At 39.9% G+C, this 57,671-nt stretch carries 53 protein-coding genes, 5 pseudogenes and 2 other annotated features (2 of these 60 only partly in view); of the genes and pseudogenes, 4 read left to right on the top strand and 54 right to left on the bottom strand.

Going from position 1 to position 57,671, the window contains the following annotated elements; genetic code table 11:
* The 7 genes and pseudogenes from trpX to D7D53_RS03395 all read right to left on the bottom strand — a co-directional run.
* Positions 1-959: the 5' portion of a tryptophan ABC transporter substrate-binding protein gene (gene trpX, locus D7D53_RS03425; RefSeq protein WP_120770132.1), read on the bottom strand. 37 nt of this gene lie to the left of the window's left edge; 959 of the gene's 996 nt are visible here — the first part of the coding sequence; its start codon is at positions 957-959; its stop codon lies beyond the left edge, outside the window.
* A gap of 111 nt (positions 960-1,070) precedes the next feature.
* Positions 1,071-1,288, bottom strand: a binding site (T-box leader).
* A 96-nt stretch (positions 1,289-1,384) separates the two neighbouring features.
* The gene (gene ppc / locus D7D53_RS03420; protein ID WP_120770131.1) at positions 1,385-4,081 is read right to left on the bottom strand and encodes a phosphoenolpyruvate carboxylase; all 2,697 of its coding nucleotides are present in this window, start codon (positions 4,079-4,081) and stop codon (positions 1,385-1,387) included.
* A gap of 24 nt (positions 4,082-4,105) precedes the next feature.
* A complete protein-coding gene (ftsW, locus tag D7D53_RS03415) occupies positions 4,106-5,329 on the bottom strand; it encodes a cell division peptidoglycan polymerase FtsW (RefSeq protein ID WP_120770130.1) in 1,224 nt (407 codons plus the stop codon).
* A 224-nt stretch (positions 5,330-5,553) separates the two neighbouring features.
* Positions 5,554-9,675 carry an LPXTG cell wall anchor domain-containing protein gene (locus tag D7D53_RS03410; RefSeq protein WP_120770129.1) on the bottom strand — a complete coding sequence of 1,374 codons (4,122 nt, stop codon included), beginning with the start codon at positions 9,673-9,675 and terminating at the stop codon, positions 5,554-5,556.
* Positions 9,676-9,773: 98 nt separating this feature from the next.
* Entirely contained in the window at positions 9,774-11,018 is a 1,245-nt protein-coding gene (locus D7D53_RS03405; protein ID WP_120770128.1) for a glycosyltransferase family 4 protein, read from the bottom strand.
* A 3-nt stretch (positions 11,019-11,021) separates the two neighbouring features.
* Positions 11,022-12,608 (bottom strand): glycosyltransferase family 52, encoded by a 1,587-nt coding sequence (locus D7D53_RS03400; RefSeq protein ID WP_120770127.1) that lies wholly within the window; start codon positions 12,606-12,608, stop codon positions 11,022-11,024.
* Positions 12,609-12,629: 21 nt separating this feature from the next.
* A pseudogene (locus D7D53_RS03395) lies at positions 12,630-13,445 on the bottom strand (dTDP-glucose 4,6-dehydratase).
* On the opposite strand from D7D53_RS03395, the pseudogene D7D53_RS09990 reads away from it, so the two are divergent.
* Positions 13,411-13,563, top strand: a pseudogene (locus tag D7D53_RS09990) (transposase); the annotation flags it as partial. The pseudogenes D7D53_RS03395 and D7D53_RS09990 sit on opposite strands and share 35 nt — an antisense overlap.
* A 42-nt stretch (positions 13,564-13,605) precedes the next feature.
* On the opposite strand, the gene prsA reads toward D7D53_RS09990, so the two are convergent.
* From prsA to ybeY, 17 genes are all read right to left on the bottom strand, one after another.
* Complete coding sequence (gene prsA / locus D7D53_RS03390; protein WP_120770126.1) at positions 13,606-14,544, bottom strand: peptidylprolyl isomerase PrsA; 939 nt, start codon at positions 14,542-14,544, stop codon at positions 13,606-13,608.
* 66 nt (positions 14,545-14,610) lie between these two features.
* On the bottom strand, positions 14,611-15,324 hold the full coding sequence (locus D7D53_RS03385; RefSeq protein WP_120770851.1) for an O-methyltransferase: 714 nt from the start codon (positions 15,322-15,324) through the stop codon (positions 14,611-14,613).
* A 1-nt stretch (position 15,325) separates the two neighbouring features.
* A complete protein-coding gene (pepF, locus tag D7D53_RS03380) occupies positions 15,326-17,128 on the bottom strand; it encodes an oligoendopeptidase F (protein ID WP_120770125.1) in 1,803 nt (600 codons plus the stop codon).
* Positions 17,129-17,146: 18 nt separating this feature from the next.
* Complete coding sequence (locus D7D53_RS03375) at positions 17,147-18,100, bottom strand: competence protein CoiA (protein ID WP_120770124.1); 954 nt, start codon at positions 18,098-18,100, stop codon at positions 17,147-17,149.
* A gap of 78 nt (positions 18,101-18,178) precedes the next feature.
* Complete coding sequence (locus D7D53_RS03370; RefSeq protein WP_120770123.1) at positions 18,179-18,556, bottom strand: type II toxin-antitoxin system HicB family antitoxin; 378 nt, start codon at positions 18,554-18,556, stop codon at positions 18,179-18,181.
* A gap of 27 nt (positions 18,557-18,583) precedes the next feature.
* Positions 18,584-18,772, bottom strand: coding sequence for a type II toxin-antitoxin system HicA family toxin (locus D7D53_RS03365; protein ID WP_120770122.1), 189 nt, complete (start codon positions 18,770-18,772; stop codon positions 18,584-18,586).
* 118 nt (positions 18,773-18,890) lie between these two features.
* Positions 18,891-19,751 carry an SAM-dependent methyltransferase TehB gene (gene tehB / locus D7D53_RS03360; protein ID WP_120770121.1) on the bottom strand — a complete coding sequence of 287 codons (861 nt, stop codon included), beginning with the start codon at positions 19,749-19,751 and terminating at the stop codon, positions 18,891-18,893.
* A 14-nt stretch (positions 19,752-19,765) separates the two neighbouring features.
* On the bottom strand, positions 19,766-20,233 hold the full coding sequence (smpB, locus tag D7D53_RS03355; protein ID WP_001051750.1) for an SsrA-binding protein SmpB: 468 nt from the start codon (positions 20,231-20,233) through the stop codon (positions 19,766-19,768).
* Positions 20,196-22,550, bottom strand: coding sequence for a ribonuclease R (gene rnr, locus D7D53_RS03350; RefSeq protein ID WP_120770120.1), 2,355 nt, complete (start codon positions 22,548-22,550; stop codon positions 20,196-20,198). The genes smpB and rnr overlap by 38 nt, the downstream gene beginning before the upstream one ends.
* Positions 22,551-22,650: 100 nt before the next feature.
* Positions 22,651-22,884, bottom strand: a complete 234-nt coding sequence (gene secG / locus D7D53_RS03345) for a preprotein translocase subunit SecG (protein ID WP_000282517.1) — start codon at positions 22,882-22,884, stop codon at positions 22,651-22,653.
* A 39-nt stretch (positions 22,885-22,923) separates the two neighbouring features.
* Complete coding sequence (gene rpmG / locus D7D53_RS03340; RefSeq protein WP_001809104.1) at positions 22,924-23,073, bottom strand: 50S ribosomal protein L33; 150 nt, start codon at positions 23,071-23,073, stop codon at positions 22,924-22,926.
* Positions 23,073-24,272, bottom strand: coding sequence for a multidrug efflux MFS transporter PmrA (locus D7D53_RS03335; protein WP_120770119.1), 1,200 nt, complete (start codon positions 24,270-24,272; stop codon positions 23,073-23,075). The genes rpmG and D7D53_RS03335 overlap by 1 nt, the downstream gene beginning before the upstream one ends.
* The gene (gene coaE / locus D7D53_RS03330) at positions 24,259-24,864 is read right to left on the bottom strand and encodes a dephospho-CoA kinase (protein WP_120770118.1); all 606 of its coding nucleotides are present in this window, start codon (positions 24,862-24,864) and stop codon (positions 24,259-24,261) included. The genes D7D53_RS03335 and coaE overlap by 14 nt, the downstream gene beginning before the upstream one ends.
* A complete protein-coding gene (mutM, locus tag D7D53_RS03325; RefSeq protein WP_120770117.1) occupies positions 24,864-25,688 on the bottom strand; it encodes a DNA-formamidopyrimidine glycosylase in 825 nt (274 codons plus the stop codon). The genes coaE and mutM overlap by 1 nt, the downstream gene beginning before the upstream one ends.
* A gap of 48 nt (positions 25,689-25,736) precedes the next feature.
* Positions 25,737-26,636, bottom strand: a complete 900-nt coding sequence (gene era, locus D7D53_RS03320) for a GTPase Era (protein WP_120770116.1) — start codon at positions 26,634-26,636, stop codon at positions 25,737-25,739.
* Positions 26,637-26,652: 16 nt separating this feature from the next.
* Positions 26,653-27,048, bottom strand: a complete 396-nt coding sequence (locus tag D7D53_RS03315) for a diacylglycerol kinase family protein (RefSeq protein WP_120770115.1) — start codon at positions 27,046-27,048, stop codon at positions 26,653-26,655.
* Positions 27,029-27,526, bottom strand: a complete 498-nt coding sequence (gene ybeY, locus D7D53_RS03310; protein WP_000275156.1) for an rRNA maturation RNase YbeY — start codon at positions 27,524-27,526, stop codon at positions 27,029-27,031. The genes D7D53_RS03315 and ybeY overlap by 20 nt, the downstream gene beginning before the upstream one ends.
* A gap of 104 nt (positions 27,527-27,630) precedes the next feature.
* On the opposite strand from ybeY, the gene pavA reads away from it, so the two are divergent.
* Positions 27,631-29,286: an Rqc2 family fibronectin-binding protein PavA gene (gene pavA, locus D7D53_RS03305; RefSeq protein ID WP_120770114.1), complete on the top strand. Its 1,656-nt coding sequence runs from the start codon at positions 27,631-27,633 to the stop codon at positions 29,284-29,286.
* Between the two features lie 32 nt (positions 29,287-29,318).
* Here pavA and deoD read toward each other — a convergent pair whose 3' ends face one another.
* The 7 genes from deoD to D7D53_RS03270 form a co-directional block, all read right to left on the bottom strand.
* Positions 29,319-30,029 (bottom strand): purine-nucleoside phosphorylase, encoded by a 711-nt coding sequence (gene deoD, locus D7D53_RS03300; protein ID WP_000022091.1) that lies wholly within the window; start codon positions 30,027-30,029, stop codon positions 29,319-29,321.
* 557 nt (positions 30,030-30,586) lie between these two features.
* Positions 30,587-31,870, bottom strand: a complete 1,284-nt coding sequence (locus D7D53_RS03295) for a chloride channel protein (protein ID WP_120770113.1) — start codon at positions 31,868-31,870, stop codon at positions 30,587-30,589.
* Positions 31,871-31,872: 2 nt separating this feature from the next.
* On the bottom strand, positions 31,873-32,682 hold the full coding sequence (locus D7D53_RS03290) for a purine-nucleoside phosphorylase (RefSeq protein WP_120770112.1): 810 nt from the start codon (positions 32,680-32,682) through the stop codon (positions 31,873-31,875).
* Positions 32,679-33,239 carry a DUF1697 domain-containing protein gene (locus tag D7D53_RS03285; RefSeq protein ID WP_120770111.1) on the bottom strand — a complete coding sequence of 187 codons (561 nt, stop codon included), beginning with the start codon at positions 33,237-33,239 and terminating at the stop codon, positions 32,679-32,681. The genes D7D53_RS03290 and D7D53_RS03285 overlap by 4 nt, the downstream gene beginning before the upstream one ends.
* Position 33,240: 1 nt before the next feature.
* A complete protein-coding gene (locus D7D53_RS03280) occupies positions 33,241-34,452 on the bottom strand; it encodes a phosphopentomutase (protein WP_120770110.1) in 1,212 nt (403 codons plus the stop codon).
* Positions 34,453-34,475: 23 nt separating this feature from the next.
* Complete coding sequence (gene rpiA / locus D7D53_RS03275; RefSeq protein WP_120770109.1) at positions 34,476-35,159, bottom strand: ribose-5-phosphate isomerase RpiA; 684 nt, start codon at positions 35,157-35,159, stop codon at positions 34,476-34,478.
* Between the two features lie 105 nt (positions 35,160-35,264).
* A complete protein-coding gene (locus tag D7D53_RS03270) occupies positions 35,265-36,194 on the bottom strand; it encodes a peptidase U32 family protein (protein WP_004259456.1) in 930 nt (309 codons plus the stop codon).
* A gap of 139 nt (positions 36,195-36,333) precedes the next feature.
* Here D7D53_RS03270 and D7D53_RS03265 point away from each other — a divergent pair, with 139 nt between their 5' ends.
* Positions 36,334-36,621: a DUF3270 domain-containing protein gene (locus D7D53_RS03265; protein WP_004259451.1), complete on the top strand. Its 288-nt coding sequence runs from the start codon at positions 36,334-36,336 to the stop codon at positions 36,619-36,621.
* 33 nt (positions 36,622-36,654) lie between these two features.
* On the opposite strand, the gene ciaH is transcribed toward D7D53_RS03265, so the two are convergent.
* The 21 genes and pseudogenes from ciaH to D7D53_RS03165 form a co-directional block, all read right to left on the bottom strand.
* Positions 36,655-37,989, bottom strand: a complete 1,335-nt coding sequence (gene ciaH / locus D7D53_RS03260; RefSeq protein WP_120770108.1) for a two-component system sensor histidine kinase CiaH — start codon at positions 37,987-37,989, stop codon at positions 36,655-36,657.
* Positions 37,979-38,653 carry a two-component system response regulator CiaR gene (ciaR, locus tag D7D53_RS03255; RefSeq protein WP_000590639.1) on the bottom strand — a complete coding sequence of 225 codons (675 nt, stop codon included), beginning with the start codon at positions 38,651-38,653 and terminating at the stop codon, positions 37,979-37,981. The genes ciaH and ciaR overlap by 11 nt, the downstream gene beginning before the upstream one ends.
* 107 nt (positions 38,654-38,760) lie before the next feature.
* Positions 38,761-41,307: a M1 family metallopeptidase gene (locus tag D7D53_RS03250; protein WP_120770107.1), complete on the bottom strand. Its 2,547-nt coding sequence runs from the start codon at positions 41,305-41,307 to the stop codon at positions 38,761-38,763.
* Positions 41,308-41,429: 122 nt separating this feature from the next.
* Positions 41,430-41,870, bottom strand: coding sequence for an ASCH domain-containing protein (locus D7D53_RS03245; RefSeq protein WP_120770106.1), 441 nt, complete (start codon positions 41,868-41,870; stop codon positions 41,430-41,432).
* Positions 41,830-42,714 carry a putative PEP-binding protein gene (locus tag D7D53_RS03240; protein WP_120770105.1) on the bottom strand — a complete coding sequence of 295 codons (885 nt, stop codon included), beginning with the start codon at positions 42,712-42,714 and terminating at the stop codon, positions 41,830-41,832. The genes D7D53_RS03245 and D7D53_RS03240 overlap by 41 nt, the downstream gene beginning before the upstream one ends.
* Positions 42,692-42,820, bottom strand: a pseudogene (locus D7D53_RS10170) (NUDIX hydrolase); the annotation flags it as partial. The pseudogene D7D53_RS10170 and the gene D7D53_RS03240, both read right to left, overlap by 23 nt.
* Before the next feature lie 20 nt (positions 42,821-42,840).
* Positions 42,841-43,539 carry a 3-oxoacyl-ACP reductase gene (locus D7D53_RS03235; protein ID WP_120770104.1) on the bottom strand — a complete coding sequence of 233 codons (699 nt, stop codon included), beginning with the start codon at positions 43,537-43,539 and terminating at the stop codon, positions 42,841-42,843.
* A complete protein-coding gene (locus D7D53_RS03230) occupies positions 43,532-43,768 on the bottom strand; it encodes a DUF2829 domain-containing protein (protein ID WP_000142162.1) in 237 nt (78 codons plus the stop codon). Before D7D53_RS03230 ends, D7D53_RS03235 begins: the two co-directional genes overlap by 8 nt.
* Positions 43,769-43,867: 99 nt before the next feature.
* Positions 43,868-44,794, bottom strand: a pseudogene (locus tag D7D53_RS03225) (aldo/keto reductase).
* Between the two features lie 72 nt (positions 44,795-44,866).
* Complete coding sequence (locus tag D7D53_RS03220) at positions 44,867-45,682, bottom strand: hypothetical protein (RefSeq protein WP_004259428.1); 816 nt, start codon at positions 45,680-45,682, stop codon at positions 44,867-44,869.
* A 3-nt stretch (positions 45,683-45,685) separates the two neighbouring features.
* The gene (locus D7D53_RS03215) at positions 45,686-46,006 is read right to left on the bottom strand and encodes a PadR family transcriptional regulator (RefSeq protein ID WP_000665422.1); all 321 of its coding nucleotides are present in this window, start codon (positions 46,004-46,006) and stop codon (positions 45,686-45,688) included.
* Positions 46,007-46,145: 139 nt separating this feature from the next.
* Positions 46,146-48,224, bottom strand: a complete 2,079-nt coding sequence (locus D7D53_RS03210; protein WP_120770103.1) for a glucosaminidase domain-containing protein — start codon at positions 48,222-48,224, stop codon at positions 46,146-46,148.
* Between the two features lie 127 nt (positions 48,225-48,351).
* Positions 48,352-49,338, bottom strand: coding sequence for a dihydroorotate dehydrogenase (locus D7D53_RS03205; protein WP_162927865.1), 987 nt, complete (start codon positions 49,336-49,338; stop codon positions 48,352-48,354).
* Complete coding sequence (locus tag D7D53_RS03200) at positions 49,301-50,101, bottom strand: dihydroorotate dehydrogenase electron transfer subunit (protein ID WP_120770101.1); 801 nt, start codon at positions 50,099-50,101, stop codon at positions 49,301-49,303. The genes D7D53_RS03205 and D7D53_RS03200 overlap by 38 nt, the downstream gene beginning before the upstream one ends.
* Positions 50,102-50,349: 248 nt before the next feature.
* Entirely contained in the window at positions 50,350-50,730 is a 381-nt protein-coding gene (gloA, locus tag D7D53_RS03195) for a lactoylglutathione lyase (protein WP_000157153.1), read from the bottom strand.
* Positions 50,731-50,788: 58 nt separating this feature from the next.
* Positions 50,789-51,148 (bottom strand): 50S ribosomal protein L20, encoded by a 360-nt coding sequence (gene rplT / locus D7D53_RS03190; protein ID WP_120770100.1) that lies wholly within the window; start codon positions 51,146-51,148, stop codon positions 50,789-50,791.
* A gap of 51 nt (positions 51,149-51,199) precedes the next feature.
* The gene (rpmI, locus tag D7D53_RS03185) at positions 51,200-51,400 is read right to left on the bottom strand and encodes a 50S ribosomal protein L35 (RefSeq protein WP_001125943.1); all 201 of its coding nucleotides are present in this window, start codon (positions 51,398-51,400) and stop codon (positions 51,200-51,202) included.
* A 32-nt stretch (positions 51,401-51,432) separates the two neighbouring features.
* On the bottom strand, positions 51,433-51,963 hold the full coding sequence (infC, locus tag D7D53_RS03180) for a translation initiation factor IF-3 (RefSeq protein ID WP_000848180.1): 531 nt from the start codon (positions 51,961-51,963) through the stop codon (positions 51,433-51,435).
* A 15-nt stretch (positions 51,964-51,978) separates the two neighbouring features.
* Positions 51,979-52,110 (bottom strand) — a sequence feature (ribosomal protein L20 leader region).
* Positions 52,111-52,182: 72 nt separating this feature from the next.
* Positions 52,183-54,423: a DNA internalization-related competence protein ComEC/Rec2 gene (locus D7D53_RS03175; RefSeq protein WP_120770099.1), complete on the bottom strand. Its 2,241-nt coding sequence runs from the start codon at positions 54,421-54,423 to the stop codon at positions 52,183-52,185.
* A complete protein-coding gene (locus D7D53_RS03170; protein ID WP_120770098.1) occupies positions 54,407-55,057 on the bottom strand; it encodes a helix-hairpin-helix domain-containing protein in 651 nt (216 codons plus the stop codon). Before D7D53_RS03170 ends, D7D53_RS03175 begins: the two co-directional genes overlap by 17 nt.
* A gap of 66 nt (positions 55,058-55,123) precedes the next feature.
* A pseudogene (locus D7D53_RS03165) lies at positions 55,124-55,207 on the bottom strand (GNAT family N-acetyltransferase); the annotation flags it as partial.
* A gap of 134 nt (positions 55,208-55,341) precedes the next feature.
* Here D7D53_RS03165 and ald point away from each other — a divergent pair.
* The gene (ald, locus tag D7D53_RS03160) at positions 55,342-56,454 is read left to right on the top strand and encodes an alanine dehydrogenase (RefSeq protein ID WP_120770097.1); all 1,113 of its coding nucleotides are present in this window, start codon (positions 55,342-55,344) and stop codon (positions 56,452-56,454) included.
* A gap of 56 nt (positions 56,455-56,510) precedes the next feature.
* Here ald and D7D53_RS03155 read toward each other — a convergent pair whose 3' ends face one another.
* Positions 56,511-57,506 (bottom strand): PhoH family protein, encoded by a 996-nt coding sequence (locus D7D53_RS03155; RefSeq protein WP_120770096.1) that lies wholly within the window; start codon positions 57,504-57,506, stop codon positions 56,511-56,513.
* 84 nt (positions 57,507-57,590) lie between these two features.
* Positions 57,591-57,671, bottom strand: the 3' portion of a protein-coding gene (locus D7D53_RS03150; RefSeq protein ID WP_120164222.1) for a YozE family protein. Its footprint extends 135 nt past the window's final position; the window shows 81 of its 216 coding nt (coding positions 136-216); the start codon falls outside the window, past its right edge — the gene reads right to left on this strand; its stop codon occupies positions 57,591-57,593.

Genomic DNA, 57,671 nt, shown 5'->3' with positions numbered 1-57,671 from the left:
TCAGGAATCGTAATACCTAGCTCTTGTGCCAATTTCTTGTTGATAACTGACTTACCAGTTGAAAAGACATTGACTGGAGTATCAGCTGGTTTTGCACCTTTCAAAACTTGTGCAATCATTTTACCTGTTGCCACACCGAGATCATGTTGATCAACTACAACTGATGCCAAACCACCTGCTTCTACCATGGCAGTAGCGCTTGGGTAAATTGGTTTTTTAGCTGATTGGTTACTTGAAACAACAGTTGAGAAGGCTGAAGCAATTGTGTTGTCGATTGGAACCCAGATAGCATCAACCTTGCTAGTCATAACATTGACTGTTGAAGCAATTTCATTTGTTGAAGGAACTGCAAATGTTTCTACTGTCAAACCTGCTTTTTCAGCATAAGCCTTAAATTCTTCTACCTGAGTTTTTGAATTGTCTTCGCTGCTTGAGTAAAGAGCTCCGATTGTTTTCACATTTGGTGTAAGAGCCTTAATGAGTTCAACTTGTTGTTGAGCTGGATTGTGGTCAGACACCCCTGTAATGTTGCCACCTGGTTTTTTCAAATCTTTGACCAAGTTAGCACCAATTGGGTCTGTAATAGCGGCCATGATAACCGGTAGGTCTTTTGTGGCACTAGCCAAACCTTGAGCAGCTGGTGTTGCGATACCAACTACAAGGTCATTCCCATTTGCAACCAACTGTTTGCTCATTGTTGCAACCTTACTTTGGTCGCCTTCTGAGTTCATAAAGTCAATTTTCAACTGATTATCTTTATAGCCTTCTTCTGCAAGTCCATCTTGTATCCCTTTATAAATCAAATCAAGAGATGGATGGCTCACAAACTGAAGAACACCAACTTTGGCAACTTTCTTCTCATTCTTAGCTTCTGGTTTATTCATTGAAGAGTAAATCAAGCTTCCTGCTACTAAGACTGCTAATGCAGCGATAATTCCAATTAAACGTTTATTTTTCATTCTATTTCTCCTTTTTATTCCTTTAAAATGCTTCACTTATCTAAACAAGCGACGCCATCGTTTTCTTTCCATACTAACCTCCATCAAAAAAGTCCTCACACAAAAAACTTGTGTGAGGACGTCGATGCGCGGTACCACCTCAATTATAGGGAATTTCCCTATCACTCTGTCTCGCAATAACGAGATGCACTGTAAGGTGTGCTCACCGAATTTTTATGATTTCAAATTCTAAATAACATTCAGCCCAATTTTCATCATCATCACTTATCTGTTTTCAGCGACCACAGACTCTCTAAAAAGTTTATATGATTACTTTTCTGAATGGTTAAATTATATCATTTTTCAACTACTTGTCAAGACTCTTTTAGCATTTTTTTGAACTATTCAAAAACTTCCCCTGTAGAAAAGAGGAAGTTTGATAGGTATCAGCCTGAATTACGCAATCCTGTCGCAATTCCGTTGATGGTTGTATGGATTAATTTTTCTTGGTCGCTAGATAATTCTCCTCGGCGTTGACGTTTAATCAACTCCAACTGGATATAGTTGAGAATATTAAAGTAAGGCATACGATAATCCAAACTTGCTTTTAGATATGGATTTTCAGCCAAGAGTTCATCGTAACCTTCGATAGCCAAGATAACTTCCTTGGTAACTTGCCATTCATTTAGAATAGTCTCATAGATTGCTTTTACTTCTTCATCCTCACACAGTTTGGCATATTCAAAAGCAATGTTCATATTTGATTTTGACAAGACCATATCAACATTTGAAAGAAGCGATTGGAAGAAAGGCCAGTTTTGGTACATATCTCGTAGGATAGCGATATTCTCAGGATTTTTATCGATAAATTCCTTGAAGCTTGAACCAACCCCATACCAACCAGGAAACATAACACGGCTTTGCGACCATGAGAATACCCAAGGGATGGCACGCAAACCACCAATTTCAGTAATAGTCTTACGAGCGGCTGGACGAGAACCAATATTAAAGCTTGAAATCGCCTTGATTGGACTTGATTCGAAGAAATAATCATAGAAATGATCATTTCCAAAGACCAAATCACGGTAGATATCGTAACTACGGTCCACTACTTGATCCATAATAGCTTCATAACGATTTGAGGTATTTGTATCGCTCTTCTTCTGAGTAATCATACGGTTAATGGCTGCTGAAACCAACATTTCAAGATTATAGTAAGCAGCATCTTTGTTACCATATTTATTCCCAATTACTTCACCCTGCTCCGTCAAACGGATACGATCCTTGATAGACTTGAGCGGTTGAGATGTGATGGCTTCATAGGTTGGTCCACCACCACGACCGACAGTACCACCACGACCATGGAAGAAGGTAACCTTAACACCAAATTCATCTCCAATAGCAGTCAATTGTTGTTGAGCCTTGTAGAGGGTCCAACATGATGATAGATAGCCACCATCTTTATTACTATCAGAGTAACCAAGCATGATTTCTTGGTAGTTATTACGTGAAGCAATCCATTTCTTAGCAAGAGGAAGAGAAAGATATTCTCTCATGGTTTCTTCTGAGTGATCCAAGTCCTCAATTGTTTCAAAGAGAGGAACGATTTGGACACGGGCTCTTTCTTTATCAACTAGCCCTACTTCTTTTAACAAGATAGCCAATTCCAACATGTCTGATACGCTGGTTGCATGTGAAATGATGGTCTGACGAATGACATCATCTCCCAACTTATCTTTCAACTTACGAGCAGCCTTAAAGATTGCTAATTCTTTTTCAAGTAACTCTGATTTTTCAACGTGAGTAGCAGAAAGAATACGTGGATCTTCTTCCAATTCTTTCAAGAGAAGTTGGCATTTTTCTTCTTCACTTAGTTCGCTATAATGAGAATGAATACCTGCTGATTTCAAGAGTTCAGCTACACAGGCTTCATGAACACTAGAATCTTGACGCATGTCAATAGATGCCAAATAGAAACCAAAAATTTCAACTGCCTGGATCAACTCAACAAAATCACCAGAAATCAGTGCTTCACCCTTATTTTCCAAGAGGGAATCACGAATGGTAATTAAATCCTTATAAAAATCATTGGCTGTTTCATAGCGAGCCCCAACTTCCTTATCCTCAATCAGATAAGTTTTTGTTGCTTGGATTTTTGATTGAATATCAAACAAGGCACGACGATACAGCTCTTTTTCACGGTAAATAGAATTATCCTTGGATTGACGAGCCATTTCTCTGACTTGCTTGCTCACATTGACAATACTGGTTGAGAGAGAGAACTCACGATAAAGTTGGTAAATCTTTTCATCATAGTAATTCATGATGACTTCACACTGAGTCATGGCAGATTGTTTTAAGGTATCTGCTGTAACAAAAGGATTACCATCACGGTCTCCACCAATCCACATTCCCATGGTAATTGGTTTAGGATGTTTCAACTCCAGTCCATGTTTTTTAGCCAGACGCTTGTACTCAGCAGTCAAATGAGGAACTGCCTTCAGGAATGAACTATTGTAGTATTCCATAACATTCGTGATTTCATTGGTCACTTTCAATTTCTTTTCACGAATCATATCTGTCTGCATAATAATCTCAATATACCGACGGAGATCATTATGCCATTTTTCCTTATTAATCAAGCCTAATTTCACATCACGGTACTTACGCAAGAGGGTATGGATATGGTTAGTCAAATCCAACATACTCTTACGTTGCACTTGTGTTGGATGGGCTGTCAAAACAGGAACAACATTCAAGTGTTCTAGAATTTCAACCGCATTTTCTTTTTCTGCAACCATTTTAATCGTTGCTGACAATTTCCCAAGATAATCTTGATCGATATTATTTTGGTGGTTGATTTCATATGCCAAATCCACGTCTTCTGAAATATTAATCAAAAGAGGCAAGATAGAGAAATAGCGTGAAATATAAGCCATTTCATCATTTGTCAGACTAGTTACTAATTGGTTCAAACCTTGATAATCTTCTTGAGTTGACAATTCCTTCAACTGCATGATTTTTTCAAAAGTCTCTGGGGCAATCATGTTTTTAGTGATATCTTCTAACAATTCTGTTAAAATCAATACTTCTTCTTGCACGACAGCTTTATTACTATAGTTTTCTAATTTTTGAAGAGACATAGGTAATCCTTTCCACTCTCAGCTCTACATATAGTTTGATGAGTGAGCTTCTAACTCCTCATACAATTGGGCACGTTTTTCACTTGCATCAATATTTAAGACAAAGGCGATGGCTACAGACAAGACTAGGAGACTGTTCCCTCCTTGCGATAAGAAGGGGAAGGTTACTCCTGTCGAAGGAATAATGCCAGAAATTCCACCGATATTGACAAATACCTGTACCAGCATCATCCCCCCAACCCCAATCGCCATCATAGAATTAAAGGGATTCTTAGCACGAATACCGACTAGGATAATTCGTAAAATCAGGAAAAAGACAAGTGCTAAAATCAAGCTGGCTCCCACAAATCCAAACTCTTCAATAACAATTGAAAATACAAAGTCTGTATGGGCCTCTGGTAAATAACCACGTTTTTCGATTGAATTTCCTAAGCCTAGACCAAACCACCCACCATTTACCATGGCAAAGTAGGAATTTGCAAGTTGGTGGCCTGACCCTGCCAAATCAGCAAAGGGATTAAAGTAGGCACTGAAACGCTTAGCAACGTAACCAAATACTGGAACTTTTGAAAACTTATCAACCCCGATCATAGAAATAGCTGATAAGGATAGGGCTGAAACTCCAAATAATACACCGATAAAGGCTATAAACCAACGATGAGCAATTCCACTAACTGTATACATAATCAAGGCGACCAGAGCTAGGATGGTAGCATTCCCCAAATCTGGGAAAATAGCTAAACTTCCTATCATTACTAGTAGGACGAAGCGCCAATCATTAAAAGCACGAGGAATCCATTGATTTTGAGTTAAAACTTGAAAATCGTAAATCCCAATTTCATCCTGTTGTTTTGAAAAACGTTGGGCCAAGTACCAAACGATGATAATCTTCAAATACTCAGCTGGCTGAATGGTCAAAGGTCCTACTGAAATCCAACCATAGGCTCCATTGACTGGCGTACCAATTAAGCGAGCCAGAGCCAAAAGAATCAGCTCAACAAACATAACAATAAATAAGAGTCGTTCTTTTCTTAAAAAATTCAGTTTCAGCTTATATATCAAGGCAATCAATATTAAACTAAGTATCCAAAACATTCCCTGACTTCGAACCAATTGGAGGGCGCTTTTACCTTCTTCGATAAGAATGGCACTGGTTGTAGAATAAACTACAATCAAGCCCAAAATAGATAAAAGTAAGTAAGGAACTAGAATAGAATAGTTTAACAGGTGCCTCTTACTAATCTTCATAGTATCACCAATCTAATGAGAATAAAAGAAATTATTCCCAAATTCCGTTTATTTTCTAGTTTTGATTGCTATTATACCATTTTTTCCGAAAGAAAAAAACTCTTACCCTTAAGATAATAGATTTTCTCATAAGAAAAAGAGCACTGGGCTCTTTTTTGTTTCAAAAAACCAATGACTTTTACATCATTGGTTTTCTGCTATATTCGTCTATCAGAAAGATTTACTTAATCTTCTTTCTTCTTGCGAGCTACAAGACCAAATCCACTCAAGACTCCAAAAAGTCCAAGCGCTGCAAGGCTAGCATTGTCTTCTGTACCAGTATTTGGAAGTTCGCGTTGACCATCCAAATACTGTGATGTAGCAGGTTCTGCTAGTTGTTCTGGTGTCGCTGGAGCTATTGGTCGTTCAGGTGTCTCTGGTGTAGCTGGAACTGGACTTGGTGCAGGACTAGGTTCTGGTTGTGGCTCTGGCTGAGGAGCTGGAGCTGGTTGTGGAGCCGGTTCCGGTTTTGGCTCTGGCTTAGACTCTTCAGGAATCTTCAACTCTGGAATTTCCACTTTAGGAGCTTCATTTGGTTTTGCAACCTCTTCAACTACTTCACGGTAGTAATAGTTTACGACTTTACCACCAACTGGAACAATTCCGTCTTTATCTTCAGGTACTTTTACTAGATCATAAGAAGTTGTTCTTGTGATTACATTTCCGTTTTCAACAACTTTTTCAACTTTACTTGGAATAACTTTCGCTTCAGTTGTATAATTTGAACCAATTTCTTTTTGACCTTGGTCATCACTTGGTGCTAGTTTTGTTTCAGTGTTTTCAATGTAGTAGTTTACAAGAACTGGCGCTTTCTTCATGACAGTTTCAGTTGTTACAACTGGACGGTAATAGTAATTGACTACTTTACCCTCAACTGGAACGGTACCTTCCTTGTCTTCAGGTACTTTCACCAGTTCGTACTTAGTTGTCTTAGTGATAGTTCTATCAGGAAGTTCTTCTTGTTCTACTTTTGGTTCAATTACCTTAGTTTCACTAGTATAGTTAGAGCCAATTTCTTTTTGACCTTGGTCATCACTTGGAGCTAATTTAGTTTCAGTGTTTTCAATGTAGTAGTTTACAAGAACGGGTGCCTTCTTCATGACAGTTTCAGTTGTTACAACTGGACGGTAATAGTAATTGACTACTTTACCCTCAACTGGAACGGTACCTTCCTTGTCTTCAGGCACTTTCACCAGTTCGTACTTAGTTGTCTTAGTGATAGTTCTATCAGGAAGTTCTTCTTTTTCTACTTTTGGTTCAATTACCTTAGTTTCACTAGTATAGTTAGAGCCAATTTCTTTTTGACCTTGGTCATCACTTGGAGCTAATTTAGTTTCAGTGTTTTCAATGTAGTAGTTTACAAGAACGGGTGCTTTCTTCATGACAGTTTCAGTTGTTACAACTGGACGGTAATAGTAATTGACTACTTTACCCTCAACTGGAACGGTACCTTCCTTGTCTTCAGGTACTTTCACAAGTTCGTACTTAGTTGTCTTAGTGATAGTTCTATCAGGAAGTTCTTCTTTTTCTACTTTTGGTTCAATTACCTTAGTTTCACTAGTATAGTTAGAGCCAATTTCTTTTTGACCTTGGTCATCACTTGGAGCTAATTTAGTTTCAGTGTTTTCAATGTAGTAGTTTACAAGAACGGGTGCTTTCTTCATGACAGTTTCAGTTGTTACAACTGGACGGTAATAGTAATTTACTACTTTACCCTCAACTGGAACTGTCCCTTCTTTATCACTAGGCACACTTACCAACTCATATCTTGTAGTTTTTGTTACTACACGGTCTGGTAAGTCCTCAGTTTCAACTTTTGGTTCAATCACCTTAGTTTCTGACGTATACTTAGATCCAATATCCTTTTGACCTTGATCATCGCTCGGTGCTAGTTTAGTCTCAGTGTTTTCAATATAATAATTTACCAACACAGGCGCTTTCTTCGCTACTTCAGTAGTATTAACTACTGCTCGGTAGTAATAATTAACAGTTGTTCCACCCTCAGCAATCTTACCATTCGCATTATCTGGTGTAGCTACTAACTCATAAGTAGTTACTGTCGTAACTGTTTTCTCTGGTAAGTCTTGAACCTCTGTTTTTGGTTCAATCGTTTTAGCTTGAGTTGTGTAGTCAGACTTAACTGGTAAGTCTGCTTGGTTTTCACTAGGTGCTAGAGAAGTCGTTGTATTTTCTAGATAGTAGTTAACGTTCAGAGGGGCTTTCTTCTCACGGTAGTAATGTGTTACCACAGAATTACCATCAGCAACAACTTTATAAGCTCGAATAGGTGTAATTACCTCACGTTTGTTATAAGTTGTTTCATTATGAGAGCTTTCAGCTGTAGCTGAGAAACCATTGGCATCATCAGATAATCGTAAAAATCCATCTGAATCAGGTTGCACCTCATTCGAATTTTCATTATCATGATCAAAACTAACACCTTTATAAAATTTATAAACAGGCATAGTTTCTACTGTTGTCACCGTCACCGAACCATCATCGTTAACTTTAACTGAACCTTTTTTAACTAAATCAGATGTTTCTTCCTTGGTTACAGTATCTTGACCTTCAAGATAGTTAGACAATATATTTTCTTTAGTGACTAAATGAGTACGTTTTGTTGTTGTAATTGTTTCCAGTTCTAAACTAGCAGTATCTAAAATCTTATAATTTTTCTCAACTTTTACAGTAGTTTCAATATCACCTGAAATAGATTTTGTTTCCTTAACATTCGAAAATGTTAGATTTTCAAAATTACTGTGAATATTAGATGAGTTTGGACTAAGTAGCTTAGAAGCTTCTTCACTATTAGCTAAGAATTGGTCACCTTCGGTTGAACCATCTGAAACAAAGTAGTATTTACCTCGAATGTTACTTAAAGTTGAATCTTTTACATAAGCAACTTTCAAGCCTTTGCTCTCTAAAGTAGTAGCTACCGAATCCAAATAAGCATCCACTTTAGACTTAGCAGCCCTTATTTTCTCTTTATCTGAATCACTAGTTGCCTCATTTTCTGCAAATTTTAAAATTTCATATAAAACGTAATACGATTCATGATTTTTTAAAACGTCCTTTATACTAGGATTAGTATTTACAGGTAAAACATTATAGTCAGGTAAATTAAAGAAAGGTTTCAAATCTTCCTTTATAAAAGCTTTACCAGACCCAGCTGAAAAATCAGCAATTTTATCCCCTGTTACAGTTCGTTCCACATCATCAGATGTACCAAAAATACCATCTTTACCAGCTTCTAAAATATTAGCTGTTTGATTTGCATCTATTTGCTCTAACACATAAGTAGGATTATCAAAATTTACAGAACTATCAGTATCGACAACATCTGGAATCACTTCATAAGTTGGTGAACTATAACGTTTTTTAGTTTTCACAAGACTAGGATTTGCCACTGCATAAGTATCTTTATCTAATACAAGAATAGAGTCGCCTTCTTGAAGAGTTACATTTGCTTTCGTGAAGTCTTTAGCATTTGCAAGACCTGCTTTCCATTTAGAAACAGCATCTTCATCGCTTGATACCCCGTCAGTTTCTACGAACTTACCGTAGTGACCGTCAGAAGTTTCTTCGACAAGATAAACTTTACCTGTCGTTTTTGTATAATCAATTTCCCCTAGTTTGTTGTGCATTCCTTCTGGTGACACACTTGCTTCGATATCGTTGAATTGAGTTTTACTATACTTAGCTTTGTCAGCACCCTCAACCTCAGAGCGTGTACGTTCATAAACCTTACCGTTCAATTCAAGAGTGTCTTCTTTACCTGTTTCTTCAGAAACAGTAATCCCCTTTTTATCAACAGTTGACTCACGGTAGTCTTTACCGTCTGTATCTGCGGCAAGACCTTTCTTATCGTAAGGAGTTGTAATTGTTCCTTGACCTGTCGCTACTGTTTCAGTTTTCAAAAGTGACTTATCTTCTTCCAACTTGTAATTTACAGTAGTCTCAGAAGTGACAGTTAGCACATCCGAACCGTCAGCGTCACCTTTATTTTCGTTAGCTTTAGTAGGTTCAGCAACCCCTTTATTCAAGACTGCATCGAATTTAGCAACTTTACTGGTATCAGTATCATCTGTGAATGTATTCGTATTTTTAGAAGTTGTCTTATCGACACTATCTACCAATGCAACCTCACTTCCACCTGCACCATTTACAACATCTGCCGAAACTGATTGTGTTGTTGTAACTAAACCAACACCTAGTGCAAGAAGTGTTGCACCGATTAATTTTGAATCAGTTCTACCATTCTTATATTTACGGAAAGAAAAAATTTCACGCTTGTTGTCTCTAAACATTCTTTACCTCGCAATATTAAAATTAAATACAATCCTTCCACTTCTTTCAGAAAGATAAAGGCTTTACTACTATATTTTAGCTAATAAATCCTAAATACTTAACCTAAAATCAAGTATCGGTATAATTCTAACACAGTGTCTTTTGTATAGCAAGAATAAAACCTTGAAGATTTAAAGCACCTGCCTATTCGATAATCGAATAGTAAAGATTTCAATTCTTCAGATGTACGAAAAACCTTAGTATTTTCACATTTACTTGCATAAAATTTATGTGCTAAATCTACATCAGAAAGCAAACAAACCAAACCACATGAAGATGCTTCAACAGCAGCATTTGCAAAACATTCGCTCATAGAACAAGAGATATAACCCTCATGATTCTCATAAGGAACATTTTCAACAAATCCTTTAAAATGAACATTATCAGGTAAATCTTCTTCAGTATAACCTACAGGTAAATTTCCATAAATCGTCAATTTACTATCAGGTAACTCCCTAAACGCCTCAATCGCCCACTCACAACGTTTCAAAAAAGTCATGTTCCCTACAATACACCAATCTGTTACAGAAGTGTACTCTTTTTCTATACCCTCTTTTACATAAATCGGGGGCAAGAACCGGACCAAATTAGATCCTAATCGCTCTTCCAAAACTGGACTTGCAACTAAATTTTGACACCAGTTTTGTAAGACAAACTTCATTTGAGTGTCTAAAATATTGTAATGAGTATATGCAAACAAGGTACGACCTGTGTTTTGGAAGAACTTCCTCAATTGAAGAGGGTATTCATTAACCATATCGATGATAAAGCGATCTTCGACTGTAGAATTGTTAGCTAGATAGAGACTGACTAACTGCCATTGGGTATAGGTTTCACCACTTCTTAGATTTTGATAAGAATGGTAATTTTCACTCACATCCCCTTTGAGTAATTCTCCTTTACTATCATAAAGAGTAAACAACTTTTCTTGATGAGAATATCGATACAATAGTTGAGAGGTATAACATTCAACACTTCCATCTTGATAGCGAATAAGACCAACATACCCCTCATTTGTAGACTCAACCCTAACAACACCCTTTAGCTCTTCTACAAAATCTTTTTTTACACTGGGTTTCTGTCTAGCTAGATTTGACTGATCATAAATAACATGGTGAAAATCTTCAAATCCAAGATTTTCAAGGGTTTCAACAAAATTTGGTACAAAATTCTCTAAATTTGTTAAAACAAGTTCCTGTTCTACCTCTAAACTTTTAAAGATTTCCTGACGTGCTAATTGACTTCTTTCAAAACCATAAGAACTTACAGGAACTACTTCTTTAATTGTAAATACTTTAACCATGGTTTATTTTAATACATCCTCCAATCTTAAACCACGACTTCTTGCTAGTCTCGCACGAAAAGTCATGCCACGTTTATAACGTTCTGATAAACGATAGTAGGTTGTTACTATATTCAAAACTAAAGCATTATCCTTTGTAACCATTCGAGACCACAAATGCCAATCTTCAAATCCATCACACTTAGCATCATAGCCTCCTGCCTCATCATAGGCAGAGCGTTTAAAGATAACAGTTGAATGATTAAAGACATTTCGATAAGCAAGCTCTAACCATAATTTTTCTCCTGATAAGTGATGAGATGGATTCCGTTTGATTTTATCTATTATGGCATCTTCTTCTGCGACGACTCTAGCTCCGATAAGGTCCAATTGAGGATTTTTCTCTAACTTTTGCAAGAGAAAATCTAAGTGCCAAGGCATCCATACATCATCTGCATCTTGTCTGGCTACATATTTCGTTTGAGACAGGCTGACTCCATGATTTAAAGTTTCTGAAATCCCTTTATGACTTTCCCTGATATACTGTATTCGCTCGTCTACTAGATAAGGCTTACATATTTCCTCTGTATTATCTGTCGAGCCATCATCAACAATTAGCAGTCGAAAGGCTTGGTGGGTTTGGTTTAAGACTGAATCAATCGTTTGACTAATGGTTTCAGCCCCATTATAGACAGGCATAACAATATCAACAGGTGTGTCTGATTGAGACACATTTTGATAGGGCACACCTCGTTTTGCAAAAACATTTGATTCATGAGTTGTTAAAAAAGTCCGATACCCATGAACTGATACACCCTCTATATTTTTGACCATCAAAAGCGAGGTTGAGTAAAAACCATGTACCTCAACGAACTCATACTCCTCCAGTAAAAAATAAATTTCTTCTTCAAAGCAAAATATAGTTTCTTTCAATTTATCTTGATAGGGATTCAAAGGTACTCTAGGATGGGGATAGTAGTAGTCAATCTTCTGTTCATCTAAAATTTTAGCCGTCAATTTTTGGGTAATTTCCAAATCTTCCTGATAAAAGAGGGAGCCTAAAAACTGCCCAAGAAAAACGCGAATTTTCTTACCATTTTTAGCTCTTTGAAAATTACCTGGTTCAAGATGAAGCTTTAGAAAAACCTGCTTCTCTTTTGGGAAAAGGAGACAGTCCTCAAATACCGTGAAATGTCTATTTGACAAAGACATGACCTGTCTCAAGGTAAAGTTTGTATACGGAATATCCCTCTCATTTTCTTGTGTATACATACTGTAAGGGACAATAGAAGTACTTCCATCATCAAAGGTATACAGACTCATCGTGCTAGGTTTAAAGATACTAAGAGCTACAGGATTGTCTAAGCTTGCTAGATAGAGATTACAAATTGACCTGCCTTTCAGAACCTCCTGAATATCATTCAAAACTGTCTTCCCTTCTAAAACAATGACTTCCTTACAAAATTCTTTCATCCGTTCAGCATAAAAAGTCTGTCTCGCATCATTTGACATTTTTAGATAAATTCCAATAAAGTCTTCTGTAATAGTCTGAACAACTTCCCTAGCGACCATCACCTGGAAGGGTGATGAGCAAAAAATTATATTCTCCAAATTTAATTCCTCCTAATTTTCTTACTGAGCATCTTGCTTTTGCGCAATCACCTCTTGCCACCAATCTTCATGTTCTTGATACCAACGAATATCTTCTTTTAATCCCTTATCAAAATCCACGTATAGAGGCGTAAAATCTAATTCAGTATATAACTTACTAGCGTTAATTCCATAGCGAAGGTCATGTCCCGATCTATTTGCTATATACTTAAAATCGTCCTGAGATTTTCCTAACTGCAACGAGATTTTTTGTAGAACTTCAACATTCGTTCGCTCATTATTTACCCCAATCAAGTAGGTCTCACCAATACCACTCTTGTTAATAATAGTGTCGATAGCTTGGCAATGGTCTTTCACATGAATCCTGTCACGAACATTAACCCCATCTCCATATAGGATTTCCTGCTAACCAGTTAAAAGATTGGGGATTTGTCTTGGGATAAATTTTTCAAGATTTTGATAAGGTCCATAATTGTTTGAACAGTTGGAAATCGTGGCCCTGACTCCAAAAGAACGAACCCAATCTTTTACCAATAAATCAGCAGAGACTTTTGTAGCAGCATAAGGAGAACTTAGATTGTACTGCGTTTTTTCAGTGAATTTATACTTATTTTCCAATGGAAAGTCCCCATAAACCTCATCTGTTGAAATATGGTGGAAACGGATATCATACTTTCTAGCTAAGTCTAAAAAATTGTGCGTCCCGACGATATTACTTTTCACAAAAATAGACTTGTCATTAAAAGATTCCGCCGCAAAATGAACAATCAAATCAGCTCGTTCATCAATCTGTTTACTTAATTCCAAATCAAAAACAGAAGCAACAAATAATCTCATCAAACTTATAAAGCACAATGCCTTTGGCTTTAGGAACTTTAAAAACTTTAAAAAACGAATTTTCATCGCTCTGAACATCAAAAAAGAAAGGACGAAATTTGTCCTTTCTCGAGCTTAGCTTTTCTTCAACCCACTACAGTTGACAAAGAGACATTCTATTTTATTCTTTTGAAGAACTGCTTGAGCTTGAATCTCCACCACCGATATATTGGGTAAAGATATTTTGGAAGGCTTGATCTTTAACCTTGATATTGGCTGCTTGCAATTCTTTTCCGACAATACTTTGAACAAATGATGCATCATTTTGTTTTTGAGTCAAGATAACAGTTTTCAATTTTTCTTTGTAGTCATCGATATTAGATGACTTTTCTGTTTTCTTAATGAGTTTTACAATGTAATATTGACTGCTGTATGCTTGAGTACCAGTAGCTGTAATGACATCAGAAATGCCGTTAACATCCAAGGCAAAAGCTGCTTTCTTAACTTGATCTGGTAGTTCTGTTGAAGCTGAATCAAAAGTGATTTCACCACCATTCGCTTTGGTTTTCTCATCAGTTGAGTTATCTTTAGCTAATTGAGCGAAATCTGCGCCACTTGCCTTAGCTTTTTCGAGGACTTCTTTCGCTTTATCCTCATTATCAAGACGAATAATTTGAGCAGTTACGTCCGGAGTATAGCTCTCAAATGCTTTCTTATACGCTTCATCAGTTAATTCAGCTTCTGCAGCCTTTTTAACTGCAAATTCAACTAATTTACTTGTACGAATTTGTGCTTTACGTGTTTCAAGAGTCATACCTGATTGTGATAAGACACGTTGGTAATTCTCACCATATTGTTTTTCTTCTCCAGAAATGATTTCATCGATTTCTTTGTCATCTACCTCTGAGCCATATTGCTTCTCAAATACTTTTTGGATGGTCATGTTCAACAAGACTTGTTGGGCTGAAGGATTGATTTTCACTTGCTCATAAAATTGATGTTCTGTGATGACATCCCCTTTCATGCTGATAAGGTCTGCCCCTTCTGAACCTTTCGAACAAGCTGCTAAAGTTGCTACTGATAATAGTGTAATGGCACCTGCCAATAGTTTTTTCTTCATGTCTACTCCTTTGAGATAAGTGTTACCCTATCTATTTTACTATATTTTCTTAAATTTTTCTGAAAATTATTCGCTGTCAAGCAATTGAACATCTGCTGCATTTTTACGAAGCATGAGAATGCCGTCCCCTAAAGGTACTAATGTTGCAGTGAGTCCTGGATTGTCTAAAGTTGCATCAAATAATCTTTGAAGGCCTCGATAAATAGTTCGCTGGCCACGACGAACCTCCATAATGTCCTTGGCAACATCACCACCTTGGAAGATATCATCCAAGACAACCACACCACCGACTTCCAAATGTTTGAGGATTTCTGGCAGAAAGACGATGTATTTAGACTTGGCTGAATCCATAAAGACGAAATCATAGGACTCTGTCAAGGTAGATAAGACATCTACCGCATCTCCTTCTAGGAGCGTAATTTGCTTGCGACTGTCAAACTGGGCGAAATTTTCCTTGGCAAAACCAATCATTTCTGGATTGCGGTCAATGGTTGTAATCTTAGCATTTGGCGCATGTTCAGCCATCAAGAGGGCTGAAAAACCGATAGCCGTCCCAATTTCTAGAATGTTTTTTGGTTGCATAGTTTCCATGAGAAAACGGAAATAAGCAACCGTTTCATGGGGAATGATAGGAATATTTTCCTTGCGAGCAAAGTCTTCCAATTCTTTCAAAGAGCCTGTTACTTGCTTTTGACGCTGACGCATCAAGTCCACAATTTCTTCCTTGACAACAGGACGACGCATGTTATGATTGGCATTCTTACTATATGATTCAACCATCTTATGCCAATCCCAATTTTTCAACAAGGGCTTCAAACTCATTCAAACGACGTTCGAAGACTGCAAAGGCATCGTTGAGATAGTCTTCCTTCTCCATATCAACACCAGCTTTTCTCATGACATTAAGTGGATAGTCAGACTTACCTGCCTTGAGGTAGTCGATATAACGGTCACGGTCTTCTTGACTACCATGAACAATCTTTTCAGCCAGGGCTGAGGCTGCTGCAAAACCTGTTGAATATTGGTATACATAGTAGTTATAGTAGAAGTGTGGAATGCGAGCCCACTCGTATTGGATTTCAGGATTGTCTTCCTTACTCAAACCATAATACTCTTGGTTCAAGTCTGCGTAGAGTTTATTTAAGAAATCGCTTGTCAAGACCTCCCCGTTTTGGTCTGCTTGGTGGATTGCGTGCTCAAACTCAGCAAATTGAGTTTGACGGAAAACTGTTCCACGGAAACCATCTAGAAAGTTATTGAGAATAGCAAAGCGCGTTGCATCATCTTCCACTTCTTCCAATAATTTCTCCGTCAAGATATTTTCATTGGTAGTCGATGCAATCTCAGCCAAGAAGATAGAGTAATCCCCGTAAACATAAGGCTGCGTTTCGCGAGTATAGCTGGAATGCATGCTGTGACCTGTTTCATGAACAAGAGTAAAGAGATTGTCTAGATTGTCCTGCCAGTTAAGAAGCATAAAGGCATTTGTATCGTAAGAACCACCAGAGTAAGCTCCTGAACGCTTGCCTTGATTTTCGTAAACATCAATCCAACGCTCACTGAAGGCACGTTTGACACGGCTCAAGTAATCCTCACCCAAGACTGCCAAAGCATCTTCTGCCTTTTTCAAAGCTTCTTGGTAAGTAAAACTGTATTCGACAGACGAAAGCGGTGTGTAGACATCGTACATTTTGAGGTCTGAAATCCCCAAAATCTTTGAACGTAGCTCAAGGTAACGATGCAAGAGGGGCAAATGCTTGCGAACTGCTGCTACCAAATTGTCATAAACACTTTCTGGAACAAAATTTGCTGCAAGGGCTGCATGACGAGCACTCTTGTAGTTGCGAACTTTTGCACGATAGTTTTGAACTTTAACATTTGTTTGCAAGGTTTTAGCATAAGTATGTTGGAATTGCTCATAAGTTGCATAAAGAGCTTGATAAGCACCACGACGCACCTCACGATTTTTAGACTCCATCAGACGTGTGTAAGTCCCATGAGAGAGCTGCACTTCCTTACCATCATCGTCGAGGACATAAGGGAACACAATATCCGCATTGTCCAAGATAGCGAAGGTTTCACTTGCTGAACCAAAGATTTCTCCAGCTCCAGCCAATAATTCTTCTTCACGTTGTGAAAGAACGTGATCCTTGCCTTGTAAAAGCTTATCAAAATAGTGTTGATAAACCTGCAATTTTGGTTGAGCCTCTAAAAAGTCAGCATATTGCTTTTCACTGATTTCCATAAATTCAGGCTCATAGAATGAAAAAGCTTGATCTAGCTGACTGTAGAGAGTCATTGCTTTGGCATAGTACTCTTGGTACTTGGCTTCACGTGTGTCCTGGTCATTTTTCATATGAGCATAAACGTAAAGCTTCTCCATTTGGCGTTCCATTTCAAGAGAAAATTCAGTGATTTCTAGTAGGTTATCCGCACTATCCAAGAGATGGCCTTCATACTGGGCTACTTTCTCCAATTGTTCTGTTAAATCTTTTAAGGCTTCTTCCCAAGCCTGGTCAGTTGGGTAGATTGTTGATAGGTCCCATGTATCTTTTTCATTTATTTCATTTCTTTGTAATACCATTAGATTCCTCCATCTTTTCTATTCTACCATATTTTTCAAGAAATATTGCTGATAAAAGGCTGGTGGATAAAGCTTTTGCCAATCATTTTGAGGATTTTCTTGGTAATAGATTTGAAAATACTGATAATAGCTAGTCAAGTCTTGCTTAATCTGAAAAAACTCACCTACTAGTGGTCGAATTTGTGGATACCATTCTTTTAGCCCATAAGTCAGGAGATTTTCTCCCTTTTGATATGCTTCTGCTTGTTCTTTCATCCAAAAGGGATTTTGATAGTACAGTTGTTGCTGAATATAGCGACAGATGTCCTTATCCTCAGAAACTGCAAAATGAGATATTTTTTGTTTCTTATAAGGGAAACGCAATATTTCCAATAAACTAGCTTGACCATAGGGAAATTCCTTGATTTGATAATAGAGTCTGCCTCGGAGATCTTGGTGAATCAGGTATTTGAGTCTTAAAAGCTGTTTTTCCTTGTCCAATTCCCAAACATAAAATCCCATGTTTTGACTAAAATAGAGAAAACCTTGTTGCAGACGAGTCAAACGCTCCTTGAGCCAAAGTTTTTCTCCCAGTAACCACAGTACTTGGTAACCCTGACTACGATAGCCCTCGCTACGCTCTTTAAGAAGTTTTTGTGGCAAGGGACTACACTGAACTTCTAAAGCTAGATTGCCATTTACAAATAGATCTGCAATCTGTTTAAGTTCTGGAAGCGGGTATTCTAATTGAACCTCTGTCTCTTTTTTCAACCAGTGATAAAGGAATTCCTTATTTGCCAGGTGTTCTGGACTTTCATTTTCAGAGGAAAAATCACAGTCTTTTAAAGATTTATGGGCAAAATGGGGCCGGACACTTGGTCCTTGACGCAAACGGAGCTGACCTCCACAAGCTGGGCAAGTGTATGCTTGCTTCTCAAGCTTATCCTCTAACACATTTACCAGCTGTCCCCTAGCATTTTTCGCAACAAACATGATTTCCCTCCTTTTCTATATTATTCGCAAAAAAGAAAAAAGATCAGGAAATTTCCTAATCTTCATCACTCTATAATTTTAGAGTTGCAAGCGATTTTCAAGAGCTTGTGTCAACACTTCAGAATAGTTCACTTTCTCACGATCTGCAAGTCTGACTAGCCACTCTGGAACCGTAACATTTTTTCGAATCGCCTTATTATTCTTTACGAAAGGCAAGGGATTGACCTGAATCAAAGTCACAAATCCATCAGGAGCTTTCAACTTAGAAATATCACTAGGAGTAGGCAGAGCCAGTCCTTCATCAATATAAGAAGCTAAAACACTCTCAAGCATTTCCCGAGCATTTTTCATTGCAAGTTCAATCGTTGCTCCTTCAGTCCCACCTCCAAACTCCGGAAATTCAATCCAGTATCCAGTACCTTCTTTATGAAAAATAGCAGGATAAGATTTTAGCATAATACACCTCCACAATTTCCAAATCAACTACAATCCCAAATCTTTTAATATATTTCTCTCTAAACCTTTTCCTAGGTCATCATTACCGTGAACTGGAATAGTGACAAGATAGGGAACCCCTTCTTTCTTAAAATGATGATGACTTCCTCTCTTACGAACTTCAATCCATCCATTTGCAAGAGCTAATTTTACCATTTCCTTACCTGTGATTGGCATTTATGGTCATCTTTCTATCTAAAATTATACTTATAATGCGTATTTTTGTCAATCCTTCTATCTTATCTATTCGTAAAAAAGAAAAAAGATCAGGAAATTTCCTAATCTTCATGTATGTTTACTTGATTTTCTTAGCTAGCATGGTCGCAAAGCGTAGTTGAATGCGATTGCCATTCTCATCGCGACGGTGAAGATGGCCTGGATTTTCATTGTACTTAATCAATTCCCAGTCCTTGTAATAGTCTGCCAATTCCCCTTCTTTAAAGGTAAATGGGAAGTTCACAGAGCAAGGATAATCCTCCGTGTCCATAGCACAAACGATAAGATTATAACCACCGACCGTGGTATGCTCCTGCATATTTTTGATAATTGCAGGAATGCGGTCTGCTTGCAGAAACATCAGCACCACCGTCGATACGATGAAATCATACGCTTGTCCAATGCTGGCTGAATTGATATCGTAAAGACCTACAGGCATATCCAGGTCTTCCTGCTCCACAATGCTTTGCAAGATTTCAAGGGCCAATTCATTTTGATCCACAGCCGTCACATCAAAACCATTCTGTGCAAGAAAGAGAGAGTTACGGCCTTGACCACAGCCCAAATCCAAGGCTTTCCCTGGTTTTACTGTCTGCATTGCCTCTAGGACCTCTGAATGAACAGGATTGGTATTGTATTTCTTAGGAAAATAATCCTCAGGTTTACAATAAAATTCCAAGTACCACTCTACATCGTCTGTTACAGCCTCCACTCGGTGCCAGGCTTGTGGTTGTGCCATGGGATTGTCGGCTCCTGCTTCAAAGATGTGCTCAGCTAAAACCTCACCATCTTCTGTCAATTCAATAAACTTGAGAGCTCCCTTCAAGACAGTAATTTTCCCCCAAGTTCCAACTTTTGTATTGTGCTTTTGCTGAACAGCCTCTGGCATGGTTTCTTTAGTCCACAAAGGCATACGTTTATAGGCAACTAGTTTTTCCATCTTCATTCCTCTTTTTATCGCTGATTAACAGCTTTCATCACGCGCGCAATATCGCGATTCTGCTCACGACGTTTGATAGACTCCCTTTTGTCATAGTCATGCTTCCCTTTGGCAAGTCCTAAAAGAAGCTTGGCATAGCCATCTTTGATATAGACTTTAAGGGGAACCAGGGTCATACCTGTCCCTTTGGTCTCTTGTTCCAACTTTTGGATTTGCTTTTTATGGAGCAGGAGTTTACGACGACGTTCTGGTTCTTGATTCCAGATATTGCCCTCTTCGTAAGGCGCAATATGAACATTGCTCAACCAAACTTCCCCATTTTTTACTTGGGCAAAGCCATCCTTGAGATTGATTCGAGCAGCTCGCACACTCTTGATTTCAGTTCCAGTCAGGACCATCCCTGCCTCTAGCGTATCTACGATTGTATAGTCGTGGCGCGCTTTTTTATTTTGTGCGACGACCTTTCCCTCGCCCTTTGCCATGCTTGGCTCCTTTCTTAGCTACTTCCTTATAAAAAGGTTTCTTTCCTTTTTTCTTCTTATCTTTTTGTGAATGCTTGCGCTTATCATTTGAGCGTCCCGATTTTCTCTTATCTTCCTTCTTATCTGAACGACGACTTGAACCACGCCCTCTGTCGCTGCGATTAGACTGTTTTAAGCCTTTTTCAATCACATCAAACTCACTTGGGATATAAGAGAAGTCGATTTCACCCGTCATCTTGTCGGCTCTTTCAACTCGGATACGAATCTGTTGTCCTACACGGAAGGTGGTTCCTGATTTTTCTCCACGCAGAGTCAAATCACGTTCGTTGAAATGATAAAATTCAGGTAGATTGGTAATGTGAATCAAACCTTCCACCGTGTTTGGCAATTCAACAAAGAGACCGAATTTGACAATACTTGATACAACAGCATCGTACTCTTGACCTACATATTCTTCCATATACTCAGCCTTTTTCATGGCTTCGACTTCACGCTCAGCCTCAATGGCACGACGTTCACGGTTGGAAGACTGGGTCGCAATCTCTGGAATCACTTGTTCAAAATGCTCTGCTATTTCCTTAGAACGGCCGTAATCACGAATCATACGGTGAACAAGAAGGTCTGGATAACGACGAATCGGACTAGTAAAGTGAGTGTAATAGTCAGCCGCTAATCCATAGTGGCCGTGATTGTGCTCCGAATAGCGAGCCTGCTGCATAGAGCGAAGAAGCATCATGGACAATACATCCGCATAAGGTTCTCCCTCAACAGTACGCATGATGTCTTGAAGGGCCTCTTGGCTAATCTCACTGGCAGTTCCATAAATGCGCAAGCCAAAACTCGAAGCATAATCAATAAACTTCTGAACTTTTTCAGCCTTTGGCTCCTCGTGAATTCGATAGATAAAAGGCAAATCCAGCTTACTAAAATGCTCGGCAACTGTTTCGTTGGCCATCAACATAAAGGACTCAATCATGCGCTCAGCAACACCACGCTGACGAAGAACAATATCAACAGGCTTACCTTGTTTATCCACTAAAATCTTCGCTTCGTTGGTATCGAAATTGAGGGCACCACGTTTCACACGCATGTTTTCTAGAGTTTCATGGAGCTTAGCCATAAGTTCAATACTTGGGACAATTTTCTGATACTCTTGTCTCTTTTCCACGTCGCCAGCTATAATATCATTGACATCGCTATAGGTCATACGGAAGCTTGTCTTGATTACCGTTTGTGTAATGGTGTAGTTGACCACACGACCATGTTTATCAATCTCCATAATAGCTGACTGGGTCAGGCGGTCAACTTGAGGATTGAGAGAGCAGATACCATTTGACAGTCGTTCTGGCAGCATTGGGACCACACGGTCTGTCACATAGACAGAAGTTGCGCGGTTAAGGGCTTCCTTGTCAAGAGCAGAACCCTCAGTCACATAGTAGGAAACATCTGCGATGTGAACTCCAAGTTCGATATTGCCATTTTTCAAAGCCTTGATGTGAACTGCGTCATCCAAGTCCTTGGCATCAGCACCGTCAATGGTAAAGGTAATCTCATCTCTCAGATCCAGACGACCCTCCATATCCTTTTGAAACGGAGCATCAGGCACACTTTCTGCCTCTTTGATAACAGCCTCTGGAAATTCTGAGACAATGTCCATAGACTCCAAAACCTCAAGGACATCAATTCCGACATCCGTTGAATGACCCACTACATCGAGGACACTCGCGACAAAGAAATCATGTTTCTTGCTTGGGTATTTGTCGATAAAGACCTTGAGAACTTCTGTTCCTTCTAGTTTAAGGGCTGGTTTCTTAACATAAATCGGTTGACTGATTTTCTGGTTTTTCGAACGGATATAGCCGGCATACTTAGGCTTTTCCTGATCTAGAACGATTTGACCTACAACGGTTGTCAAACTGTGTTCTAGGATATCGATAATTTTTGCTTCTGCTGCTGTTCCCTTATTGCGGTCAGCGACTTTCTTAATCACGACCTCAACTGTATCTCCATCAATAGCATAGTTGACATCGTTTTTCCCTACAAAAAGGTCGTCCTCCTCGCCTTCTAGACTGACAAAGCCAAAGCCATTTTTATGGGCATGAAAAATCCCCTTGAGGGTAATCTCATGTTTTTTCTTGACTTCCAAAGTCAGACTGCCATCTTCCTCAAAGCGTATCTGATGCTTTCTTTCCATTAGGGACAAGGTTTTAATCAACTCACGAAAATCCTTGGAACCATCTTTTCCCAAAGCCTGAGCCAAGTCATTGACAGTCACCTTTCCCTTATCTTGCAAATATTCTTTTATTCTATCTTTCATATTTTCTTTCTAGATTTTTTATTTTCTTTTACTGTAAAACCTGCTCAAATATCCTTTAAAAATAAAAAGAGGCAAAGACCTAGTCCTGCCCATTATTTTCTTATCTACTTGATAATACCGTCAATGCTAAGGCAATGGCTAGCCAGAAAAAGACTAAAATCCCTGTCAAACGCTGCATTACAGCTTCAAAACCGCGTGCTTTACTGCGTTCAAACAAATCACCTGAGCTGGCATCAAATACATTGCTGGATTGGTTTTTAGTTGGTTGCATGAAAATCGCAATCACAATCACAACAGATAATACTAATAAAATGGTTAATAATAGGTTATACATATCAAACTCCTTAAAATCCTTATTATTTTACCATAAAATCTACTTAGATTCAAGATGTAGGGTTACTTTTCTTTCCTTGGGACAATACTTTAAAACCTCGATCTTGTCTGGATGAGTTTTTGAATTTTTACTTGTTAGGTAATTGATACTGCCACAAGAGGAGCATTTGAGATTAATTTTTACTCGCACTAGATTTCCTTTACTTTTAATAATGTTCGAAATTGAAGCAGGTTAAAGAGACAACTAAATGCAACACAAAGACTTGTCGCATAAAAGACAGCATGGTAGCCAAATTGACCTGCTACTGCAGAACCTGCCATAGGACCAACGACACCTCCCAGATAAAAGAATACCTGGTTAAAGGCAAAGACCCTCGAAATGCCAGATTTGGGTGTCATCTTGCTGAGAAGGGCATTAACTCCAGGAATCAAGGCACCGGTCCCCAAGCCAAAGAGGAAACGATAGAGTCCTAGTTGAAGGGGGCTAGAAGCATTGGCACAGAGGAGATAGATGATGACTGAATAAAACTGAGCTACAACCAAGAGGCGATGATTACCCACCTTGTCACCTAGCTTGCCCATGATTCCTGCACTCATCATGCTAGAAAAGCCCATACTGGATACAATCAAACCTGACACAAAGAGAAGATTCTCTGTCTGGCCTAAGTCGCGCACATAAAGTGCTAAAATAGGGCCAATCGATTGGGCTGAAAATTGGATGACAAAACTGGTCAGAAAGAGATTGACCAAAAGATAGGGATATTTAACTGATGTAAATAATTCCTTTGTTGGGATGGCCTTTTCCTTGGCTACTGGTTGAAAATCTTCCTTGATAAAGCAAATAGTCAAAAGAGCGGCTAAAAACAGAAAACTACCAACCAGTAAGAAAACAGTACGAATGCCAAATAATTCTGCGATAAAGCCCCCTATAAAGGGACCAGTTAAAGTACCTGCAACTACTCCTGTAGACAAAGTCCCAAGAGCAGAGCCTGATTTCTCCTTTGGAACCTGACTAGCTATCAGAGCCGTTGCATTGGGAACAAAACCTGCAAATACACCATTTAGCAAACGAAGAAAGATTAACCAATAAATATTTGGAACAAAAGCCAAGCCTCCCATAGTAATGGTCATGGCCATGCCGGCCCGAATCATCATGGGTTTTCGACCGTATTTGTCAGCAAGGATACCCCAGATAGGAGAGAAAAGCGCCGCAGAAATGGCAGAGACAGAAATAGCTAAACCTGCATAAAAAGCAGCTTGATCACTCCCTACACCTAAATTTTCTACAAAGATGGGCATAAAAGGCACAACCAAGGAAATACTGGCTCCTGTAAGAAAATTACCAAACCAGGCAATGCGCAGATTATCCTTCCAGTTAATCTCTGTCATCTTGCTTACCTCCATCAAGAAGAATAAGCACTTGAGTTAAAAGCTGATCCTGATTGCCATTGTTGTCTAGCGCATAACTGGCCAAATGTTTCTTTTTTTCTAAGGGCCACTGGGCTGCCAAACGAGACTCAGCTTCATCCTTGGACAACTGGTCCCTTTTCATTAAGCGTTTCACTTGGACATCTCGGTCCACATAGACTAACCATGTCTCATCAAACCAAGCGCTGTAGTCCTGCTCAAAAAGTAGAGGAATATCCATGAAGAAAATCTCTTCTGTCTGAGCCAATTGGTCTCTCAAAATAGCCAGTTCCTCACGAATAATCTCTCCTTGAATTTGCTTAGACCATTCTCGTTCATCAGTATTTGAAAAGATGAGACTAGTTAGGAGAGTGCGATTGAGTTCTCCATTTTCTAAGATAATTTTTTGACCAAAGTGCTGGACTAGAAACTGAAACAGACGACCACCAGGTTTCTGTAGTTGGTGGACGACTGCGTCGGCATCCACTACTTGAAAGCCTTGCTTTCTTAGAAAATTTGTCACTGTTGACTTACCAGAGGCAATTCCTCCTGTGATTCCGATGATTTTCCCCATCAGCTCCTCCTTTGGCAGTTTGGACAAAAGTGGGTGCCTCGTCCACCTAGTTGGATTTTCTCAATCACGGCGCCACAACGTGAACATTCTTGACCAGCCTTGTCATAGACTTGATGAAAATCCTGCATGGTTCCATCTTCCCCAAAGGCATTGGTATAGGTCCGAATGGTGGAACCACCTTTTTCAACAGCCTGACCCAAAATAGCAATGGTCTGGTCATGAATGGCAGTCGCTTCTTCTGCTGTCAAAGTCTGGGAAGGTCTAGCTGGATGAACCTGAGCTCGCCAGAGAACCTCATCCACATAGATATTGCCAAGTCCAGCTACCAAGGTCTGGTCTAGGAGATGGGATTTGATAGGCTTTTTGGACTTGGCTAGAGCATCTTGAAAGACCTGCACATCAAAGTCTGACTCTTTTGGCTCAGGACCTAATTTTTTAGAAATAAAGTAGGCGTCTAAAAGGTCAGGAGCCAAGAGTTCCATAGTACCAAACTTGCGTACATCCTCATAAACAAGCGTGCCACCATCTTCAAACTGAAAGAAAACATGGACATGCTTGCGTTCAGGTACTTGGTCTGGATAGTAAAAATACTTGCCCTCCATCCGCAGATGGGAAATCAAGACCTTGTCTGTCAGGTAAAAAAGCAAATATTTCCCACGACGTCCCATTGACTCAACAACTTGACCAGGCACTTTCTTTTGAAATTCGCCCAAATCTGTCTTAATCATCTTGGGGTAGCGAATTTCTACACTCGAAATCTTTTTACCCAAAATCAATTTTTCTAAGCCACGACGAACGGTTTCAACCTCAGGTAATTCAGGCATAAGTCCTCCTTCTGTAAAAACAAGAAGCAGGCATGAGCCCACCTCTACTTAGTATTCTTTTTCATTATAGCCAAAGTCAGCTAAATCTAGCTTTTTATCGCGCCAGTTTTTCTTGACCTTGACCCAGGTTTCTAGGAAGACCTTGTCTCCTAGCATGAGTTCAATATCACGACGGGCCATGCTACCGATTTTCTTAAGCATAGCACCACCTTTACCGATGATAATCCCTTTCTGACTATCGCGCTCAACCATGATGGTTGCACGGATGTGAACCTTGTCTGTTTCTTCGTCTCGTTTCATAGAATCAACTACTACGGCAACTGAGTGAGGAATTTCTTCACGAGTTAGGTGCAAGACTTTCTCACGAACCATTTCTGAAACCAAGAAACGTTCTGGATGGTCTGTGATTTGATCAGACGGGAAATACTGGAAACCTTCGTCCAGATTTTCGCTCAAAATATCCACTAGACGAGACACGTTATTTCCCTGAAGGGCTGAGATAGGAACGATTTCCTTGAAGTCCATTTGATTACGAAAATCATCAATCTGAGACAGAAGCTGATCTGGGTGAATCTTATCAATCTTGTTCACCACCAAAATCACAGGAACCTTGGCAGCCTTAAGACGCTCGATAATCATATCGTCCCCCTTACCACGCGCTTCATCAGCAGGTACCATAAAAAGAACGGTATCCACTTCACGAAGGGTGCTATAGGCAGATTCTACCATGAAATCTCCAAGGGCCGTTTTAGGCTTGTGAATCCCTGGTGTGTCGATAAAGACGATTTGTTCCTTATCAGTCGTGTAAATTCCCATGATTTTGTTGCGCGTTGTTTGCGCCTTGTCACTCATGATGGCAATCTTTTGCCCCATAACGTGATTTAAAAAAGTTGACTTCCCAACATTGGGACGTCCTAAAATGGCTACAAAGCCTGATTTAAAAGTCATAATTTCCTCTTGCTATTTAAAATAATAAATCCCAAATCCGTGGGAGAAAAATCAATGCGCCTGTTAAGGCTGCGAAAAGAGAGACCACTAATACCGCGCCAGCCGCCATATCCTTGGCATTTTTAGCCAGCATAGAAAAGTGATAGTGACTGGCCAAATCCACCACATTTTCAATAGCAGAGTTGATAATTTCAAAGGCTACTACCAAGAAAATGCTCAATAGGAGAAAGAGCCATTCGATTCGTGACACCTGAAAAACAAAACCGGCAAGGACGACCACAAGAGCCGTCACTGCATGTTTTCGCATATTGCGTTCTTCCTTGATGGCAGTAAAAATTCCTGTGAGAGCAAATTCTAAACTGGATATCAGGTCACGATTTTTCCATTTTCGTTTATTGTCTTGTGAGTCCATAGGCTGTCAAAATTTCTTCTTGTAAACCGAACATCTCCGCTTCTTCTTCCGGAGTGTAGTGATCATAGCCGTTGATATGTAAAAAGCCGTGTACTGCCAAGAAGCCCATCTCACGCTCAAAGCTATGGCCATATTCCTCGGCCTGCTCATGTGCTTTATCGATAGAGATGAACAGTTCCCCAATATAGGCATCAAACTCAGACATCATCTCTGCCAATTCTGGATTTTCAAGTAAATCCTCTTCGTCAAAGGCAATTTCCAACTCTGGCTTATACTCAAGGCTGATGACATCTGTCGGACGGTCGGTGTCACGGTACTCCAGATTGAGTTCATGACTACGTTCATTGGTCACAAAGGTAACTGCCATTTCCTTGTCTTCTTTGCCTAATTTTTGGGCTGCAAATTCCAAAATTTCTTGGGTTTGTTGCAACATTTCTTTTGAAACTTGACCAGTTTCATCTACCATTTCAATATACATGTGCTTCTCGTTTCTCTTTACTTGGCTTTATTATACCACATTTCCATGATTTTATTCTACCTTTTTGATATAATACTATGGAATACAATCACAAGGAGAGAACGATGTCATTTGACGGATTTTTTTTACACCACATGGTTGAGGAATTGCGAAGAGAGTTAGTGAATGGTCGCATCCAGAAAATCAATCAGCCTTTTGAACAAGAATTAGTCTTGCAAATCCGCAGCAATCGCCAAAGTCATCGCCTGCTCCTTTCTGCCCATCCAGTTTTTGGACGCATTCAGCTGACCCAAACGACTTTTGAAAATCCAGCCCAACCTTCCACCTTTATCATGGTTTTGAGAAAATATTTGCAGGGTGCCCTGATTGAGTCTATTGAGCAAGTGGAAAATGACCGTATTGTGGAAATGATAGTTTCCAATAAAAACGAGATTGGAGACCATATTCAGGCTACCTTGATTATCGAAATTATGGGGAAACACAGTAATATTCTACTGGTCGATAAAAGCAGTCATAAAATCCTCGAAGTTATCAAACACGTCGGCTTTTCACAAAATAGCTACCGTACCTTGCTTCCTGGATCGACCTACATAGCTCCGCCAAGTACGGAATCTCTCAATCCTTTTACGATCAAGGATGAAAAGCTCTTTGAAATCCTACAAACACAGGAAACGACAGCTAAAAATCTTCAAAGCCTCTTTCAAGGTCTGGGACGTGATACGGCAAATGAATTGGAAGACCTGCTGATTAGTGATAAACTGTCTACTTTCCGTAACTTTTTCAGTCAAGAAACCAAGCCCTGCTTGACAGAGACATCCTTCAGCCCAGTTCCTTTTGCAAATCAGGTGGGAGAGCCTTTTGCCAGTCTTTCTGATTTGTTGGACACCTACTATAAGGATAAGGCTGAGCGCGACCGCGTCAAACAGCAAGCCAGTGAACTCATTCGTCGTGTTGAAAATGAACTTCATAAAAACCGACACAAACTCAAAAAACAAGAAAAAGAGTTACTAGCGACAGACAATGCTGAGGAATTTCGCCAAAAGGGTGAATTGCTAACAACCTTCCTCCACCAAGTGCCTAACGACCAAGACCAGGTTATTCTAGACAACTACTATACTAATCAACCTATCACCATTGCGCTTGATAAGGCTCTGACTCCCAACCAGAATGCCCAACGCTATTTTAAACGTTACCAGAAACTCAAAGAAGCTGTCAAATACTTGACTGATCTGATTGAAGAAACCAAGGCAACCATTCTCTATCTGGAAAGTGTGGAAACTGTTCTCAACCAAGCTGGGCTGGAAGAAATCGCTGAAATCCGTGAAGAATTGATCCAAACAGGTTTTATCCGCAGAAGACAGCGAGAGAAAATTCAGAAACGCAAAAAACCAGAACAGTATATGGCGAGCGATGGCAAAACCATCATCTATGTCGGACGCAATAACCTGCAAAATGAGGAGCTAACCTTTAAAATGGCACGCAAGGAGGAACTTTGGTTCCATGTCAAGGACATTCCTGGAAGCCACGTTGTCATCTCAGGCAACCTAGACCCATCTGATGAAGTCAAGACAGACGCAGCAGAACTTGCAGCCTACTTCTCTCAAGGTCGCCTGTCAAATCTGGTCCAGGTGGATATGATTGAAGTCAAAAAACTCAACAAACCAACTGGTGGCAAACCAGGCTTTGTAACTTACACGGGACAAAAGACCCTCCGTGTCACACCAGACCCAGAAAAAATCGCATCCATGAAAAAATCCTGATTTCACTTGAAATCAGGATTTTCTTTTACATTTTACTCTGCAATTAAGGTTTCCAATCCAACCTTCATCATATCAGTGAAGGTATTTTGGCGTTCTTCTGCAGTCGTATCTTCATCTGGATTGACCAAACTATCAGAAATAGTCATGATGGCAAGCGCGTCAACATGGTGTTGGGCCGCCAGATAGTAAAGGGCTGCTGCTTCCATTTCCACAGCCTTGACTCCCCATTTACCAAGCTCGATATTCTTTTCAAAGTAGTTTGAGTAAAAGACATCAGATGACAAAACGTTCCCAACGTGGGTTGTCATACCAAGTTCTTTAGCGATATGGTAGGCCTTGTCCAGCAAATCAAAGCTAGCAATTTGTGGGAAATCGTACTGTGGCCAGTCATTGCGGATGATGTTAGAGTTGGTTGCAGCTGCCTGCGCCAAAACTAATTCACGGACGTGAACATCTTCATTCAATGAACCTGCTGTTCCCACACGGATCAATTTTTTCACACCGTAGTCAACAATCAACTCACGCGCATAAATCGAAATAGATGGCATCCCCATCCCAGTTCCCATGACTGATACACGGTGGCCCTTGTAAGTACCAGTGTAACCAAACATGTTACGTACTTCGTTAAAACAAACAGCATCTTCAAGGAAATTCTCCGCAATAAACTTAGCACGAAGAGGATCTCCAGGAAGAAGAATTTTATCAGCAATTTCACCCTGCTGAGCAGCAATATGGATAGACATAGTTAAGATATAAAGGGCGACAGAGAACAAAGTAAAAATAGGAAACTGACGACGCATCGCAGATGCTAGACAGTTTATCTTTTTTACACAGTTCTCCGCCCGTATTCAGTTCAATGAATACAGTTAACCCATCCTTTCTTTATTCTAAAATTTATAATCAGAAAGATACCAAACCCGTCAAAAAGCAAAGGGGAAATAGGAGTTGGGAGCAGTGAGCGATGCTCGCTAGACCAACTATCTTTTTCCCACTGCTTTTAGGGTGGGGTCAATTCCTTTCTTTCTTAATTTTGATGATATTGAGAAGATTAGACCGGCTTCAATTCAAACCCGAACTACCCTTACTTTCTGATTTTTAGAAAAGTTTTCCGCTCGTGTTCAAATCAGAACACACGCTCTACCTTTCTTTTTTTATTTTTATATTTCATAGCTAGGAAAAATCGGATTCAATCATGACTCCGATAAGCCTACTACATTTTTATTTAAAACAGTTATTGATAAACTGACAATAGTTTTTAATCTTTTAAGATAAATCCCTGACTAGAAGAAATGGGCATTTCCTACCTAATTACTTTATTCTTTGACTTCTGACACAATATGCTAGCCCAAGGAAAGCGGTCTAGCATTTTTGCAAATTCATAGGCTAAAACAGCTGTTACTAAGAAATACGGAATAGAATCTATACCTAGCCCAGTGAAACCTATAACTAATCCGGTTGCAGACCAGGGAGCCTTCAAAGTCACGGACAAAAAGCAAACAGATCCCAAAAGTAAAGTGGTTGGCTGGCTATCCACACCTAGAATTATTCCAAAGAGGGCAGCTCCAGCCATCCCCAAGGCAAAAGATGGCGTAAGAGTACCACCATAGGCCCCTGCCCAAAGGATAATAAGAACGACCACTGCTTTTAGGAAAAACATGAGAAGCACTGTTTGACCACTGCTACCATTTAAAATTTCCTGAGCCATCATGCGTCCATTACCAAGTAGATGTGGAAAGGAACTTGCAAGACCAACAAGAAAAAGAAAAGCTGAGGGCAATGTGAGAAGTATTCGTTTATCTTTTATTCTGTTTGAAGACGCTTCTTTACTTAAGCGACCAAAAAGCCAAGCCAGTGGGGTTAAGAAAAGAAGTAATAAGGGAATAATCCATATTTCCTTTAATGACCATGTGATAGCTGGAATCTGGTAGAGAGCCTGATCTGAAATAACCCAGCCTGCTGTATAGGTTGACACATAGGTAGTCAAACCGACTAAGACAAATCGTTTAATAGATAGAGCAATTCCTAGGGTTTCAAAAACAAAGAAGACACTTGTTAATGGAACCTGATAGACAGCTGCTAAACCAGCACCAGCACCACAAGCAAGGAGAAAGATTTGATCCTTCTTAGAGAGAGAACATATTTTTCCAATTGGTCCTGCAAATAGAGTTCCAATTTCTCGTGGTGCAGCTTCTTTGCCAATAGGGGCTCCCCCTCCAACTGCAATGATCTGCCAAATTGAATGAAATAGCTGTTTTAGAAAATGAAGCTTGTATTGTGAAGTCTCATCCTTCATCTGAGCTTTGATGGAAAAAATCTTCGACCCTTTTTGCAAGAAGTACCAGACTAAGGACGAGCTAAGACCCACGATTATTAAACTTAGTCCTATCCGTGAGGAGGAAACTCCATCTGTCAAAAAACCACTATGGTGCTCTGACTGACCAAAAGCTAGCTTCTCCATCATCTCTAAAAGATAATGGAGAAATATACCAGATAAACCCGAAACTATTCCTTGCAGAATTACTGCTATGAATAATCTAAAATTATAAGGAATTTTTCGAAAAATACTCCTCAATTCTATTAACATGATTACAATTCAGCAAGAATTGCTTTAAGCAAGCCTTTGAAGTCGCCTTTAACACGTTCAGTCACTTCTACAACCTCTTCGTGGTTCAGTTCTTCTTGGAATCCAGCAGCAAAGTTAGTAATACATGAAATTCCCAGAACTTTTAAACCTGAGTGGGCTGCCACGATAACTTCAGGAACCGTAGACATACCCACAGCATCTGCTCCCAGTGTCTTATAGGCACGAATTTCTGCTGGTGTTTCATAAGTCGGACCAGTTACACCAATATAGACACCTTCATCAAGCTTGATACCAAGTTTTTTAGCCACTTCATGGGCAGTAGCACGGTATTCTGGTGTATAGGCCTTAGACATATCAGGGAAACGAGGACCAAATTCATCCAAGTTTTCACCCATCAATGGGTTTTGCCCCGTCATGTTGATATGGTCTGAGATAGCCATCAAAGTACCTGGGCCAAATCCAATACCTCCAGCTGCATTGGTTACAATGACACCTTCACATCCAAGAACTTTCATGACACGAACTGGGAAAGTCACAACTTCCAGAGGATTTCCTTCGTAGAAATGGAAACGCCCTTGAAGAGCTAAGACCTTACGACCTGCAAGTTCACCATATACTAATTTACCAGCGTGACCGACTACTGTAGATCGGCCCCAATTTGGAATCTCAGCATAGTCTACTACAACTGGATTTTCGATCTCTTCTGCAAGTTCTCCAAGTCCTGATCCAAGGATTAGACCGAACTCAGGCGTTTGGATTCCCTTATCCTTCAGGAAAGCAGCTGTCTCATTGATTTTGTCTAAAAATGTCATTGTGTGTCTCCGTTATTATTTTTTAGCATTTGACTGATTTTGTCAAAAGTTTTAGCATTGCGAATGGTGATGTTGCGATAAAAAGGCATCTTGAGCAAGTACTTATGATAGGCAGTTGCATAGTAGGATTCCTCAGAGAATTTCCCCCAGAAAATCCCAAGTCTTCCAAAATGAACCACTTCATCTTTCAGTTCCAAACTGTTCACTTTCTCGATGACTTGATCCACATCCAAGCTATCCGTGTAGAAGAGCACATCCTTTCGTGCCAAATCTTTGGTCCACCATTCAGGCAGATTTTCAAGTTCCTCTTCAAAGTCCTCAAGACTCAACAAGGAAAAGCTCTGAATAAATGGATAATGGACTTCAAAGAAAGCCTCTAACTTTTCAACCAATCGGGCTTTGGGAGCTGTCGAAGTAAAGAAAATATTGCCACTGTTTATGTAGGTTTCAACCTTTTCAAGCTCCAATTCGGACAATTCTTGACGTAGCTCCGCCATGACAACCTTATTTTTCCCACCTACGTTAATGCCCCGAACAAGTAAAGCATATCGCGTCATCTTATACCAATTTACCTAAGAAACTTTCCCCAATCATGGCAGTTTCAACACCAAAGTTATCGGCAATAGTCGCTGAGATATCTGCAAAATGTCCTACTGGAATGACACCATTTCCTTTAAAGGCAGGGCTATAGGCCAATAATGGAATATATTCACGTGTGTGGTCTGTTCCTGCATAGGTTGGGTCATTTCCATGGTCCGCAGTAATCAAAAGAAGATCATTCTCTCTCATGGCTGCGATAATTTCGGGCAAGCGTTCATCAAACTCATGCAAGCAATCACGGTAGCCATGAGCATTGCGACGGTGTCCATAAAGGGCATCAAAGTCAACTAAGTTTGTGAAGGAGAATCCTTTTTCAAACTCAGCAAGGCCCATGGTCTTCAATAGTGTATCAATTCCATGGCTGTTTGACTTGTTGTGGCCCATGTCATGGTTGATACCAGCACCGTTAAAGATATCATTGATTTTACCAACAGCGTAAGTATCAATACCAGCTTCGTTTAATTTATCCAAAACAGTTGGAGCAAATGGTGAAACTGCCAAATCACGACGGTTTGCTGTACGAGTGAAGTTACCTGGTTCACCTACATAAGGGCGAGCAATAATACGACCTAGAAGGGCTGGGCGCTCAAGGGTAATCGAACGAGCGTATTCACAGATACGATACAATTCATCCAAAGGAATAATATCTTCGTGGGCAGCAATTTGCAAAACAGGGTCAGCCGAAGTATAGATAATCAACTCCCCAGTTTCCATCTGACGTGGTCCAAAGTCATCGATAACAGCTGTACCTGAGTAAGGTTTGTTAGCTTCACGAATAACCTTGCGTCCTGAGAATTCTTCGATTTTTGTCAAGATTTCTTCTGGGAATCCGTTCCAGAAAGTATCGAAAGGCTCAGTAATGTTGAGTCCCATGATTTCCCAGTGTCCAGTCATAGTATCCTTACCAAGAGATACTTCTTCTAATTTTGTTGCATATCCAGTTGGATTGCTTTCTGCCGGTACAGTCTTAAGAGGAGTTGCACGAGGAATATTTCCTAGACCGATTTTAGCCATATTTGGCACATTCAAACCAACTGTTTTTGAAATGTGTCCCAATGTGTCAGAAGCCCCATCTGGAACCCCTGCATTGACAAAGTTATTAGCATCTGGTGCAGCACCAATTCCCACAGAATCTAGTACTACCAAGTGAATACGATTAAATTTTGACATAGTGTATCTCCTTATTATTTTGATTATTTTGCTTTTGTTGAAGTTAAAATCTGAACTCCATCTTGTCCAGCAACGATGACCTTATCTACCATTTGGTTAAATAAGCCGTGTTCTACAACACCAACGACATGGTCCAATTCTTGCCCAAAGGCAATTGGATCTTCAATGACATCCAAGGCAAGGTCAATGATAAAATTCTGCATATCAGTCACAAAACGTTGGCCGTCTTTTTCACGGAAACTTGGTTTATAGCCAGCTCGCTCAAAACGACGAAAAACTTGCTCTGCGCCATACTGAACCACTTCTACTGGCAATTTAAAAGCACCTAGTTTATCTACCAGCTTGCTTTCATCCACCACCCAAATGTATTCTTTTGAAGGCGTTGCCACAACCTTCTCCATGAGAAGGGCGCCCCCACCGCCTTTGATTCCGTTAAACTGACTATCCACTTCATCCGCGCCATCAACCGTCACATCAACAAAGTCAACTTGGTCAATAGACTTGAGAGGGATCTTAAGCCCTTCAGCCTGTTTACTAGTCACACTAGAAGTTGTTACAGCTGTAATCTGCAACCCTTCTTCCTTGATACGACGACCTATTTCTTCTACGAAATAGTAGGCAGTAGAGCCCGTTCCCAGTCCAACAACCATCCCATCCTTGACAAACTCAGCAGCCTTGATGCCTGCCATTTTCTTCAGATTTTCCACTCAAACACCTCCATTAAAGAGCTACTTTTATTATAACATGTATCCCTTTTTATTTCATGGATACTCTGGAAAAACCCGAACATTTTTATTTCGGGTTTTGATGTCCTATTTAACCATGTCAGGATCGTAGTCATAAAATCCTGTATCAAGGAAACGGTTTTTAGGGTGAAGTTTACGCAATTCTTCATCCAGCAAGAAGGCTTGGTCATGGCTAAAATTGCCCTCTTGAATCAAGCTACGCGCTTGGATAAAGAGTTTTGCAATTTCAACAAAGTTCTGACCAGGAGTGTAGAGCCCTTCTAGTTTCCAGTGAGTAAAGCCATGCTCTACCAATTCTGTCAATTTTGTCATCAAATCAAGGTCGTTATTGGCAAAGATATGAGTACCATGATTGTCTTCAAAAATGGAATAATGGCTCTCAGGGTCACTTGGCTCTGCCAAGAAAAGGTCACGCTTGCGAGTCTTTTCATCATCGATATGCGTGAAGTTATAGTAGTTTTGCAAGAGCGGACGCTTAGAATGGTGAATAACACTAGCTCCGTAAACCAAAACTTCAGCAGGAATTTCCAAAATCTCTGGCATTTTGAAGAGTTCAGCAGATGGAATTTCACGCGCCAAAACAGCCTCAGATGCGCCAGCCTTTTGTCCCCAGAAGTTAATCTGGCGACTGCTAGTTACCATGGTTGAAGCATCGTAGATGGTCTTAAAGGAATAACCATCGCGGTTGACTACGTAAAAGACACCTGCATCCCCAATCGTAATGTAGTCTGTCTTGATTTCTTCCAAAAAGTCTAAGAAAGGCTTGATACGATCCATCATATCTTGGTGCATGAGGGCGTTAACCGCAACGATCAATTCCTTACCAGTATCATGAACCAGATTAGCGATTTCACGCAATTGGTCATAACTAAAGGTCGTTGGCAGGCGAAGGCCAAAATCTTTCTCACCGACATAGATACGGTCTACGCCAGCTTCGAGAAGTTGTTTAACTTGTTCAATACTTTCAGCAGTTGCTGTAATGATAATCTTTTCCATAAGAAAAATTATACCACATTTCTGGAAAATCAGCCATTCTTTAAAAATGAAAAGGGACTTTATTCTTATTGTAACCTTTCTGTAATAATTCTCTGCTGAAAAAATGATAAAATAGGTATGTACTGTTAAGGAGAGAATAATGCCCGTAAGAAAATTACAATCCTATGAGGTAGACAATCAAGAAGAATTAAGCCAGCAGGTTCCTCGCTATCAAGATTATACACCTGAAGCGCAATCTGATACCAATCTCAAGGAAATCCTATTTTTTGTTAATATCGCTGTTTTTTGTATCTGTATTGCTATCTTTAGTTTTATCTTTTTAGCATTAAAATTATCACCTGCTCTTGCCTTTGTCGCAGCAATCGGATCCAGCTTACTTGTTTTAAAAGTTCAACGGTCTATTATCAAACGAAAACGTAGAAGATAAATCCAAAATATCGCCCCATCTGGAGCGATATTTTTATTTTTTCTTTTTAGATGGTGTGTGGATGGCAATTTTCACTTCAAAGATTGTTCCTTTTGGTTTATTATCTTTAACAGTAATGCTTCCTTTTAGGGCATCTACAATTTGCTTGGCTAGGGATAAACCTAAACCAAAACCACCTTTTTGACGAGTTCTAGCTTTGTCCACTCGATAAAAGCGGTCAAATATTTTCTTCTTATCTTCTGCGGAAATACCGACTCCATTATCAGAAACAAGTAAATACAGATTGCGATCGGTCGCTGAAATCACAAAATCAATTTCACCATCCTCTTCAGTATATTTGATAGCATTATCAAATAGGATGGTCATCAGTTGTTTCAAAAGAAGTTGATCTGTGACAATTGTTCGATGGATGCGATTTTCAAAACGGAAGACACGGTCATTTTCTGAAGCAATCATTTCATAGTTTGTGAAAGTCGTATTGAAAAAACTGGTTGGAACTTCTGCAAGTTCCGGCTTAATCCCATCATCTCTACGAGCTAAATTCAACAAGTTCGTCGTCAAAAACCGCATATTTCGGACTTCTTCCAAACTCGATGCAATGCTTTCGCTCACATCCATAATGGTAGCTTCTGGCTTACGGAAAAGGGTCTCTAAGCGATTTTGCAAAACTGCGAGTGGAGTTCGTAACTCATGACTGGCATTTTCCACAAAGGACTGCTGCTTCTGCATGCTCTCAAGCAGAGGACGAACACTGACCCTAGCTAGATAGAGACTGGCAAGTAAAGACAAAATCCAGAAACTTGCCATCACGACCACAATCAATTTCTCGTGCTTTTGACTAGCCTGCTCCAACTGACTGGTATTAATCAAGACAGCTGCATACTTGATATTGGTTGAAACCGAACTAATATTCGTTTCCATCAAAATCATGCGATAGATTTCTTCCTGTCCATAACTATTAAAAACCTGAATCTGATAGATATGGCCTAGTTCTTTCTTCTCTAACTTAATCTTATCCAAGCCCAAAAATCGATTTCCAGAAAGGAGCTGGGTAAAATTCTTATCAAAAAGAATAACCTCCGTATTGGAGCTGACATTGGGTTTCACCTCAGTCTTGCTAGAATCTGTAGCAGCATTCTCCAAATCTTTAATCTCTTCTGTTGCCCTATTTACTGCCAGCTGAATAACTGCCTGAGGATTTTCACTCAGTCCATGAAGCTTATCATCCACCGAAGTATAGAGACTCGAATGCATGACCTGCAAAATAATCAGAGTCATGGTAGAAAAAATCAGAGTGAAGACACCAAAGTTACGGATAAAATAACTAAAGTCATCCGCATACCATGTTTTTTTTAGTTTACTGAACATCTTTTAAAATATACCCAACACTGCGCAAGGTTTGCAAATTCTCTGCAAAAGTGGTTCCTTTTAATTTCTTACGGACTTTTGAAACATAGACTTCGACAACCGAAATCGTTGTATCACTATCAAATCCCCATAGACGATCAAAAATCTGAGTCTTAGGCAAAATAACATTTTGATTTTGAAGGAAATAAACTAGTAAATCGAACTCTTTCCCCAACAATTCGACAGGAGTATCTTCAACCTTAACGGTATTGGTTGACAAATTAACTACAATATTTCCATAAGTCAAGGTGTTTTCATTAAACTTGCCTGAACGTTTGAGAAGGGCTTGAATCCTCATTTTGAGTTCTTCTAAATAGAAAGGTTTAGTCAGATAATCATCCGCTCCCAGTTCAAATCCATGTCCCTTGTCATCCAAACTTTCCTTGGCAGTCATAATCAGAACTGGTGTCGTAATTCCCTTTTCACGCAATTCTTTCAAGACTTGGAAGCCATTTTTTTCAGGCAGCATCAAATCGAGCAAAATCAAGTCATAGACACCACTCTCAGCTTCGTAGAGACCCTCTTCCCCATCAAACACCTGCATGACATCTGCAAAATCGTCTAAAAAGTCAAATACTGAATTTGACAGGCCTAGGTCATCCTCAACCAATAAGATTTTTATCATGAGAAACTCCTCCTTATTAAAACCATTATACCAAATTTGCCTTAAAAAAAACTCAACTCTCTGCATTTTACATGAGATAGCTGAGTTTGCTTTTTATTTAGTCTTAATTATTTAGTTCCGTATTGAAGAACAACTGCTTCCACCGCAGCTTTTTCACGGTTAATCAAGTCAACACGCGCTGCAATTTCCTTGATTCCCATACCGATGTTACGGCTAAGAGCAAGATCAGAAAGTTGTGGTTCAAAGAACTCCTTGTACTCTGCCAAGCGTTGCTGAGTCTTAAATACATGGGCAGGAAGGATAACAAAGCTATCAAAGCTCATATCTCCTCCAAGAGCTGCCTTAATCCAATCCCAGTTTTCACGCGCCCAAGACCAAGCTGTTTCCTGAGTTGCTTGATGGTTTAAGAACTGGAAATACCAAGCTGACAAGTCTTGCGGTTTGACCACAAATTTGTCCTTCCAAGAAGCAATCAAGGTTTGGATATTGTCCGCATCTGTGCTGTATGCAAGAGCTCCTGCCAACTGACGTTTAAAGACCGCATCTGTTGCGTGAGTATAAGTATCAAGATAAAGTGCCAACAAGTCTTTAGTCTCATGATGTTTCATCTCATTGATCAGAACTTGTGAGCGAATAGCTGCTGGAAGTCCTGCAAGCTGATCCTTGTGAGCTTCGAAGATTTGGCTAGCTACTTGGCTAGCTTCTGCATCATTTGAACGAATCATCATAGAAACAGCCAACTGACGAACCAATTCATCCTCATCTGATTCTCCATCTTTAGCTTCAAAACCAAGACGGTCATAGTTATGACGAGCCAATTTAGCAACCAATTCTTTGAAGGCTCTTTCAGCTTCTGTACCTTCATCGATAAAGCGCTCTAGGGCAGAAATTACTTGAGAAACAGCTGAAACGACAAGGTAAGATTCTTCCTTAGCAAGCTTATCAAGGACTGGAAGCAAGTCTGCATAAGAAATGTGCCCTGCTTCTGCAAGCAGACGACGTTCTTGAACGATTTGCAGTTTGCTTGTGTTATCAAGCTCAACTAGGTCAGCGAGAACAGCTTCTAACAAGACTCCTTGATAGTCTGTAATGTAGTGGGCTGTATTTTCAGTGTTGAGACGAAGAGCTCCTTCATTTTCAGCAAGAAGAGCTGCGTAGCCAGGGATTTCGATACTTTCAGTTTCAAGTGTATCAGGCAAGCCTTTCCAGTTGCTATTCAGTGGCACAACCCATAGACGGTTCTTGTCTTCATGCTCACCGATGAAGAATTGTTTTTGTGAAATCTTCAAGACATCATTTTCAACTTTGACAGTAAGAACTGGGTAACCAGGCTGTTCCAACCAAGAATCCATAAAGGCTGCGACATCACGTCCAGACGCTTGACCAAGAGCATCCCAAAGGTCACGACCAATTGTATTGCTGTATTGATGTTTTTCAAAGTAGGCATGCAAACCTTTGGCAAAATCGGCATCACCTAGCCAACGACGAAGCATGTGCATGAGGCGACTTCCTTTGGCATAGACGATAGCTCCGTCAAAGAGCGTATTGATTTCATCTGGATGTTTAACTTCGACGTGAACAGACTGAACACCATCAGTCGCATCACGTTTCAAGGCAGACGGAACACCACCTGTTTGGAAATCTTCAAAGATATTCCAGCTTGGTTCAATAGCATCCACACAGACGTATTCCATCATGTTGGCGAAGCTTTCATTGAGCCAAAGGTCATCCCACCATTTCATCGTTACGAGGTTACCAAACCATTGGTGAGCCAATTCATGGGCCACAACAAGAGCAACTTGTTGACGGCTGGCAAAGGTAGAGTTCTCATCCACAACCAAGTAAACTTCACGGTAGGTCACAAGACCCCAGTTTTCCATAGCACCAGCTGAGAAGTCAGGGAGGGCGATATGAAGAGATTGAGGGATTGGGTACTTAACTCCGTAGTAATCTTCATAAAACTCGATTGAGCGAACGGCAATATCTAGTGAGAAATCAAGGTTAGATAGTGGGTGGGCTTTGGTTGAGTAGACACCTACGAGGGTACCGTTTTTAGTTTTCGCTGTTACCCCTTGCAAATCACCTGCTACAAAGGCTAACAAGTAAGAAGACATGCGAGGTGTTGTCTCAAACTTCCAGATACCTGTTTCCTTACGGTTTTCCACTTCGATTTCTGGCATGTTAGACAAGGCTAACTCATCTTCTGCTTGGTCAAAGCGAAGAGCGAGATCAAAAGTTGCTTTGGCTTCTGGCTCATCCACACATGGGAAGGCTTCTCGCGCAAAGTGGCTCTCGAATTGAGTTGACAAGACTTCCTTCTTGACTCCATCAACTGTGTAGTAAGATGGGTAAATCCCTGTCATGTTGTCTGTGATTTTACCTGAAAAAGCGATAACCACTTCAACTTGACCTGCATCTGCAAGTTCGATATGAAGAGCTTCGTTTTCATTATCGACTGTGAATGGACGAGCTTGACCTGCAACTTCTACAGAAGCGATTTCCAAGTCTTTTTGGTGAAGGGAAATACGGTCACTTTTAGCTTGACCAGTGATGGTCACCTTCCCAGAAAAGGTCTTGGTCTCACGACTCAAGTCTAAAAATAAATCATAATGTTCAGGAACAAATTGCTGAATAAAATGTTCAACTGCTTGCATAATTTTCTCCTATTCTAAGTTTAAGAGCTAGAGCTCTTCTTCAAACAAACTTATTATATCATGTTTTGCTTAAGAAAAAAGGATTGGACAGCGATTTCCAAAACTTTCTTCCGTCTAACAGTCTACAGTGGGTAGACCTTGCGAAATTCTTCTAAAACAACCTTGCTTTCAGGTGTAAAAGTCATTCCTGCCTCACGCAGCCACTCAGTGAAAAAGTCCTCATGAACCTGACGCCAATAAGCTAAAGATTTGTCTCCCTCACCTTCCTTATAGGCATGTTTCGCAGAAACTTGCTTAAAAGATTGCACAGAAACCCTTGTAATTTCGACAATACAGACAGCCTGATTTTGACTGTCTAAAATGATGTCAAAGGTCCCTTCTTGCGGAAGAAGTTCGCCTTCTAGTTCGTAGAGGTCATAGGCCGAAGCCGTTGCCGTCTTTTCGCCTCTTAGGACTAAATCTGCCAAGAGATCGGCTTCCACTCCAAAAGCCCAAGCATCGATTTCATCTCCTATAGAGGGGTTAATTTTCTTGTATGCATTCCACATTTCTTGCGGTGTCATGGGTGCTCCTTTGTAATTTTTTACTTTCTTCTTTTATGTGTTTGAGATGGTCTGGATGGTCAATCTCTAAATCAAAAATCTCTGGAATAGAACTATAGTGGATAATGCACTTGATACCCATCTGATTCATTTTTTGTCTGAAAGAAGTATTCAGATAGCCTGCTACAGCAAAGTCAATCTTTTTCATCCTTGCTTTATCCTGCATCTGTCTCAGCATATCTAACATTATTGGACTTTCCATATCATGCCATTGACTGCTTCTAACAGTGGCAAAAATAAAAGAAGTCAAATCATTCATTCCCACTACAATCTTTGAAATGCCCGTTTTCAGAATCCTATCTAAGTCAAAATACGCTGATGGTAATTCAATCATCGTACCGACTTTCCCAGTAAAACCATACTGACGCAATACTGTAATAGCTTGTTTTAATTGGTCGGCATCATTTACAAAAGGAAAAATGAGAGACAAATTGGGATTGGTTTGATAAACTTCTGTAACAACATTTGCTTCAGCCTGAAATTCATCCAAACATGCCAGTAAACGCCTGGTTCCTCTATAGCCAAACAAGGGATGATTTTCATCAAAATACTCTTTAGTCCCCTCTAAACAATTGGCTTCTGTATTCGTTAATTCAGAAAAACGATACCATACCTCTTCATCTGAGTACAAGGAGCAAATAGTATCTAGATAATCTTTTACAAATTGCTGACAACTTGGTAACAGGATGTTTTGGTTAAGCTCCCTCAACAAGTATTCCCCACGAATCATTCCAATGTGGTGAAATAGTTGTGGGTAAACTTTTTCAGTAATTTTTTCGCCACTAAGAGCTAGTTGGTTTCTCATCATTCACCCTCCAATTCATGTAAGAGGTCTCGTCCAATTCTGGAAATCATAATAATTCTGCTTTGACTTTCAAGACTTCTGGCGATGCATTCTCTTCTGTGATTTTTGATTTCCATCCAACTCCCCTTACTTCAAAGACCAGCCACCATCTATTGTCAGAATTTGTCCTTGCATGGCAGATGCCTTTCCACTGGCTAAAAAGAGACTGACTTCTGCGACTTCCTCTGGCTCAATCCAGCGCTTGATTGGCGTTTCACTCGCCACCCAGTCTGCTAGGCCACCTGGTTCAAAATCCGCAGCGGTCATAGCTGTCTTGACTGCTCCTGGAGCAATACCAAAGACCTGAATCCCATCTTCAGCATAATCTAGAGCCAACTGCTTGGTAAATCCAGCCAAGGCATGCTTAGATGAAGTATAGGCGTGACCACCTCCACCTGCTAGGCTAGAAGCAATAGAACACATGTTGATGATGATTCCCTTTTTATTTTCCAGCATTTGCATTAAATAATAGCGAGTCAACTCAACAGGAGTCATATAATTAATTTCAAAAATTTCTTGAATCTCCTGCGTTGTCTGTTCCAACAGTGGTTTGTAATCATCCAAAACTCCAGCAGTATTACACAAAACATCCACACAAGGACACCAGTCAAAAATAGGTTCCAAGTCCAAGGTCAAATCTCTCTGTAAAAAGTGGAAATCACCCTGTAAGAGTGGATTTTCACCTTGGTCCACTCCATAAACTTGATAGTTATTCTCTAAAAAAAGCTGAGCTTGAGCCAGGCCAATTCCTGAACTCACTCCTGTAATGAGTACACGTTTAGTCATGCACTTCTACCCAATCTGTCGCTAAAACATCACAAGGTGTCGGGCTCCACATGGAAAAACCTTCACCTTCTCCAGACACGTTGATTAGGAAATAGGGCGTCACTTCAAGTGCAACCCCGTTTTGTTCAATGGTGTCAAAAAGCTGCACATAGTTTTCAGCTCCTCCCCAGCCAGTACGAACATATTTTTTCTTAGCCTTTAATCCAGGTAGCATTTCTTCAAATGTCATGTTTTTCTCCTTTAATATCAATAATTCTCCCCTTCATTATAACAAAAAAACCGCTTTAAAACGGCTTTTTGACTGTGATTTATTTACATCTGCTTCTACTTACGGCAAATTATTCCCTGCAGCAAGATAAATTTCATACCATTCTTTTCTTGTTAAGCTAAAGTTTGCCGCTTGTCTAACTTCTCTCAAGTGCTTAGGATTTGTTGTACCTACGACTGCCTGCATTTTTGCTGGGTAACGCAATATCCAAGAAATGGCAATAGTTGAAGAGGTTACTCCATATTTAATAGCTAAACGATCAAGTACTTGATTTAAAGCTTGAAATTTCTCATTTCCAACAAAATTCCCTTTAAAATACCCGAATTGTAAGACAGACCATGCTTGAATGACCACATCGTGTAATTTGCAATATTCAAAAATGCTGCCATCTCGCATAGCTGCTTGATTATCTTCCATATTAACATGAAAACCTGATTCGAATCCTGGAGTAAAAGCCGCACTCAATTGTAGCTGATTAACAGCTAACGGCTGCTTGACATCTTTTTTAAGCAACTCCATCATCATAGGATTTTGATTAGAAACTCCAAAATCTCGGACCTTACCTTGTTTATAAAGGAGATCAAAGGCTTCTGCTACTTGGTCAGATTCCATCAAAGCATCTGGTCGATGAAGGAGCAAGCTATCTAGATGATCTATCTTCAATCTTTGCAAAATTCCGTCAACTGATTTTATAATATAGTCCTTAGAAAAATCAAAATAGGTAAATTCTTCAATGCGAATGCCGCATTTGGACTGAATCCACATCTTTTCTCTTAAATCTGGACGATTTTTTAGGACAAGACCTAACAGTTCTTAACAACGACCACGACCATAAATATCAGCCAAGTCAAAAGCATTGATTCCAACAGACAGTGCTGTTTCTACAAGCTCTTCAACTTCTTTTACAGACTTATTTTCTATTCTCATCATTCCGAGAACAATTTCTGATAATTCTTTGTCATCTTGACCAAGAGTTATGTATCTCATCAAATTTTTCTCCTTTGATTCTACATTCTTCAATTAATTATAACAAAAAACCGCTTTTCAACGGCTTTTTGACTATATTTCATTCCATTTTATCTTCTTAAACCCACGGAACAAGACAAAGATTCCAATAAAGAGGACAGCTAAAGGAATAGCTTTTGTAAGAAAAACATTTGAAATTCCCATCCACTCATAGTAACGGAGCAGAGAACCTACAATAAGATGGGCAACAATCATACTGTTAAAGGGACGAAAAAACTCTTCTTTCCAATTCCAAATACTGATGACTAGAGAAAGTGTAAAGATAGATAAACTATCCCAGGGAGCAGGAAGATAAAAGGCTCCTTCTTGTATGAAACTTCCCATTCCTCCATATCCTAGAACGACTAGCAGAACAAGAATTCCAACGACAATATAAGTGCCAATTTTCATCTTAGGAGAATCTTGGACTAGCCCCCAACGTAAGATTGTGGCCACAAGTCCAAATCCAATCAGAAAAAGAAGAAGTTGCCCTAAAAAAGTAAGCAAATTGACTGTTAAGAGAGGACCTTTAGAAAAATCACTTAGTAGTTGATAATAACGTAATACCGCTAGGACAAGAATTGGCGTCAAAAGGGACTCCTTGATAGAACTGCGAGGTGCTTCCTTAAGCATCTCTTTCATTAATTTTTTAGGATTCTTACCTAGATACTCCTCTGCACTCATGCCATCTCGTTCTGCTTCGGAGAAATCTAACATCATCAAATAAATCTGCTCTCTGAGATAGTCCTCATCATAGAGAAATCCAGCAAGATTAAAACTATCCCACAGTTCCTCAAAATACTGCTGATTCTCCTCAGAAAATTCATGCAACAAAGCGCTTGTTTCTTCATAATACTTCATTTTCTTCATGGTTTAACCCCCATTCTTAATTCCTTCTACTTTTTGACTCAAATCGTCCCATTGTTGCCAAAAGACCGAAACACGCTCTTCTCCTTCTTTCGTTAACGAAAAATACTTCCGATCTGGACCATCTGGCGACGGGCGCATATCGCCTCTTATCCATTGATTTTTTTCTAACTTTTGCAACAAAGGATAAATAGTTCCTGGAACTATAGTGTCAAATCCAGCCTCTCGTAGAGTCTGAACCAACTCATAACCATACCGCTCTTTTTGACCAATCATATCCAAGACACAACCTTCAAGAACACCTTTTAATAGTTGAGTTTCTTTCATCCCTTCTCCCTTCTAATCTATTTGGTAATACCTACTAGTGACTTCATCTATAATATACCACTTTCACACTAGTTTGTAAAGCATAATAGTTAAATAAAAAAACGACAACCACTTTTCAGCAGTTATCGTTGCTTATCTTTTAATCTTTTCCACCAAGTCGACTGTTAATATTCATCATGATACTAGCTATTTTTTCACCCCAGTACGGATCTGATGCATAGCGTACATTCATTCCTGTCGCTTTATTTCCAAGATGATCTCTTCCACGGTCAATATAGTTCTCACGAATCCACTTGGCCGCACCAAGAATTCCTTTGTCTACATCATCAAATTTCTTAGCTGAATCATAGGGACTGGTATCGTAAGCAGCTATACCGAAGAAGTTATTTTTATCATTAGCAATTTGGCTACGTCCCCAAGCACTTTCTAGCGCACTGTGAGCCATTAAATAGAGAGCATTGACACCATAACGTTTTTCAGCTTCTTTAAAAATTGCTCCTTTACCAGCAAGACGGCTGTTTCGGATATTCATCATCGAATAAACTCTATTTAATTCATCCGCACTATAGTTGGTTGGTTCAGTTAAATTCTTGAAAAGGAAACGATTTTTGATAGTAAACCCATCGAAATGTTCTCCATCCTTTGAATAATACTTCTTACCAATTTTCATAGCTGAAGTATGTGGAGCTACCCGTATACTAGTGTATGGAGAAAGTTCATGGTATAGGAATCTTCCATCTGTAGTATAGTGAGGAATAAACTCACTTCCTTCATCAACTAAAGCCAAATCACTTTGATTCATATAACCGGACAAGCCTGATATTGAAACAGCTAGACGACTACCCTTGCTTTTAGAGCCATCATAGGTCACAATACTTCCCTGATTGACATAGCTCAAAATATCTCCTGATTCGCTATAAATATAGGCTGTGATTGGTTTAACCTTAAAATATTTTGGACTTTGAATCCACTTTCCATTACTCTGGAAGAAATACTCCTTATTTTTAATATTAAAACTACCAGTAACATAGCTTCCATCTTCTTTCAGGTAGTACCATGCATTGTAGTTAGGATCAAAAATCCATTCATTCTTGGCCATATAACCACCAGATTTGAGGTAATAAGCACCAATCCATTCACGTGAAGCATAAGCACCACCTGATTTTAGGTAAAACCAGCTATTATAAGATTTATCAAAAATCCATTCTTTTTCAGCCATTGCTCCACTATTCTTTAGATAGTAAGCATCTTTCCACTGATTACTAGCCATCACACCATCACTGTTAAAATAGTACCATGTGCCCTTAATCTTTTCCCATTTATTACGAAGGATTTTTCCTGAATCTGTAGCATAATACCATTTATCAGTAATCTTCACCCAAGCATTCTGAGCCATTGCTCCACTATTTTTTAGATAGTAATCATCTTTCCACTGATTACTAGCCATCACACCATCACTGTTAAAATAGTACCATGTGCCCTTAATCTTTTCCCATTTATTACGAAGGATCTTTCCTGAATCTGTAGCATAATACCATTTATCAGTAATCTTCACCCAAGCATTTTGAGCCATTGCTCCACTACTATTAAGAAGATAATCGTTCACTAGAACATTGCTAGCCATAACTCCATCTTGCTTGAAGTAATACCAAACATTGCTAATTTTTTCCCATCTATTACGAACAATCTTTCCTGAATCTGTAGCATAGTACCATTTATCCGCAATTTTTACCCAGGAATTTTCTACCATTGCTCCACTATTTTGAAAAGCATAGTCATTAACAATAGTATTGCTGGCCATGATTCCATGTTGATCAAATAAATACCAGACACCCGCAATTTTTTTCCAATTTTTGATTGGTTGATTATTCTCATAAAAAAGCCATTTCCCATGCTCTTTCTGCCAACCATTCTTATGAGCTTCTTCAACTTTTTCTTTATTTGAAATAGCCTCTTTTTTAGAATTATTTTCTTTTACAACAACTGGTTCTTTCTTTTTTTCCGTCTTTTCAGTTTCATTCTTTGTATTTTCAACAACTTTTTTCTCTTCTGAAGCTGGAGTCTGATTTTTATCTTTAGACTGATTTTTGTCCACAGATTGATTCTTATTCGTCGTTTGACTTTGGTCCGTTGTTTTACTATCTTCAGCAAAGACTGATGTTGTGGGCACAATTGCCAATGCAAGCACTGCCGTGCTTACAAGTAGTGTTCTCTTCATTTTACTCCCCTAAGTAGATATTCGTCTACATCATTCGTAATTAACTTTATTTTAACATAGTTAAAAGAAGAAAATATTACAAAATGATGAAAATTCTATTTCTTATTAACAATAAGGATGGTCTAGCTTATCTAAGGCTGGTTTTTACTTCCTTGCGTAAATCTTCCAGACTGCTAATGCCGTATTTGTCCATGGCTTTTGGCAGATTTTCGATGATATCAGGGCAGGCATAAGGATTGGTAAAGTTGGCTGTTCCAACTCCAATAGCAGATGCTCCTGCCAGATACATTTCTAGGGCAGCTTCAGCCGAATCCACTCCTCCCATTCCAATGATAGGCAGGTCTGTTGATTGGGCAACTTGGCGGATAAGCTTGAGGGCAACTGGAAAGACTGCTGGACCAGACATTCCACCTGTTCCATTGGCCAAGATTGGTTTTCTGGTTTTGAGGTCAAAACGCATACCAACCAGAGTATTAATCATGGTCAAGCCACTTGCTCCTGCATCTTCTGCAGCTTTTGCAACGGTGACGATATCCGTCACACTAGGGGTTAATTTGACATAAACTGGCACATCAGAGGCTTCCACAGCTGCTTTCACCACATCATAAGCCAAATCTGGATCTTGACCAATCAAGAGTCCATGATTACAGTGGTCAACATTAGGACAAGAAATATTGAGCTCAATAGCCTTCACATTAGCTGCCTTGGAAATACCATGAGAAACAGCCGCATACTCTTGTTTTGAAAAACCAGCTACATTGGCAATAATAGGAAGATTTGGATATTCTCTTTCCAGCCACGGTAGCTTTTCAGCCAAAACAACCTCTAAACCAGGATTTTGCAAGCCAATTGCATTGAGCATGCCAGCAGGTGTTTCTGCCACCCTTGGAGTTGGATTCCCAAAACGTGGTTCAAGGGTTGTCGCCTTGATCATAATAGAACCTAAAAGGTCTAAATCATAGTACTTGGCATACTCTTGACCAAAACCAAAACAGCCTGATGCTGGAATAATCGGATTTTTCAAATCCAAGCCTGGTAGAGAAACTTGTAAACGATTTGTAGTCATGATTTTCTCCTTATAATACAACTGTTCCTGTGCGGAAAACAGGGCCATCTTCACAGACGCGTTGACTAACCGTCTCGCTTTCTGGCACTTTTAGGACGCAGGCATAGCAAGCCCCCATCCCACAAGCCATACGAGATTCCAGAGATAGATAGGCTCTTGGGTGGTCATAAAAGGTTTGATTGATATACTTCATCATTCCTGGAGCCCCACATGAGTAAACAGCATCAAATTGATTGTCTAAATCATTGATAACAACGGAAACATTTCCCTTGACACCATAAGAACCATCATCTGTCGTTACAAAGACCTGCCCATATTGGGCTAATTCCTTTTCAAGAATAACAGCAGCCTTATTAGCAAATCCTAGGACTGTCACTACTTTCACACCACGCGCATGCAATTCCTTGGCCACCTCAAGCAATGGAGGTACACCAATCCCCCCTCCAACTAAGAGAACCTGGCTCTGCTCGTCTAGGTCAGACAAGTCAAAACCATTTCCCTGAGGACCCATCACATCAAGAGTATCTCCCCGACTTAAGGTTGAAAAAATAGCAGTCCCAGTTCCCTCAATCCGATAAATGAGATGACACTGCTTCTTAACCTTATCGATAGACGAAATTGAAATAGGACGGCGCAAGAGATGGGCATCATCAGGCACACGCAGATGAAGAAATTGGCCTGCTCGCATGGCTTCAACCATTTCCCCCTCTAGGACTAATTCAAAGATTGCTGGCGCGATTTCCTCCTGTGCAACCACCTTCATGGTTTCCAAACGAATTGCACCCAAACGTTTCTTACATGTGGGATTCATGACTTTTCCTCCTTAAATTTTAAGGGGACCAGACAAAGAAAAGACCTTGCTAATGCAAGGCCTCAGTTAAAATCGTACAACAGAAGAGAGCACACTCAAAAAGTCTCCTCTAGAAAATTGCACTATTCTTTTATCTGACACCTTGTGAGTCTCTCTGGACTCCCCTTAAAGGTTAAATTTTTATTAGTATACTCTTTCAGCTAAAAAAAGTCAAGTAGAAAACGAACATTCCACTTGACTTCACGAGATTATTTTTCACGAATGACTTCAACCTTGTAGCCATCAGGATCTTTGACAAAGTAATAGTTTGGTGCAGTTCCTGGTAGACCATTTGGCTCAGTCACTTCATAACCTTTGGCACTATGCTCTTGATGAAGCGCCTCAAGATCAGGTGTACTTAGGGCGATATGGGCAAATCCATCTCCAACCACATAAGGACCATGATCGTAGTTATAAGTCAACTCCAACTCATAGTCATCACCCTCAAGACCTAGATAGACAATCGTGAAGGCATGGTCTGGAAAATCTCTGCGACGCAATTCTTTAAATCCAAAAGCATCTTGATAAAATGCGATTGATTTTTCAAGATTTTCTACTCGCAAGCAAGTATGTAGCATTTTTGAAGCCATATTTTTCTCCTTTATTTTTAAAAAGACTGGGACAATCCTGTTCCAGTCTTATCAGTTATTATTTACCAAGTTTTGCTTTAGCTGCATCTGCAAGAGCTGTGAAAGCTGCTGCATCGTTAACAGCCAAGTCAGAAAGCATTTTACGGTTAACTTCGATCTCAGCCAATTTCAAACCATGCATCAATTGTGAGTATGAAAGTCCGTTCATACGAGCTGCCGCGTTGATACGAGTGATCCACAATTTGCGGAAGTCACGTTTTTTCTGACGACGGTCACGGTATGCATAGTAGTAAGAGTTCATTACTTGTTCTTTTGCAGTACGGAACAAGATGTGTTTAGCTCCATAGTAACCTTTTGCTAATTTAAGAATACGTTTACGACGTTTGCGTGATACAACGCCACCTTTAACACGTGCCATGTTTTATTTCCTCCAAATATTTCCTAGAATTGTTTACTTACAGTCAAGCTATTATTTCAAGCGAGTAAGCATTGCTTTGATACGTTTGTAATCTCCTGAATGCACCATAGATGCTTTACGAAGATGACGACGTTGTTTCTTAGTTTTTCCGTGGAAACGGTGAGAAGTGTAAGCACGGAAACGTTTAAGTCCACCAGAACCTGTACGTTTGAAACGTTTAGCTGATGCGCGGTGTGTTTTTTGTTTTGGCATGATTTTTTCTCCTTTATTTAACTTTCTGACAATTATTTTTTGTCAGTCGCTGGCGCCAATTGCATGAACATTTGACGTCCATCCATTTTAGCACGTTGTTCGATGATGGCAATATCTTGAGTTGCTTCAGCAAACTCGGCTAAAACTTTTGCACCAATCTCTTTATGGGTAATCATACGACCCTTAAAGCGAATAGATACCTTAACTTTATTTCCTTTTTCAAGGAATTTGCGTGCATTGCGAAGTTTTGTATCAAAGTCACCCTTGTCAATAGTTGGACTTAGACGAACTTCTTTCACAGTAACAACACTTTGTTTTTTACGTTGTTCTTTTTGCTTCTTCTGGTACTCAAATTTGAACTTACCGTAGTCCATAATTTTTGCAACAGGCGGTTTGGCTTGGGGTTGAATCAATACTAGGTCAACATTAGCGTTATCAGCCAAAGCTTGCGCTTCACTGAGTGGCTTGATGCCTAGCTGTTCTCCTTCAAGACCAATCAAGCGAACTTCACGTACACGAATCTCATCATTGATGAATAAGTCTTGCTTTGCTATGGTTTTCACCTCTTTTGTTTTATTAGAGAAAAACAATAGCGGACTCGTAAATATACAAGCCCGCACGTTATGATAGCGTTTCTTAGAAACTTTTCATCCGTAGGGCCAGGCAACTTAATGTCACAAGGCGAGAAGCTCTCACTTCTGCTTTTCTCAACTTTTATATGATACCAAGTTTTCTAGCCCTTGTCAAGATAAAAAGTTATTTTTTTGAAAAGTTTCTGCTCATTAACCAACCGTTTCGATTTTCCAATTTTTCCACCCTTTAAAGCGTATAGCTCCTTGCTGATCAGTTCGGTAAACTTTGCTATTGATATCTTCTAGTCGTGTCAAGGTTTCCTGATGGGGGAGTTTCGTTCGATTGTTCTTTCCAACTGAGATGAGGGTCATCTCTTGTTTGAGCTGTTCTAAAAAGGCTGAACTTGATGATTTTTTAGAGCCATGTTGGCCAGCTTTCAAAACATCCACTTCTAGGTCAGGATACTGCTTCAGCAATGCCTTCTCCCCCTTCTCCTCCAAATTTCCTGTGAAAAGAAAGTTTTTATCCAAGAGTTTTCCATACAAAACCAGGGAATCTTCATGACCTCCATCTCCAATTTTCCTTGGAGATAGGACTTCTAACTGACTTCCAAAAATTGTCAACTTCTCTCCTACTGTCAAACTGCGCACCTTGGTTTGAGTTGCCTGTAGTTCTACCACAAATTCCTTCTGTTTCAAACTACCTTTTGACACTAAAATCTCCGCTACATGGAAAGCCTTGGTCACCTCCAACAAATCTCCAACATATTCCTTGTCCGTATTGGTCAAAATTAGCTGGTCAATCTTGGATACTCCGCGACTTTTGAGATAGGGTATCAAGGTTCGCTGGGCATTACTGGTCGTCGCCTTTTCTTGCCATTTTTCGATTTTCTTATCAGATTCTGCCTTGCCACCTACATCTATGAGAATGGTTTTCCCAGTTACATCCCGTAGGAAAATACTTTCCCCTTGCCCCACATCCAGCATGGTAATTTCATTTTCCAGTGGATACTTGGTCAGGAAAAAGAGACCTGTAATCAATAAGCTCAATACTGCTAGCCTTTTAATGTTTTTCCTCAAATCATAAACTAAAGCCAAGGAAATTAACAATAGGATTAAAAGGCATGCATTGGGTTGTCCAAAGACCAGAGGCCTACTTGCCACCTGCGACACCAAGCGAATCATTCCCTCCAACCATTCAAAGATAAAATTCAGCTGAATGACTGGATAGAGAAAGGAAAGGGCAAATATGATAGATAAGAGCGGTAAGAAGACCAAGTCAAATAGAAAGGAAAAGACAAAGGTCAAAAGGATAGACCAAGGCTGAAATTCTGCAAAATAGAAGGATAGGATGGGTAATATTCCCAAGGAAATGACTAGACTTTCTCTAGCAACAGCCTTGAGGCCTTCTCCTTCTTTGCTGGTCATGGTCAAGATAAAAGCATAAGCACATGACAAAACTCCTCCTGCAGTCAGGAAAAAGTTAGGCATAATGATAAATAGGACAAGGACCGTCAAGGCAAAATTATCAAAGCCCTTAACCCCATGTTGAGCCAGTAGCTTTTGCAAGAGACTGCGAATAACCGAAGTTGAAAATCCTGTCAGACCAGCATAGAGAATGGAAAAGGGATAGGTCAGCCATTTCAACTTTTCTTGGGTCAAGCCCAATCGCAAGAGTAGTTTCTTAAATCCATCCATGAAAAATCCTACCTGCATACCCGACAAGGCAAAAAGGTGAATAATTCCTAGACTGGAATACAGCTCATTCATCTCCTCAAAATCTGTGTCCAGATGTCCTAATAGAAGACCCGTCATGTAATTGCGCATAGGGTCTGGAAAGTGCGTCTTAATCCAAACCACAGCCTTACGGCGTAAACTGGACAGATTTTCTCCTATATCCCAACTGCCAACCTTTTGAAGTGACTGGATTTTTTTGATATTGAGAGTCTGGTAAATTCCCTGAGTCTTCAGATAGGCTTGATAGTTAAATCCACCAAAATTCCTCTGCCCCTCTGGCTCCGAAAGTTTTCCTTCTAGTTCTATCTCATGAAGGTCTGTTAAGGCTTGAAATTGCTCTTTTTCATTCTCGGACTGGAGTTTATAATAGACTTGAAAAATGCGTCCATCAGACTTACCACGAAAGGACAGACTATCGCCATTTACCTTAATAGTGTCAGGCAAAATCCGTACCCTTTCAACAGAATCCGTCAAATTCTGACTCGCTTGACTCTGTTGCCAATTTTGAAACAGAAACCAGAAACCAAAGATTCCACAAATCACTAGAACTTTGCTAGCAGGTTTCCAAGGAAATTGGAAAAAAAGACTGACTAGCAGAAAAACAAAGCCCAACAAAGCAAGATAGGATGCTGAGAAAATAGCGTAGTAAAGCCAAAATAACAGAAAACTCAGGTAAATTAGGGGCATGGGGAAATTCTTAATCCACTGTAACATAATCTTTTAACTTTTCTATGGTCTTGGCACCAATTCCAGAAACTTTCTTGAGTTCATCAACCGACTTGAATTTCCCATTTGACTCACGATGGTCGATAATGTCCTGAGCTCGTTTTCCTCCCAGTCCCTTAATCTGTTTAAGCTCTTCCAGACTGGCCTTGTTAAGATTTACCTTCTTTTCCTTGCTTGTTGAAGAAGGCGCTCCAGAACCTGCCTGTTGACTAGCCGATTCTTCTCCCTTAGTTGGAACGTAAACCAGAGCCTCATCACTAACTTTCTGAGCTAGATTGAGTGCCTTGCTGTCTGCTTGCTCTGTCAAGCCACCAGCCTTCTGAACAGCATCATTGACCCGACTACCTACAGGCAAATCATAAATCCCTGGTGATTTGACAGCGCCTTTCACATCTACTGTGATTAGATCTTGTTCAACAGGTTCTTCCTCTTCTTCCTTCTTCACTTCCTTTTCGGATACCGAATCATTGGAAACAGCTGCAACTTCAGCCTGCAAATTCGTTTCTTTGACAGGTGTGTGTGGAACTGGTTTTAGCAGGAAAAATCCGCCGACAAGCAAGCCCAGACCAGTACAGATGACAATGATTTTATACTCTTTGATTTTCTCGATAATTGCTTCCATATTTTCTCCTCTCTTAGATTATTCGTAAGAGGAAGAAAAAACAGTTGAAAATTTCTTCTCAACTGCTTATTTATTCGCAAAATAATCTTCCTTAGTCAAGACATAATGAATTCTTGTAACGATTCTTTCTGGTTCTTTTTGGTCCAATCTGTCCTTATAGATAGTTTACAACAAGTTTCTCTTGCTTTTTAAAGCGGTTTCATATAGAATAAAATCATCACCTTATTTTATAGATAATGTGATAAATCATTTACAACCCGTCAATAGAAAGGGAGTTTTTCTCTATGTTAATCGGAATTCCAAAAGAAATTAAGAATAATGAAAACCGTGTTGCCCTCACACCTGCTGGTGTCCACAGCTTAGTCGGTCGTGGTCATCGCGTCCTTATCGAAACAAATGCTGGTCTCAGTTCAGGATTTACTGATGCTGACTATCAAAAGCAAGGAGCTGAGATTGTCGCTACTGCTGGTGAAGCTTGGGCTGCAGAGTTAGTCGTGAAAGTAAAAGAACCATTACCTTCTGAATATGAGTACTTGCGTGAAGACCTGCTTCTCTTCACCTACTTGCACATGGCCGCTGCGCCTGAATTAGCAGATGCTATGCTAGCAGCAAAAACAACAGGGATTGCCTATGAAACTGTTCGTGATTCCCAAGGTCAGTTACCACTCCTCGTTCCTATGAGTGAGGTTGCAGGCCGTATGGCAGTCCAAATCGGTGCTCATTTCCTAACTAAGCAAGCAGGAGGTTCTGGTGTCCTACTGGGTGGTGTACCGGGTGTACCTAAAGGGAAAGTAACCATCATCGGTGGCGGTGTCGTAGGGACCCATGCTGCCCGCATCGCTTTAGGATTGGGAGCTCAAGTAACCATCCTTGATATCAGTGCTAAACGTCTCTCCGTTTTAGAGGAGATCTTTGGCCACCAAATTCAAACTCTCATGTCCAATTCATTCAACATCGAAGCCAGTGTGAGAGATGCGGATGTTGTTATTGGAGCGGTTCTCATTCCTGGTTCCAAAGCACCAAAATTGGTGACAGATGAGATGGTCAAACAAATGCGTCCAGGATCAGTCATCGTTGACGTTGCCGTTGACCAAGGTGGCGTTATCGAGACAGCTGACCGTGTGACAACGCACGATGAACCTGTCTATGAAAAACACAGTGTGCTCCACTATGCCGTTGCCAACATCCCCGGAGCGGTTGCTCGTACTTCAACCATCGCCCTAACCAATGTCACTCTTCCTTATATCGAATCTTTGGCTGGCAAAGGATTCGCACAAGCAATCTCTGAAGATGAGGGCTTGCGCCAAGGTGTTACCACTTATCAAGGTTACTTAACCAGTCTTCCAGTAGCCCAAGGTCTCGATAAAAAACATACTCCAATTGACGAACTAATCTAAAAAATCTAATTAGCAGATAAAAGAAAGAGCAATTCCACCTGAACTGCTCTTTTTTGCTATTCTGTTTCTTCTTGGACTTCTTCACTCTCTTCATTTTTAACTGGTACTGGTTCATAAGCTCTGATAATCTGAGCAACAACAGGATGGCGAACTACATCTTTGGCTGAAAAATGAACAAAGTCAATCTGATGGATGTTCTTGAGTTTCTCTTGGGCATCAATCAAACCTGACTTGACATTACGTGGCAGGTCAATCTGACTGATATCTCCATTGACAATCATCTTAGAATTAAAACCTAAACGAGTCAAGAACATCTTCATCTGCATGATGGTCGTGTTTTGCGCCTCATCGAGAATGACAAAAGCATCATCCAAGGTTCGGCCACGCATATAGGCAAGGGGTGCAATCTCGATAATTTCACGCTCCATGAGTCGGGTTGTTTGGTCTTTTCCCAGAATCTGATACAAGGCATCATAAACAGGTCGAAGGTAAGGATCTACCTTCTCTTTAAGATCACCCGGAAGAAAACCTAGACTCTCGCCAGCTTCCACTGCCGGGCGTGTTAGGATAATCCGCTTAACCTGACCACGTTTAAGAGCTGTCACAGCCAAGGTCACTGCAAGAAAGGTCTTCCCTGTACCTGCTGGCCCAATTCCAAAGGTCACATCGTGCTGTTTAACACTATCCACATAAAGTTTTTGACCCAATGTTTTGACACGGATAGGCTTCCCTGTATTGTCCTTGATGATTTCTTCTTCGTAAAGGGCGACAAACTTATCAATTTCATCGTTTTTGACCATGCTAATTGCAGTCACCACATCTGGCGTACCAACGGTCATCCCACGATTTACCAAGACCATCAAAGCCTGAATAACCTGACGGGCTTCCTCGCAAGCAGACTCTTCTCCCAAAACTTGGACAATCTCCGTACGAGCATGAATCACAACATCAAGCTCTTCTTCCATCAAACGAAGATGGCGTTCATTGGAACCAAAAAGATGAAACAAGTCATCTGGATGACTCAGTTGAATGTCTATTGAATGTTCCTTCAAATAAAGAACCTCTCTAATCCTTTTATTTCTTTTTATTATAGCAAAGGGGTGGAGAAATTACTAGCCCAAACCTAGTGAATCATGCTAGTGTTCTAAGTATTCTTGCCAGATAGCGTCAAAGTCTCCTAAGTTGAAAGAGAAACTAGCGTTCTCCTCCAAAAAGCG

It is taken from the genome of Streptococcus gwangjuense (genome assembly GCF_003627155.1).
Classification (GTDB): domain Bacteria; phylum Bacillota; class Bacilli; order Lactobacillales; family Streptococcaceae; genus Streptococcus; species Streptococcus gwangjuensis.
Note: the sequence above shows the minus strand (reverse complement) of the source record. Positions and strands in the feature narration are given on the sequence as shown.

Excerpts from the sequence above, each read along its gene's own strand:
- pavA (WP_120770114.1), top strand. The coding sequence starts at position 27,631 with ATGTCATTTGACGGATTTTTTTTACACCACATGGTTGAGGAATTGCGA.
- gloA (WP_000157153.1), bottom strand. The coding sequence starts at position 50,730 with ATGGCTTCAAAAATGCTACATACTTGCTTGCGAGTAGAAAATCTTGAA.
- D7D53_RS03210 (WP_120770103.1), bottom strand. The coding sequence starts at position 48,224 with ATGAAGAGAACACTACTTGTAAGCACGGCAGTGCTTGCATTGGCAATT.
- D7D53_RS03405 (WP_120770128.1), bottom strand. The coding sequence starts at position 11,018 with ATGGTTAAAGTATTTACAATTAAAGAAGTAGTTCCTGTAAGTTCTTAT.
- D7D53_RS03240 (WP_120770105.1), bottom strand. The coding sequence starts at position 42,714 with ATGAGAAACCAACTAGCTCTTAGTGGCGAAAAAATTACTGAAAAAGTT.
- rplT (WP_120770100.1), bottom strand. The coding sequence starts at position 51,148 with ATGGCACGTGTTAAAGGTGGCGTTGTATCACGCAAACGTCGTAAACGT.
- D7D53_RS03295 (WP_120770113.1), bottom strand. The coding sequence starts at position 31,870 with ATGTTAATAGAATTGAGGAGTATTTTTCGAAAAATTCCTTATAATTTT.
- deoD (WP_000022091.1), bottom strand. The coding sequence starts at position 30,029 with ATGTCTATCCATATTGCTGCTCAGCAGGGTGAAATTGCTGATAAAATT.
- D7D53_RS03220 (WP_004259428.1), bottom strand. The coding sequence starts at position 45,682 with ATGAAGAAAATGAAGTATTATGAAGAAACAAGCGCTTTGTTGCATGAA.
- D7D53_RS03335 (WP_120770119.1), bottom strand. The coding sequence starts at position 24,272 with ATGACAGAGATTAACTGGAAGGATAATCTGCGCATTGCCTGGTTTGGT.
- era (WP_120770116.1), bottom strand. The coding sequence starts at position 26,636 with ATGACTTTTAAATCAGGCTTTGTAGCCATTTTAGGACGTCCCAATGTT.
- D7D53_RS03270 (WP_004259456.1), bottom strand. The coding sequence starts at position 36,194 with ATGGAAAAGATTATCATTACAGCAACTGCTGAAAGTATTGAACAAGTT.
- D7D53_RS03215 (WP_000665422.1), bottom strand. The coding sequence starts at position 46,006 with ATGAAAGAAACTCAACTATTAAAAGGTGTTCTTGAAGGTTGTGTCTTG.
- D7D53_RS03370 (WP_120770123.1), bottom strand. The coding sequence starts at position 18,556 with ATGCTAAAATCTTATCCTGCTATTTTTCATAAAGAAGGTACTGGATAC.
- tehB (WP_120770121.1), bottom strand. The coding sequence starts at position 19,751 with ATGGAAAAACTAGTTGCCTATAAACGTATGCCTTTGTGGACTAAAGAA.
- D7D53_RS03170 (WP_120770098.1), bottom strand. The coding sequence starts at position 55,057 with ATGGAAGCAATTATCGAGAAAATCAAAGAGTATAAAATCATTGTCATC.
- smpB (WP_001051750.1), bottom strand. The coding sequence starts at position 20,233 with ATGGCAAAGGGCGAGGGAAAGGTCGTCGCACAAAATAAAAAAGCGCGC.
- ciaH (WP_120770108.1), bottom strand. The coding sequence starts at position 37,989 with ATGTTCAGTAAACTAAAAAAAACATGGTATGCGGATGACTTTAGTTAT.
- D7D53_RS03235 (WP_120770104.1), bottom strand. The coding sequence starts at position 43,539 with ATGACTAAACGTGTACTCATTACAGGAGTGAGTTCAGGAATTGGCCTG.
- mutM (WP_120770117.1), bottom strand. The coding sequence starts at position 25,688 with ATGCCTGAATTACCTGAGGTTGAAACCGTTCGTCGTGGCTTAGAAAAA.
- D7D53_RS03285 (WP_120770111.1), bottom strand. The coding sequence starts at position 33,239 with ATGACGCGATATGCTTTACTTGTTCGGGGCATTAACGTAGGTGGGAAA.
- ftsW (WP_120770130.1), bottom strand. The coding sequence starts at position 5,329 with ATGAAGATTAGTAAGAGGCACCTGTTAAACTATTCTATTCTAGTTCCT.
- D7D53_RS03290 (WP_120770112.1), bottom strand. The coding sequence starts at position 32,682 with ATGACATTTTTAGACAAAATCAATGAGACAGCTGCTTTCCTGAAGGAT.
- ald (WP_120770097.1), top strand. The coding sequence starts at position 55,342 with ATGTTAATCGGAATTCCAAAAGAAATTAAGAATAATGAAAACCGTGTT.
- secG (WP_000282517.1), bottom strand. The coding sequence starts at position 22,884 with ATGTATAACCTATTATTAACCATTTTATTAGTATTATCTGTTGTGATT.
- D7D53_RS03245 (WP_120770106.1), bottom strand. The coding sequence starts at position 41,870 with ATGACACCGCAAGAAATGTGGAATGCATACAAGAAAATTAACCCCTCT.
- D7D53_RS03200 (WP_120770101.1), bottom strand. The coding sequence starts at position 50,101 with ATGAATCCCACATGTAAGAAACGTTTGGGTGCAATTCGTTTGGAAACC.
- D7D53_RS03205 (WP_162927865.1), bottom strand. The coding sequence starts at position 49,338 with ATGGCCCTGTTTTCCGCACAGGAACAGTTGTATTATAAGGAGAAAATC.
- D7D53_RS03365 (WP_120770122.1), bottom strand. The coding sequence starts at position 18,772 with ATGCCAATCACAGGTAAGGAAATGGTAAAATTAGCTCTTGCAAATGGA.
- D7D53_RS03315 (WP_120770115.1), bottom strand. The coding sequence starts at position 27,048 with ATGGACTCACAAGACAATAAACGAAAATGGAAAAATCGTGACCTGATA.
- ciaR (WP_000590639.1), bottom strand. The coding sequence starts at position 38,653 with ATGATAAAAATCTTATTGGTTGAGGATGACCTAGGCCTGTCAAATTCA.
- D7D53_RS03280 (WP_120770110.1), bottom strand. The coding sequence starts at position 34,452 with ATGTCAAAATTTAATCGTATTCACTTGGTAGTACTAGATTCTGTGGGA.
- coaE (WP_120770118.1), bottom strand. The coding sequence starts at position 24,864 with ATGGGGAAAATCATCGGAATCACAGGAGGAATTGCCTCTGGTAAGTCA.
- D7D53_RS03250 (WP_120770107.1), bottom strand. The coding sequence starts at position 41,307 with ATGCAAGCAGTTGAACATTTTATTCAGCAATTTGTTCCTGAACATTAT.
- rnr (WP_120770120.1), bottom strand. The coding sequence starts at position 22,550 with ATGAAAGATAGAATAAAAGAATATTTGCAAGATAAGGGAAAGGTGACT.
- prsA (WP_120770126.1), bottom strand. The coding sequence starts at position 14,544 with ATGAAGAAAAAACTATTGGCAGGTGCCATTACACTATTATCAGTAGCA.
- D7D53_RS03410 (WP_120770129.1), bottom strand. The coding sequence starts at position 9,675 with ATGTTTAGAGACAACAAGCGTGAAATTTTTTCTTTCCGTAAATATAAG.
- ybeY (WP_000275156.1), bottom strand. The coding sequence starts at position 27,526 with ATGTATATTGAAATGGTAGATGAAACTGGTCAAGTTTCAAAAGAAATG.
- ppc (WP_120770131.1), bottom strand. The coding sequence starts at position 4,081 with ATGTCTCTTCAAAAATTAGAAAACTATAGTAATAAAGCTGTCGTGCAA.
- pepF (WP_120770125.1), bottom strand. The coding sequence starts at position 17,128 with ATGGTATTACAAAGAAATGAAATAAATGAAAAAGATACATGGGACCTA.
- D7D53_RS03265 (WP_004259451.1), top strand. The coding sequence starts at position 36,334 with ATGCCCGTAAGAAAATTACAATCCTATGAGGTAGACAATCAAGAAGAA.
- D7D53_RS03230 (WP_000142162.1), bottom strand. The coding sequence starts at position 43,768 with ATGACATTTGAAGAAATGCTACCTGGATTAAAGGCTAAGAAAAAATAT.
- D7D53_RS03175 (WP_120770099.1), bottom strand. The coding sequence starts at position 54,423 with ATGTTACAGTGGATTAAGAATTTCCCCATGCCCCTAATTTACCTGAGT.
- rpmI (WP_001125943.1), bottom strand. The coding sequence starts at position 51,400 with ATGCCAAAACAAAAAACACACCGCGCATCAGCTAAACGTTTCAAACGT.
- D7D53_RS03375 (WP_120770124.1), bottom strand. The coding sequence starts at position 18,100 with ATGTTTGTTGCGAAAAATGCTAGGGGACAGCTGGTAAATGTGTTAGAG.
- D7D53_RS03385 (WP_120770851.1), bottom strand. The coding sequence starts at position 15,324 with ATGGTTGAATCATATAGTAAGAATGCCAATCATAACATGCGTCGTCCT.